A 50675-nucleotide genomic window follows, 5' to 3' on the forward strand; every position below is an offset into this window, starting at 1 on the left:
CTGTTCTATGCGACCCCGATCGTGTTCGGGTTCGCCAACCTGGTGCTGCCGCTGCAGATCGGCGCGCCCGACGTGGCATTCCCGCGGCTGAACGCGTTTTCGTTCTGGTTGTTCCTGTTCGGCGCCACGCTGGCCATGGCCGGCTTCATCACGCCCGGCGGCGCCGCGGACTTCGGCTGGACCGCCTACACGCCGCTGTCCGACGCCATCCACTCACCTGGCGCCGGGGGCGACCTGTGGATCATGGGCCTGGCCGTCGCCGGTCTGGGCACCATCCTGGGCGCGGTCAACATGATCACCACCGTGGTGTGCATGCGCGCGCCCGGCATGACGATGTTCCGGATGCCGATCTTCACCTGGAACATCCTGGTGACGTCCATCCTGGTGCTGATCGCGTTCCCGTTGCTGACCGCTGCCCTGTTCGGGCTGGCCGCCGACCGGCACCTGGGCGCCCACGTCTACGACCCGGCCAACGGCGGAGTCCTGTTGTGGCAGCACCTGTTCTGGTTCTTCGGCCACCCCGAGGTGTACATCATCGCGCTGCCGTTCTTCGGGATCGTCACCGAGGTCTTCCCGGTGTTCTCCCGCAAGCCGGTCTTCGGTTACACCACGCTGGTGTACGCGACGCTGTCGATCGCGGCGCTGTCGGTGGCGGTGTGGGCGCACCACATGTTCGCCACCGGAGCGGTTCTGCTGCCGTTCTTCTCGTTCATGACCTACCTGATCGCGGTGCCGACCGGGATCAAGTTCTTCAACTGGATCGGCACGATGTGGAAGGGCCAGTTGACGTTCGAGACGCCGATGCTGTTCTCGGTCGGCTTCGCGGTGACCTTCCTGCTGGGTGGTCTCACCGGGGTCATCCTGGCCAGCCCGCCGCTGGACTTCCACGTGACCGACACCTATTTCGTGGTGGCGCATTTCCACTACGTGCTGTTCGGCACGATCGTGTTCTCCACGTTCGCCGGGATCTACTTCTGGTTCCCCAAGATGACGGGCCGGCTGCTCGACGAGCGGCTGGGCAAGCTGCACTTCTGGCTGACGTTCATCGGCTTTCACACGACGTTCCTGGTGCAGCACTGGCTGGGTGACCAGGGCATGCCGCGGCGTTATGCCGACTACCTGCCCACCGACGGCTTCCAGCCGCTCAACATCGTCTCCACCATCGGCGCCTTCATCCTCGGCGCGTCGATGTTCCCGTTCGTGTGGAACGTGTTCAAGAGCTGGCGCTACGGCGAGGTCGTCACCGTCGACGACCCCTGGGGCTACGGCAACTCGCTGGAGTGGGCCACCAGCTGCCCGCCGCCGCGGCACAACTTCACCGAGCTGCCCCGGATCCGTTCGGAGCGCCCGGCTTTCGAGCTGCATTACCCGCACATGGTGGAGCGGCTGCGTGCCGAGGCGCACGTGGGGCGGCACGCCACGGCCCTGGAATCCCCGAAGGGGTTCGGCCCACGGACCGAACCGGACCGCTCGACCGCTCAGCAGTAGCGGCGCCGAAAGGCTCTGAGTCGGAGTGAACTTCCCACTCAAGGTGTCGGTGCTGATCACCGTCACCGGCGTGGACCAGCCCGGCGTGACGTCGGCGCTGTTCGAAGTGCTGTCGCGGCACGGGGTCGAGCTGCTCAACGTCGAACAGGTGGTAATCCGGGGCCGCCTGACGCTCGGGGTCCTGCTGTCCTGCCCGCCCGACGTCGCCGACGGTGAGGCGCTGCGCCACGACGTCGAATCCGCCATCCGCGCAATGGGTTTGGACGTCACCATCGAACGCAGCGACAACGGGCCGATCATCCGGGAACCATCGACGCACACCATCTTCGTGCTCGGCCGGCCGATCACGGCCCACGCGTTCGGTGCGGTCGCCCGGGAGGTGGCGGCGCAGGGCGTCAACATCGACCTCATCCACGGCGTGTCCGACTACCCGGTGACCGGCCTGGAGTTGCGGGTCTCGGTGCCGCCGGGCGCCGGCGGCGCGCTGCGCAACGTGCTGACGCGGGTGGCCGGCGAGGAGGGCGTCGACGTCGCGGTCGAGGACTACAGCCTGGAACGGCGCTCCAAGCGGCTGGTGGTGTTCGACGTCGACTCGACGCTGGTGCAGGGCGAGGTCATCGAAATGCTGGCGGCGCGCGCGGGCGCCCAGGGCGCCGTCGCCGCGATCACCGAGGCCGCGATGCGCGGCGAGCTGGATTTCGCGCAGTCGCTCGAGCAGCGGGTGGCGACGCTGGCCGGCCTGCCGGCCACGGTGATCGACGAGGTCGCCGAGCAGCTGGAACTGATGCCCGGCGCGCGGACCACGCTACGAACGTTGCGGCGCTTGGGTTTACGCTGCGGCGTGGTCTCCGGGGGGTTCCGGCGGATCATCGAGCCGTTGGCCAGCGAGCTGGCGCTCGACTACGTGGCGGCCAACGATCTCGAGATCGTCGACGGGACGCTCACGGGCCGGGTCGTCGGCCCGATCATCGACCGGGCCGGCAAGGCCCAGGCCCTGCGGGAGTTCGCGGAGCGGGCCGGCGTGCCGATGGCCCAGACCGTCGCCGTCGGCGACGGCGCCAACGACATCGACATGCTTGCCGCGGCCGGGCTGGGGATCGCGTTCAACGCCAAGCCCGCGCTGCGCGAGGTCGCCGACGCGTCGTTGAGCCACCCCTACCTGGACACGGTGCTTTTCCTGCTGGGCGTGACGCGCGGGGAGATCGAGGCCGCCGATGCGGTCGACGGGCAGGTGCGCCGGGTGGAGATCCCGCCGGACTAGTGCCGCATTCGGTACGGCACGATGGTCGGGTGCCTGAGGCAGCCGACCCCGACCTGCTGATCGACTTCCGAAACGTGGCGCTGCGCCGCGGCGGACGCGTGCTGGTCGGACCGCTGGACTGGGCGGTGGAACTCGACGAACGCTGGGTGATCATCGGGCCCAACGGTGCCGGCAAGACGTCGCTGCTGCGCATCGCCGCCGCGGCCGAGCACCCGTCGTCGGGCGTGGCGTTCGTGCTCGGCGAGCGGCTGGGCCGCGTCGACGTCTCGGAGCTACGGTCGCGGATCGGGCTGAGCTCGTCGGCCCTGGCGCAGCGCGTGCCCGGCGACGAGCTGGTGCGCGACCTCGTCGTGTCGGCCGGCTACGCGGTGCTGGGCCGGTGGCGCGAGCGCTACGAGGACGTCGACTACGGACGGGCCGCCGACATGCTGGAAAGCCTTGGCGCCGAACATCTTGCGGAGCGCACCTACGGGACGCTGTCGGAGGGGGAGCGCAAGCGGGTGCTGATCGCCCGCGCGTTGATGACCGACCCCGAGCTGTTGCTGCTCGACGAGCCCGCCGCCGGCCTGGACCTGGGCGGCCGCGAGGAGCTGGTGGCCCGGCTGGCCGATCTGGCGGCCGACCCGGACGCGCCCGCCCTGGTGCTGGTGACCCACCACGTCGAGGAGGTCCCGCCCGGCTTTTCCCACTGCATGCTGCTGTCGGAGGGGCGGGTGGTCGCCGCGGGCCTGCTGCCCGACGTGCTGACCGCCGAGAACCTGTCCGCGGCGTTCGGCCAGTCGATCGCCCTGGACGTCGCCGACGGGCGGTATTTCGCCCGCCGCATCCGCACCCGCGCAGCACACCGGAGGCAGCTATGACCGCACCGCCCGACGAGCCACCCCTGGTGCCGAGGCCGGCCGCGACCGTGATGCTGGTCCGCGAAACCTCGGCGCGCGACCTGGCCGTCTTCCTGATGCGCCGGCACTCGCAGATGGAATTCGCCGCCGGCGTGATGGTGTTTCCCGGCGGCGGCGTCGACGACCGCGACCGCAACGCCGACATCGCGTGGGCCGGGCCGCCGCCGCAGTGGTGGGCGCAGCGGTTCGGCATCGAACCGGACCTGGCCGAGGCCCTGGTCTGCGCCGCCGCCCGGGAGACGTTCGAGGAATCGGGGGTGCTGTTCGCGGGCCCCGCCGACCAGGCGGGCTCGGGCCCGGACAGCATCGTCGGCGACGCGTCGGTGTACCGCGACTCGCGCCACGAGCTGGCCAGCGGCGCGCTGTCGTTCGGGGACTTCCTGCGCCGCGAGAACCTGGTGTTGCGCTCGGACCTGCTGCGGCCCTGGGCCAACTGGGTCACCCCGGAGGCCGAACGCACCCGCCGCTACGACACCTATTTCTTCGTGGGTGCCCTGCCGGCCGGGCAGCGGGCCGACGGGGAGAACACCGAATCCGACCGCGTCGGCTGGACGACGCCGCAGGCCGCCATCGACGACTTCGCCGCCGGCCGCAGCTTCCTGCTGCCGCCGACCTGGACGCAGCTGGACTCGCTGGCCGGTCGCAGCGTCGCCGAGGTGCTGGCCGTCGAACGCCAGATCGTCGCGGTGCAGCCACACCTCGAAATCCAGGGCGACAACTGGATTTTCGAGTTCTTCGACTCCGACCGCTACCACCAGGCGCGCGAAGCCGGCGGGATGGGGTGGGCGTTTTGAGCGAGTTCGTGTCCGTCGTGGTCAGCGACGGCTCGCGGGACGCCGGCCTGGCCATGCTGCTGCTGTCGCGGCCACCGACCAACGCGATGACCCGGCAGGTCTACCGCGAGATCGTGGCCGCGGCCGACGAGCTGGGGCGCCGCGACGACGTCGCCGCCGTGATCGTCTTCGGCGGCCACGAAATCTTCTCCGCCGGCGACGACCCGGGCGAGCTGGGCACGCTGACGCCGCAGGAGGCCGAGGCCGCCGACCGGGTGCGCCGCGCGGCCGTCGACGCCGTCGCCGCGATCCCGAAGCCGACCGTGGCCGCGATCACCGGGTACGCGCTGGGCGCCGGCCTCACGCTGGCCCTGGCCGCCGACTGGCGCGTGGCCGGCGACAACGTGAAGTTCGGCGCCACCGAGATCCTGGCCGGGCTGGTCCCCGGCGGCGGGGGAATGGCCCGCCTGGCGCGGGCGGCGGGGGCGAGCAAGGCCAAGGAACTGGTGTTCAGCGGCCGGTTCTTCGACGCCGAGGAGGCCCTGGCGCTCGGCCTGGTCGACGAGATGGTGGCCCCCGACGACGTCTACGACGCCGCCGCGGCGTGGGCGCGCCGCTTCCTCGACGGGCCGGCGCACGCGCTGGCCGCCGCCAAGGCCGGCATCGATTCCGTGTTCGACGCCGTTTTCGACCCCGAACCGGGCGACGATTAGGCTGCCCTGCATGACGACGAGTACCGGGATTCCTGGCGACGCCGTTCCCAACCCGCACGCCACCGCCGAACAGGTGGAAGCGGCGCGGCACGACAGCAAGCTCGCGCAGGTGCTCTACCACGACTGGGAGGCCGAGACCTACGACGAGAAGTGGTCGATCTCGTACGACCAGCGCTGCGTCGACTACGCCAGGGACTGCTTCGACGCGGCCGTGCCCGACGACGTCATCCGCGACCTGCCCTACGACCGTGCCCTCGAATTGGGTTGCGGGACGGGGTTTTTCCTGCTCAACCTGATCCAGTCCGGGGTCGCCCGGCGCGGATCTGTCACCGACCTGTCGCCCGGGATGGTCAAGGTCGCCACCCGCAACGGGCAGTCGCTGGGCCTGGACGTCGACGGCCGGGTGGCCGACGCCGAGCGCATCCCGTACGACGACGACACGTTCGACCTGGTCGTCGGGCACGCCGTGTTGCACCACATTCCCGACGTCGAGCTCGCGCTGCGCGAGGTGATCCGGGTGCTGCGTCCCGGCGGCCGGTTCGTGTTCGCCGGCGAACCGACCAGCGTCGGGGACACCTACGCGCGCACGTTGTCCACACTGACCTGGCGCATCGTCACCAACGCCACCAAGCTGCCCGGCCTGGGCGGCTGGCGGCGACCGCAGGCCGAACTCGACGAATCCTCGCGCGCCGCGGCGCTGGAGGCCCTCGTCGACCTGCACACGTTCGGCCCGGAGGAGCTGGCGCGGATGGCCACCGGCGCCGGCGCGGTCGCGGCGCGCACGGCCACCGTGGAATTCACCGCCGCGATGCTGGGCTGGCCGCTGCGCACGTTCGAATGCGCGGTGCCGCCCGGGCGGCTGGGCTGGGGCTGGGCCAAGTTCGCCTTCAACGGCTGGAAGACCCTGAGCTGGGTGGACGCCAACGTGTGGCGGCACCTGGTGCCCAAGGGCTGGTTCTACAACGTGATGGTCACCGGGGTCAAACCCTCCTGAGCAGCGCTTACAGCGGGCTGCGCTTCACCGCCGACGACGTCGACTACCTGCGGTCGGGGCCGGGCGTCGCGGCGCTGGACGCCGTTGGCCGACTCGAGCTGACCGACGACACCCGGCTCGCCGACATCGCCGCGACCCGCGCCCGGTTCGGCGACCGGGCGCCGGTGCTGGTCGAGACGACGCTGCTGCGCCGCCGCGCCGCCGAAAGGCTGGGCGAGCTGGGAGTCTCCGGCTGGCTGTTCACCGAGGAGGCGCTGCAGCAGGCCACCGCGGCGCCGGTGGCCCTGCACCGGGCCGGGCGGCTTCGGGGCCACCTGGTGCACGACGTGACCTGCTCGATCGGCACCGAGCTGGCCGCGCTGCGCCGCCGCGGGGTGCGCGCGGTGGGCAGCGACATCGACGCGGTGCGGCTGGCGATGGCGCGCCACAACCTGGGGACCGATGGATTCGCCGCGGGCCTGTGCCGCGCCGACGCGCTGCGCCCGGTGACCCGCGGGGCGGTGATCCTCGCCGACCCCGCCCGCCGCGGCGGGGGGCGGCGGCGCTTCGGCATCGACGACTACCGGCCCGGGCTGCGCGCGTTGTTCGACGCCCATCGCGGCCGCGATCTTGTCGTAAAGTGTTCCCCCGGAATCGATTTCGGGCAGCTGCGACGCCTGGGCTTCGACGGCGAAATCGAGGTCACGTCCCATCGGGGGTCGGTGCGGGAGGCGTGTTTGTGGTCGGTCGGGCTGGCGTCGCCGGGGGTCCGCCGGCGGGCGAGCGTCCTCGACCTCGGCGAAGAAATCACCGACGCCGAGCCGGACGAGTGCGGAGTGCGGCCGGCGGGGCGATGGATCGTCGACCCCGACGGCGCGGTGGTCCGGGCCGGCCTGGTGCGCCACTACGGCGCCCGCCACGGGCTGTGGCAGCTCGACCCCGACATCGCCTACCTGTCCGGGGATCGGCTGCCGCCGGGGGTCCGCGGCTTCGAGGTGCTCGAGCAGCTGGCGTTCGACGAGCGCCGGCTGCGCCACGCGCTGGCGGCGCTGGACTGCGGGGCGCTGGAGATCCTGGTTCGCGGCGTGCGCGTCGACCCCGACGCGCTGCGGCGACGGCTGCGGCCGCGCGGCGGCCGGCCGCTGTCGGTGGTCATCGCCCGCATCGGCTCGGGGTCCGCCGCTCATGCGGCGGCCTTCGTCTGCCGCCCCTCCCGCTAGCCCCCAGGTAGGCTGGCGGCGTCGCCCTGTAGGCGTTCAGCCCCGTTTGATCTGCGAGGACAATTCGACGATGCGTTACCTGTTAGCGACCGCGGTGCTGGCCGCCGCGGCCATGCCGGGCTGGTTGGCGGCCCCCCGTGCGGTCGCCGAGCCGTCGTGCGCCGGGCTTGGCGGCACCATCGAGGCCGGGCAGATGTGTCACGTGCACGCCACCGGCCCCACCTACATGCTCGACATGACGTTCCCCGCCGATTACCCCGACGAACAGGCGCTGGCCGACTACATCGCGCAGAACCGCGACGGTTTCGTCAACGTCGCCCAGGGATCCGGGGCGCGCGACCACCCGTACCAGATGGAGGCCACCACCGAGCAGCACACCGCCGGTCAGCCGCCGCACAACACGCGCAGCGTGGTGCTCAAGTTCTTCCAGGACGTCGGCGGATCGCGCACGTCGACCTGGTACAAGGCGTTCAACTACAACCTCGGCGCCAAGCAGCCCATCACGTTCGACAACCTTTTCGCACCCAACACCACTCCACTGGACGCCATCTACCCGATCGTCCAGCGCGACCTGAACCGCCAAAGCCCCCTGGGGGTGACGATTTTGCCCTCCACCGGGCTCGACCCGTCGCACTACCAGAACTTCGCGATCACCGACGACCAGTTGATCTTCTACTTCGCCCCCGGCGAGATGCTGCCGGCGTTCGCCGGCCCGGTCCAGGCGCGGGTGCCGCGCGACGCCATCCCGCCGCTGGCGATCTAGGACTCAGCCTTCGGGGGCGAAGCTGTAGACCTGGCCGTCGCTGGTGGCGGCCACCACCCGCCGATCGTTGCCGACCGACACCCCGACGGGATATCCGGTGGCCGCCGGCAGCGGGTAGCTGCCCAGCGTGTGACCGTTGGCGGGGTCGAAGACCAGGACCGACATGCCCGGCGACCCGTCGGCGGGCGGGCCGCCGACCACGGTGTAGCCGACGCCGCCGGCCAGGCTCGACGACGACAGCGGCGTGACGTCGTCGCGGCGCCAGGCGGGGTCGGCATGGTCGCCGGCGTCCTTGAACGCCGCCAGGCGGGTGTCGGGGCCGCCGCCGGACACGATCAGCCCCTGGGGGGTGACCGCGGGCGGCGTCTGCGCCAAAAAGCCCAGCGGCGCAGACCATTTCGCCTTCCCGTCGGCGGCGCGCAGCGCCCACAGCCGCTGGTCGCGGCCGTTGACGTAGACGGTCGACCCGTCGGCGGACAACACCGGGCTGGCGATCACGCCGGCGCTTACCGCGTCGCTGGTCCACTCCTTGGCCAGCAGCGGGGACTGGCCCGCGTGGTATTTCAGCCCGACGAGCCCGGTCGCCGGCGCGCCGGGTTGCCAGACGCCGATCACCACGGTCCCGCTGAGCGCCGAGAACGCCGGCGCGGCCGCGACCGGGCAGCCCCGCCGCGCGGGGGCGCAATCGGCCAGCCCGCGCGTCGCGTCGGCCGGGTCGACACCGTCGACCAGGTCGAGCGGGCTGCCGGCCACCACGCCGCGGTGGGAGTCGAAGACCAGCACCTGTCCGAGGTGGGTGGCGACGAGCAGCTGGCCGTGGCCGAGAAACCGTGGGGTGGTGGGCATTCCGATCACGGGCTTTCGCCACCGCGTCCACTGGGTCACCGGAAAGGACAGGAACGTCCCCGGCTGGCCGACGTAGAGGTTGTCGAAGCCGTCGAACAGCGGGCCGGCGAAGCCGCCGCCCTGGACCAGCCGCACGCACCAGCGCTGGCGGCCGTTGTTGTCGTTCTCCCACTCCATCAGCGAACACCCGCCGGCGGTCTGCCCGTTGAGGGCGAGGTAGCCGCGCGCGCCCAGCGCGGCGCCGGCCGCCAGGCTGCCCTTGACCGACCGCGTCCATCGCAGCGACAGCTTGGTCGCGCCGCTTGTCGCGGTGTAGCTGCTGTTGGCGGCGTCGCCGTATTGCGCGGCCCAACCCTGCGCGGCCGAGGCCTCGACCCACGAATCGGTGTCGCCGCAGCCCCCGAGCCCGACCGCGAGCGCGGCCGCCAGCGCCGCGCACGACCCGCGCCGAAGCCGACGCGGGAGATGTCGGGCAAGCACCTCGGGTTTCCATCCTTCTGCGCGAGCCTGCTGCGCGGGGTGGGCGGCGATCGAGTACAGGTGAGGGTAACGCGCGGCGGCTTCGATAGGCTTTCCGGCCATGACGAGCATGTGGAATGCTCCGCTCCACCGCCGCTGGCGGGGATCGATGCTGCGCGACCCGCGCCAGGCGCGGTTCCTCACGCTGGCCTCGCTGCGATGGGTGCTGGCCAATCGCGCCTACACCCCGTGGTATCTGGTGCGCTACTGGCGACTGCTGAAGTTCAAGCTGGCCAACCCGCACATCATCACCCGCGGCATGGTGTTCCTCGGCAAGGGCGTGGAGATCCACGCGACACCCGAACTGGCGGAGCTCGAGATCGGCCGCTGGGTGCACATCGGGGACAAGAACACGATCCGCGCGCACGAGGGCTCGCTGCGGTTCGGCGACAAAGTGGTGCTGGGCCGCGACAACGTCATCAACACCTATCTCGACATCGAGCTCGGCGACTCGGTGTTGATGGCCGACTGGTGCTACGTCTGCGATTTCGACCATCGCATGGACGACATCAACATTCCGATCAAGGACCAGGGCATCGTCAAGTCCCCGGTCCGGATCGGGCCCGACACCTGGGTCGGGGTCAAGGTGACGGTGCTGCGCGGCACGTCCATCGGGCGCGGCTGCGTGCTGGGCTCGCACGCCGTGGTCCGCGGCGTCGTCCCCGACTACTCGATCGCCGTCGGCGCCCCGGCCAAGGTGGTCAAGAACCGCCAGCTGTCCTGGGAGAGTTCGGCCGCGCAGCGCGCCGAACTGGCCGCCGCGCTGGCCGACATCGAACGCAAAAAGGCCGCGCGGTAGCCGGGCGTCGCGATCGCGTCACACCGGCCACTTGGGTACCACGACAGGCGGCATGCTGCGGTCACCAGTGCGATATCACCCGCGCTATCGCGCTGGGAAAGCCGCTGGACTACGTGGTCACGTGAGTAGCCTGCGCTGGGGGCGTCGCCTGTCGCCGTCGCTTCCGGCACTGACCGCCAACATGGCGGCATGGAACCGCTGGTGCGCGGTCGCGGTGCCGCGCCAGCTGAGCCAGGTGTAGCCGAGGACGTCGTCGACCAGTGTGAGCGCGTCGTCGCGGGCCACACCGCCAGTTGTCCCACCGCCCTACCGGCGCGTCAAGGCGGGAAAGCCGGCCGCCAACTTCTGGTCGCGGGTGGATTCGAGGATGTACGTTTCTATGGGGTTTCTTATAAGGGGCGTTGACGGGCTGATCGAGGGGAGCGGGAATGAGCTTTTCGTTGTGGCCGCCAGAGGTCAATTCGCTGCTACTGCTCGACGGACCGGGTCCGGGGCCGATGCTCGAGGCGGCGGCGGCCTGGGAGGGGGTCGGCAGTGAGCTGAATTCGGCGGCGAACGCGTTCAGCTCGGTGACTTCCGACCTGGCCGGCCAGGCCTGGCGGGGCCCGTCGTCGGCGTCGATGACGACCGCGGCCGCCCGCTACGTCGACTGGCTGGGCGGGGCCGCGGCGCAGGCCGAGCAGTCGGCCGCCCAGGCCCGGGCGGCGGTCACCGCCTACGAGTCCGCGCTGGCGGCGATCGTGGACCCCGGGCTGATCGCGGCCAACCGCAACCAGTTCGTGTCGCTGGTCACCTCGAACCTCTTCGGCCAGAATGCCCCGGCGATCGCGGCCGCCGAGGCCACCTACGAGCAGATGTGGGCCCAGGACGCCGCCGCGATGGGCGGATACCACGCCAGCGCGTCGGCGACGGTCGCGCAGCTGGGGTCGTGGGAACAGGCGCTGCAAAACCTGCCCGCCGAATTCGCCCAGGCCTTCGGGAACGGATTCGCCCTCGTCGAGCAGGAGATCCAGCAGGCCCCCACGACGGTGGTCTCGGGCTTCACCCGGCTGGAAGACACCATCCTCAACGGGATCTTCGGGTTGCGGGCCGCCCCGCCGTTCGCCGCGACGCAGACGGGCACCTACACCGGCACGCCGTCGCTGTTCACGCGATTCGAAGAGGCCGCGCTGTATCCGGTGAAACCCTTCCTGGCCTTCTCCGGGCTCGACACCATGATCTCGTCGCCGAACTCCCCACTGCTGCAGCTGTTTACCGGCAACATCCCGGGCTTGGATTTCTTCATCGGTAACCACCCGCCGCAGTTGCTGACGCTGCTGTTGGGAGAAACGGTGCAGACAAACACCTACAACGGGATGCAGGTCGTGCAGATCACCCCTGCCCATCCGTCGGGCGACGTCGTGGTCGCCATCCACGGTGGCGCGTTTATCTTCCCGCCGTCGATCTTCCACTGGCTCAACTACACGGTGATGGCCTACCAGACCGGCGCGACCATCGAGGTGCCGATCTATCCGCTGCTGCAGCAGGGCGGCACGGCGGGCACGGTCGTGCCCCTGATGTCCGGCCTCATCTCCTCGGAAGTCGCCACATTCGGCGCCTCGAACGTCAGCGTGATCGGCGACTCCGCGGGTGGGAACCTCGCGCTGGCGGCCGTCGAAATGTTGCCCGCCGGAAGCCAACCCGGGTCGATGGTGCTGCTGTCGCCCTGGCTGGACCTCACGATGACCAACCCGAACATCGGTCTGGTTCAGGATCCTTTGCTGCCCGTTGGGCCCGCGCAAGCCATCGGCAAGCTGTGGGCGGGCGGCCTGTCGGTGACCAACCCGATGGTGAGCCCGCTGTATGGAAACCTCGGCGCGCTGCAGACGAAGACGTATGTGTACTCGGGCAACCTCGACATCCTCTCGCCCGACGCGCTCGTCCTCCAGCAGTGGGCCGCCACGGCCGGCGCCCCGTTCAACTTCGTGCTGGGCAACGGCGAGATCCACGACTGGGTCATCCTGACGCCGGACGGCCCCCAGTACTGGGCGCAGATCGATCAGGAACTCGGGCTAACGGCCTGATACCGGTGCAGCGCCTCGGCGCGCTCGGCGCCGGATACCCCGCTGCCACCGCAGGTGAAGGTCCTTGACCAGAAACGACGCGACCACCTGCCTCAGCGGTTGAGGCGCCAGATGTCGGCGGACAGCACCGTGGCGAAGCCGCACCACGCCGGGTACGGCGCCAGCGCCGCCGCGGCCCGCGGGTCGGCTTCGGCCGCCCGCCGGACCAGGTCGGCGCTGCTGGCGGCGAGGACCGCGGCCCCGAGCGCCGAGGCGCCCAGTTTGTGGTAGCGGAAGAACAGCCAGCTCCATCCGGCGTTGAGGACGAGATTGGCGCCGAGGGCGGCGATGTAGCCGCGCGCCTTGTCGTCGCGCCCGGCCGCGCGGAAGCGGTCGATGGTGATCGCGGAGGTGGCCGCGATGTCGGTGTACAGCGTGGTCCACACGACCGGGAACACCGCGCCGGGCGGCTGGTAGCGCGGCTTGCGGATGCGTGCGAACCACACCGGGGTGCGCGCCGGGCTGGCGACGCTCCCGACGCCCGCGGCCGCCGCGACGGCCAACGCGGTGCCGGCCAGTGTGCGCTTGTTCATGTTGCCTCCCTTGGGGTTTGGCGGCGTGTATTGGCGGGCCACCAGATGCGGTCGCCGATGAGGGCGAACAGCGCCGGGATGACCAGGGTGCGCACGACGAAGGTGTCGAGCAGGATCCCGAGGCCGACGATGATGCCCAGCTGCGTCAGCACGATCAGGGGCAGCACCCCGAGCACGCAGAAGACGGCCGCCAAGACGATTCCCGCGCTGGTGATGACGCCGCCGGTGGCCGACACGGCGCGGACCATGCCCCGGGACGCGCCGTGCGCGGCCTCCTCGCGGGCCCGGGTGACCAGGAAGATGGTGTAGTCGACGCCGAGGGCGGCCAGAAACAGGAAGGCGAACAGCGGGGTGGTGTTGTCCAGCGCGGGAAATCCGAAGGCGTGGATGCTGGTCCAGCCGCCGAGGCCCAGCGCGGCCAGCGCGCCGAGGATCGTCGCGGCGAGCAGGGTCGGCGGCGCGAGCGCCGATCGCAGCAGCACGTACAACACCGCGAGGATCACCGCCAGGATCGCCGGGATCAGCACGTGCCGGTCGTGAGTGGCGGCGTCACGCACGTCCAGCGCTTGCGCATCGGCGCCGCCCACCAGCGCGTCCGGGGTGACGGCGCGGGTCGAATCCCGCAGCGCGGCAATCGTTGTGAAGGCCCGCCCGGACGACGGCGGCGCGTCGACGACGACGGACCACTTCGTCAAGCCGGCCGCCGAGCGGCCCGCCTCGGATGCCGAGACGACCCCCGGGGTGGATTCGATGGCGTGCTGCACCTGCGCGGCGTGGCCGGTGGGGGCGACGACGAGCGTCGGGCTGGCGATGCCGCCCGGGAAATGGGCGGCCAGCACCTCGTAGCCGGACACCGAATCCGCGCGGACGCGGAACTGTTCGGTCTGCGACAAGCCGATCCGGGTTCCCAGCAACCCGGTGGCCAGGGCGCCCAGCGCCGCGATCGCCACCACCGCGACCACGGCGGGCCGGCGGTTCACCCGCTCGGCGATGCGGTACCACGGCCCGGACTCCAGTCCGGCGCCGTTGCCGGCGCGGGGGACGAACGGCCAGAACACGCGGCGACCGCACAGCGCGAGCACCGGCGGCAGCACCACCAGGACCGACGCCGCGGCGACCGCCAACCCGCACGCCGCCAGGGCGCCCAGGCTGCGGGTGCTCGGGGTCGACGCGAACAGCAGCGTCAGCAGCGCCAGGACCACGGTGGCGTTGCTGGCGACGATGGCCGGCGCGGCCATGCGCACCGCGCGGCGCAACGCTGCGCGGTGTCCGGGACCGGGCTCGTCGCAGCGCGAAAGTTCTTGCCGGTAGCGGGAAATCAGCAGCAGCGCGTAGTTGGTGCCCGCCCCGAACACCAGCACGCTGGTGATCCCCGCGGTGGAGCCGTCGAAGCTCAGCCCGGTCGCCCCCGCCACCGCGGTGCCCACCGCCGTCGCGACCCGGTCGGCGAACCCGATCACCAGTAGCGGCGCCAGCCACAACACCGGCGAGCGGTAGGTCGCGATCAGCAGCAGCGCCACCACCGACGCCGTCACGGCCAGCAGGGTCACGTTGGCGTTGGTGAACGCGTTGGCGATGTCGGCCCCGAAGGCCGGTCCGCCGGTGACGTGGGCCCGCAGGTTCGTGGGCAGGCCGGCGTGGGCGGCGCCGCGCAGGGCCGCGACCGCGTCGTCGAGGGCCAGGCCGGACAGGCCGGCGTCCACGGAAACCACGCCGATGGCCGCCTTGCCGTCGGCGGAGACCCGAACGGGCGCCGCGGCGGGCTGACGGGACTGCGCCACCGTGCGGTCGAGTGCCGCCCGCGCGGCGCCCACGTCGGCGGCGTCGAGCGCGGCGCCGTCGGCGCGGTTGACCACGACGATCAGCGGAGCCCGGTCACCGCCGGGAAACCCGCGCCCCAGGGCGTCGACCTTCGCGGAGTCGGACGTCGGCGGCACCGACTGCGGTGCCTGACCCGCCGCGCTGTTGCCGCCGATGAGCACGATCAGGGCAATACCCACCAGGACGGCAGCCAACCCGGGCAGCCAACACCGTCGGCCCGTCACGGCTTTGGCCAGAGTGTCCCACCCCATGGTGCCAAGCATTTCAGTGGCTTAACCTTTAAGCAAATTAATCATCAGCTCGCGGATCTCCCGGCTTGCTCGCGGGGACCCCGGACCGGCAAGGGGATTGGCCGGCCCCGATCGGGGTATCACCTGACGAGTCATCGAGGAACGGGGTGCCATGCTCGGAGGGAGCGACCTGCGATGACCGGTGACCGCGGCGAGATGACCGCCCGCAAACGCCGCCACATCGACGTCTGCCTCGACGGCGATGTCGGATACCGCCGCGTCACCACCGGCCTGGAGCGCTACCGCCTCCCGTACAACGCCCTGACGCAGACCAGCCTGAACGACATCGACCTGTCCACCGAATTCCTCGGCGCACGGCTGCGCGCGCCGATCCTGGTGGGAGCCATGACCGGTGGGGCGGAACTGTCGGGCGTCATCAACCGGAATCTGGCCGCCGCCGCGCAACGGCTGGGTATCGGAATGATGCTGGGCTCGCAGCGCGTGATGCTGGACAGCGCGCTGGGGGAACGGGCCGCGCCGAGCTTCGCCGTGCGCGACGTCGCCCCCGACGTGCTGCTGTTCGGCAACATCGGGCTGGCGCAGCTGACCAAGGACGCGGTGCCCGACATCGTGCGCGCGCTGGACCGGGTGGGCGCGGACGCGCTTGCGGTGCACACCAATCCGCTGCAGGAGGCGGTCCAGCGCGACGGTGACACCGACTTCGCCGGGTCGCTGGACCGGCTGCACGACGTGGCCGAGCTGGTGGGCTACCCGGTGCTGCTGAAGGAGGTCGGCCACGGGATCGGCGCGGCGGCTGTTGCCGCGCTGCTGCGGTCGTCCGGTGCGCTGCCGGTGGCCGCCATCGACGTGGCGGGCGCCGGCGGCACGTCGTGGTCGCGTGTCGAGCAGCTGGTCCGCTACGGCGAAGTGCGCCACCCCGACCTGGCCGAATGGGGCATACCGACCGCGCAGGCGATCGGGGAGGTGCGCGCCGCGCTGCCCGACGTCCCGCTGGTCGCCTCCGGCGGAATCCGGACCGGCATGGACGCGGCCAAGGCGCTTGCCCTGGGCGCCGACGTGGTTGCCGTGGCCCGCCCGCTGTTGCGCGCGGCGATCGAGTCCGCCGAAGCGGCGACGGCCTGGCTGCGGCGGTTCGCCGACGAGCTGCGCATCTGCCTGCACGGCTGCGGGGCGGGCGACCTGCGGGCGCTGCGCCGCGTTGGCGCGACGCCCGTTTCGTGAGGGGCGAAAGCGCATGGCCGTCATCCTGGCGTACGGGTCGCCCGCGCTGGGCCACCTGTATCCGATGGCCGCGCTCCTGCGCGAGTTGCGCGAACGCGGCCACGAGATCCACCTGCGCACGCTGGCCGCCGAGGTTCCCGCCATGCGTGATATCGGCATGCACGCCGAGGCCGTCGACGGCCGGATCGAGTCCATCTCCGGCCGGGATTGGCTGGCGCCCAACGCCTTAGCGGTCCTGAAGACGACGCTCGACGTGCTGTGTCGCCGCGCGGTGGTCGAGGTCGACGACATGCGGCGCGCGCTGAGCCGGGTGCGGCCCGACGCGGTCGTCGTCGACGCCAATTGCTGGGGCGCCATGGCGATGGCCGAAGCCGGCGGCGCGCCGTGGCTGGTGTTTTCGCCCTTCACGCCGTACCTGCGGTCGCGTGGCGTGCCCCCCTTCGGGCCGGGCCTGCGCCCGCTTCCCGGGCCGGTCGGCAGGGTCCGCGACGCGTCGGTGCGCCCGTTCGTGAGCGCCCTGTTCGACCGCCGGATCGTGCCGCGCGTCAACGCCGTCCGGCGGGAACTCGGTGTGCCTGCGGTGCGCTCGGTCGATGGGCTCATGCGGCGCGCCCCGCTGCTGTTGGCGGTCGGCGGGGAACCGTTCGAGTACCCCCATCCCGATTGGCGCAACACGCAATTCATCGGTGCGTGCGTGTTCGAGCCGCACGCCGCCGAGCTCCCCGGCTGGCTGGCGGCGATCGACCGGCCCATCGTGTTGGTCGCCACTTCCTCGATCGCGCAGGCGGACGCGAGGCTGGGCCGCGTCGCCCTGCGGGCGCTGGCCGACGAGCCGGTCCACGTCGTGGCGACGTTTCCGGCCGGCGTGCCCGCGGACCTGCCGCGCACACCCAACGCGACCGTGCGGCGCTTCGTGCCCCACGGCGCGGTCCTGGGCCGCGCGGTCTGCGCCGTCACCCATGGGGGGATGGGCGTCACGGTCAAGGCGCTGGACCGGGGGGTCCCCGTCTGCGCGGTGCCCTTCGCCCGCGACCAGGCCGAGGTCGCGCGCCGCGTGCAGGTGGCCGGTTGCGGCACCCGGTTGCCCGCGGCGAGGCTGACGGTCGAGAGGCTGCGCGCCGCGGTGCGCGAGGCGGCGACGATGGGCGAGGGTGCGCGGCGGGTGGCGGCGGGATTCGCGGCCACCGGCGGCGTGGCGCGCGGTGCGGACCTGATCGAGCGGCGCACCCTCGGTGGGCTAACGCGGGGGTTCGAGCTCTTCCTCGAAGGATGACATCGCGGCGACCATCGCGCTGAAGACCCGATGGGCGGCGTCGAGGTCCTTGTCGCTCAGGTCGGCCACGGCCTTGCTGAGATGAGCGCGCAGCGGCCGAAAGAAGGCGTGCGCCAACGACATACCGCTTTCCTCGTAGCGCAGCTGCCACTTTCGCCGGTCTTCGGGGTCGGGTTCGCGGCGGATGTGGCCCGCCTCGATCATCCGGTCGACCAGGTAGGTGATCGCCGCGGGCGACACATCCATGCGCTGCCTCAGCTGCGCCAGCGTCAACGGTTTTCCCGCCGTTTCGCTGACCATGATGTGCAGCAGCGCATGGAAGTCGCTGCTGCCCACGGCGTTGGCCCGGGCGAAGTGGCGGCCGATGCGGTCGGATTGCGCGGTGATCGCCCGCATGTCGGCCGAAAGCCGCCGCTCCAGCTCATCGCGGCTGGGCGGCGGTTCGTGTGAGCGGCTCCTGCTCACCTGCCCGGACCCTTCATCAGACACATCAGCGTATCCGCGCGGTCACTTGGGGCCTAGCACGACCTGCCGTCGCGTACGGGTGGGATCGCGCACCCCCGCGGAACCGCTTGCCGGTCATGCCGGTTCGGATACCTGCGTGCGGCGGGCCCGACGCGCGCGCCGCGATGCTTTCCGGCCAGGGCGATCCACGACACGGCGGCCGCCAGAAAGGCCAGCGCCTGTGCGGTGCGGGTGCGGCCGGACGGATAGCAGGCGCCGGCGAGGTAGCGGTCGATGAAACCCGTTGCGGGCAGCGGCCGCATCCCGGCCCGGGCCCTTGCCCAATCCTCGAGCGACGTCAGCGGGCACGGCAACGGAAGCCCCACGACCGCGACGCCCCAGCACACGCATGCCACGTGCAGCCAGATCGTGCGCGGCCACCGCAGCGCCAGGAACCCGCCGCTGGGCACGTAGGCGAGGTACGCCAAGTGCGCGCCCACGGTGAACGTCACGATGGCTCGGTGCGCTGTTTTCATCGCCGTTTCGGCCTTCTCCCGCCGGCCGGTGCCGCGGTACCACCATGCTATCCACCGGTGCGGACCCGATAACGGCGTTCCGCGTAGGCCAGGTCGTCGCGCCACAACCGGGTTGCCGCGTAGCGCATCAGCGGTGTGATCAACACGCCCGCGCGGCGCGCGGTCGCGAAGCCCGGGCGCTGCGACACCGCGATGACCGCCTCGATCACGGCGACGCGGGGCCGCCCGTCCGGACCGGGACCGATTGGGGTGGCGTGGGTTTCGACGACGCTGCCGGTCCCTTCGCCCTCGACGATGCGCATCAGGACGGTGCGGGCGTCGGGGGTGGTGAATTCGGCGATCACGGGCACGCCGAGGTGCCCCATCCGGAAGGTGACCGACACCAGGAAGCGGTCGTCCTCCTCGGTCGGGGTGGTGAGCACGTCGAGCCGGGTGAACGAGTACGGGTGCAACCACGCGCCGTGCCACGGGTCGAGCCGGTTGGCGACGACGTCGGACGGTTCGCAGCGACCGGTGACACGGGTGACCGCCGTCAGGGCGTCACCGGGGGGCCGGGGACCGAGCACCGGCGCGTCCAGCGGCCCCTCCTCGCCGGCGGAGTCGAGGCGGACCCAGGCCAGCACGCCGTCGTCGTGGCTGGGCAACGGCCGCCAGCCGAATTCGCAGCCGTCACCGGACAATGCGAGCCCGTGCCAGCGGCAGAACAGGACGCCCGAGCGCACCACCCCGGTGGCGAGGTCGGCACCCAGGTGGGGGCAGGCCGCGGGACCGACGCGCAGGCGACCGTGCGCGTCGCGCCAGGCGACCAGCTCGACGCCGGCGACGCGCGCGCCCGACGGGCGGGCGGCGCGGATGTCGCGGCTGGCGGCGAACGCGTACCAGTTCCCCGTCGGCCGGCGTTCGGCCCGGTCCAACGCGGCGGCGATGATGCCCGGTTGTGCGTCGCGGTAGGTCGGGCGCTGCCGCGCCCACGGGGCGCGCGGGATCACGCCGACGGGCCAGTCCTTGGGCCACCGCAGCTGCGGGAGCCCGCCGAGCCGGACGGGTTTCACGGCCGCCGCCTCGGCCGGTCCGCCAGCGATCGCAGCAGCGCCGACCGCCCGCGGGTGGGCACCGTGCACAGCTCGTGGCCGGCCAGCCCCCACGACGCCAGCAGGCGGTTGGCGGCCGACCAGCCCGTGGTGGCGGCGCGTTCCATCAGCGCCACCGGCAGGTCGATGCGGATCCCGTCGCCGGCCAGGACCAGCCCGGGGTGCGGGGTGGCCACGCCCGGCCGGTGCGGGTACGTCCCGGGCGCGAACAGCGGGCAGTCGGCGTGGCGCAGCACGCGCTCGTGGGCGACGCGCGCGGTGGCCGTCTCGGGGTACAGCCGGTGCAGCTGCGCGGCCGCCGCCGCGGGCGGCAAATCGGAACCGGCCGCGTACGAATGCAATTCGACGACGGATCCGCGGTGCCGGCGCGCCCAGGCGGCGCCCTCGTGTTCGTAGCGCTCGAGCACGCTGATGTTGTCGACGGGCCGATGCCCCGCGGTGCCCAGGAAAGCGGGCCGGTTCGCGTCGACGGGCCGCCCGAGCCACAGCCGGTGCACCACGAACGGCGGTGCGGTGCGCAGCCGGCGTATCCGGTCGCGCCAGGGATCGTCGCCGAGCCGCGGCGACGCGGCGACCACCCCTTGCAGGCCGCCCACGTCGAGCGCCAGCACGACGGCGTCGGCGTCCAGCCGTTCGCCCGAATCGGTGTGAACGCAAAGGGTTTTCGCGGCGCCGGGCTCGACGCGGGACACCCTCGCGCCGAGGTGGACCCGAACACCCCGGGCGCCGAGGTAGTCCCGCAGCGGATCCCACAGGCTCACGTTGAAGTTCGCGGTGGCGACGTCGAAGATCAGGCCCTCGCTGGAGCCCAGGAAATAGATGTGAAACATGGTCGCCAGCTCGGCGGCGGACAGGTGCGCCGGTTCGGCGAAGAAGCTGCGGGAGAACACCTCGAACGCGAGGTGGCGGGCGGACTCGGGGAAATTGATGGCCTTCAGGAAGGTTTCGGCGTCGATGTGGTCGAGCCGCCGGTAGATGTCGGGGACCGACACCGCCGCGAGCGGCGCGGCGGCGCGGGCGTTGATGCGGGCCAGGTCGGGCAGCCGGAACGTGGGGCTGCGCAACGCAAACGCCAGCGCGTTCCACGGTGGGGTGCGGGGCAGGCCGCGGAAACTGTCACGTCGGCCGGCCCCGTCGATGAGGGGGTAGTCGCCGACGGGGGCGAGCATCCGCAGTTCGGGATCGACCCGCCGCAGCAGGGCCCGCAGGTTGTAGTACTGGCGGAAGAACGCGTGGAACCCGCGGTTCATGGCCAGCTCGGCACCGTCGGTGTGTTCGGTCCACCCGCCGACCCGGCCGCCGAGGTAGCCTTCGCGTTCCACGACCTCGACGGCGACCCCGCGCTCGGCGAGCCCGGTGGCGGCCGCCAGGCCGGCGATCCCGACGCCGACGACGACCGCGCGGGGCCGCGGGGACAGCGCGCCCGCGTCGGGTGCTCCCGGCGGTGCCGGGTGGACGCGGCGGCGGCGGTCGGTCATCGCGGCGCCTCCCCGATGAAGGTGTGCACGATGTTGTGTTCCCAGCCCGGCACGGTGTGGCGGCGCACCCCGGCGAATCCGGCGTCGCGCAGCCGCCGGCCGAACCGCGCCGCCCCGTCGAACGCCAGCACGCTCCGCCACAGGTGGCGGTACAGCGTCGTGTCCCGGGTGTGCCACCACCCGGACGGGATGATGATGCCCCAGCACACCGCGTGCCAGGCCAGCGTCGCGGCGCGGGAGTCGCGCACCGAATACTCGTGCACCGCAAGGACGCCGCCGGGCCGCAGCAGGGCCCGAAACGCCCGGAGCTGGCGGTCCGGGTCGGCAAGGTTGCGCAGCAAATAGGCGGCCAGGATGCCGTCGAAGGGCCCGTTGACGCCGCGCCCGTCCAGTTCTTCGATGCGGGCGTGCACGAACCGGACCGACGGCGGCCACGCCTTTGCCGTTGCCGCGTCGAGCATTCCGCGCGCGGCGTCGACGGCGACGATCTCCGCGTCGGGGGCCACCGCCAGCAGCGCGGCCGTCGACGCGCCGGTGCCGCACCCCGCGTCGAGCAGGCGCAGGCCGCGGCCGCGTCCGGGCAGCCCCATGCGGCGCGCCGACAGGCCCAGGTTGGCGTGGTAGGACGGGTTGGCGCCGACGAGCCGGTCGTACGCCGCCGCGCCGTCGTCGAACGCGCCGGGCACGTCGGCGCGGGGCAGGCCCGACCTACCCACGCGCACGTTGCCGCTCCCACACCAACAGCACGGCCGTGACCAGTGCGAAGCCGAACAAGAAGTCCTCGATGGGGATGTCGAACGGGAACCGGACGCCGCTGGTCTGCCGCTCGTCGTAGAGCACGATCGGGGCGCCGCTTTTGGTCAGCCAGCCATCGACCGGCACCTGGAACCCGAGCACGATCACCATCGACAGCCAGTACGCGGCCCGCCGGAACAGCCCGGTGCGCAACAGCCCGAACTCCAGCGCGCACACCGCCAGGACCGACGCGATGGCCGGCACGGTGTAACCCAGGCCGGTCATCGGCGCCCGCCCCGGCCGAGGATGGTCGTCACCGCGTTGTAGGTCAGCAGGGCGCACACCGGAATCACCACGAAGAACAACACTTCCTCGATGGGCACGCCGAACGGGGCGCGAATTCCGGTGATATACGCGTCGTCGTACCCCCACACGCCCGCGGCGATCGCCACCGCGTCCCAGGCGAGGAACAGCGCCGCGACGGGCAACACGGAGAGCGCGAGCCGACGCGGTCGGCGGTAGACGCCGGCGCCGAACAGCTCCAGCGGCGCGGTGATCGCCAGGCACAGGCCCAGCACGATCAGGTATTGCCAGCGATCGGTCACGCCGCACCGGACCTTCGCGGCCCGGGGTGGGCGATGCGGGCCCCCCACGCCCGGAGCAGCGCGCCGCCGGCGACCCGAAGCCGCCGCGACGTGCCGACCGTGGCGCGGCGGGTGAACACCGAGAAGCCTTCGGCCTCAATGCGATCCAGGATCTCCGAGTACAGGGTCAGCGCGGTGGCCACGCACGGTCGCGAGCGCGGCGCCAGCAGCGCGATGCCCTCTGCGGCGAAGCGGTAGATCTCGCGCGTGATCTGGTGCTGAGCCGCCAGCGCGGCCCGCACCCGGGCGTCGGTGCGCCGGTGGGCGTGACACCACATCATCAGCTCGCGGTCCACGCCGAAGGCGGCGAGCTCGTCGGCGGGCAGGTAGATCCGGTTGCGGGCCAGGTCCTCGTCGACGTCACGCAGGAAATTCGTGAGCTGGAAAGCGCGGCCCAGCGCGGCCGCGTACGGCGCGGCCTCGTCGGCGTCACCCACCGTGCCCAGTACCGGAAGCATTTGCAGCCCAATGACTTCCGCGGAACCGCGCATATAGCGGTTGAGGGCCGGGCGGTCCGGATAGTCGGTGACGGTGAGATCCATGCGCATGGAGGCGAGAAAGTCCTCGAAGAGCTCCGCCGCGATCCCGTAGTGGCGCACCGTGTGATCGACCGCGGCCAGGACCGGCTCGTCGGGGTGCCCGCCGCCGGAAAAGAACCGGTCCGACAGCCGCTGCAGCGCCTCGGCCCGCGCGCCGACGTCCAGTTGCGGATTCGGCTCGTCGAGGATGTCGTCGGCGTGGCGGGCGAAGCCGTACAGCGCGTGCACGGCCGGGCGCTGGTCCGGGGCGAGCAGCCGGGTGGCCAGGAAATACGTGCGGCCATGCGCGGCGGCGATGCGCCGGCAGCGCTGATACGCCTCGCGCAGGCGCGGATCGCGGATCCCGGCGGCGTCCAGCTCGGTGCGGATCATCGCGAGCCGGCCTTCAGGTCGAGGGTTGCCGCGCGCCGGTCGGCCGTCCCGGTGACGCGGTCGGCGGCCAATCGCCCGGAGATCAGCGTGGTCGGCACGCCCACCCCGGGCAGGGTCGACGACCCGGCCAGCACCGCGTTGTCGAGGCCGCGCACGGTGTTGGCCGGCCGGAACGGGCCGGTCTGGGCGAACGTGTGGGCCAGCGCGAACGGCGTGCCGGCCACCATGCCCTGGCGGGCCCAGTCGGCGGGGGTGTCGACGTGCAGCAGCCGGGCGTCGTCGCGCAGCCCGGGCAACAGCCTGTCCTGCACGACGTCGAGCAGGCCGGCCGCGTACGCGTCGCCGATTCGGGACCAGTCGATGTCGCCGCTAGCGAGGTTGGGCGCGGGAGCCAGGACGTAGAGCAGGTCGCGCCCGGCGGGCGCCAGGGCCGGGTCGCCCGCGGTCGGCCTGGTGACCAGCACCGAGGGATCGGCCATGAGGCGGCCGCGTTCGACGATGTCGGTGAACGTCTGCTCCCACGCCGCGCCGAAAAGGATTGTGTGGTGGGCGGTTTGGGACGGTGCGGCCCGGCACCCCACGTGCAGGACCACCGCCGAGGGCGCCGCGCGCAGCGGAAGGGCCCGGCGCGGCCGCCGGCCCAGCAGCCGGTAGGTCTGCGGCAGCTCCGTCGTCAACACCACCGCGTCGCACGCGATGCGGCGCTCGTCGTCGGTGTGCACCGCGGTGATCCGTGAGCCGCTGCGCTCCAGCGCGGTGACCGTGGAGCCGTAGCGGAACTGCACCCCGGCGTCGTCGGCGGCGGCGGCCAGCGCGTCGGGCAGCGCCCGCACGCCGCCGCTCGGAAAGAACACGCCGGCGACCGTGTCCATGTAGGCGATCACCGCGTAGACGGCCAGGGCGTGTTGCGGCGCGACGCCGGCGTAGAGCGACTGGAAGGTGAAGACACGGCGCAGCCGTGGGTCGCTGAGGTATCGCTTGACCATCGTGTCCCAGCGCCGGAATCCGCCGATTGCCGCCAGCCGGGCCAGCCGGGCGTTGAGCAGCGACAGCGGGGAGTCGAAGTTGGCGGCGATGAACCCGTCGAACTCGGTGCGGTAGAGGCGGGTGAGCCACCGGCGCAACCGCAGGTAGCCGTCGGCCTGGCGCGGGCCGGCGAAGTCGCGCACCGCGGCGACCATTCGTTCGGCGTCGCTGTGCACGTCGATGGCGCTGCCGTCGGCGAACATCGCGCGATACGCCGGGTCCACGGGCCGCAATTCGAGGCGGTGCGACGAGGTTTCGCCGACGGCGGCGAAGGCCTCGTCGATGATGTCCGGCATCGTGAGCACCGTCGGGCCGGTGTCGACGCGGAACCCGTCGACGTCGAGCCGGCCCGCGCGCCCGCCCGGCCACGGCTGCCGCTCCACCACCGTCACCTCCCGGCCGCGGCCGGCCAGGTGCAGCGCGGCGGCCAGCCCGGCGAATCCAGCACCGACCACCACGACGTGGTCGGTGCTGCCGGGCACGGCGCGTGCGGTCATGCCGCGCGCCGCGCACACAGGCCGGCCATGTCCATCAGCGCGGTCGTCAGCCGATCGTCAAGGGCGCTGCAGTCCAAGGCCTTTCGCGCCGTCTCGACCCGATCGGCGATCAGCTCCTCGATCCGTCGCAAGGCGCCGGTGGCGAGGATAAGGTTGCGCCAGTGGTCCAGCGCGGAATCGTCGAGCCGGTCGGCGGTGATCAGTTCGTGGAATTGCCGACGGGTCGAGGCGTCGGCCAGTTCGTGGGCCGCCACCACGACGCTGGTGGCCTTCCGTTCGCTCAGGTCATTGGCGGGCTTGCCGGTCGCGTCGGGCGATCCGAAGATGCCGAGGATGTCGTCGCGAAGCTGGAACGCCTCGCCGACCGCGGACCCGTAGGTGCCGAGCGCCGACAGCACCCGCTCGTCGCAGCCGGCCATCGCGGCCCCGATCTCCAGGGGCCGGCGCACCGTATAGTTTCCCGACTTCAACCGGGCCACCTCGAGCACCGCCTCCAGTGTGGGGAAGTCGCGCACGTCGGTTGCGATGTCGGCGAATTGGCCCACCGCGAGCTCGGTGCGCATGGCGTCGTAGCGCGGCCAGCCCCTGGCGAGCTGGAGGCGCCGCAGCCCGCTGTCGCGCAGCATCTGCTCGGCCCAGACCAGGCACAGGTCGCCCAGCAGGATGGCGGCCGATTCGCCGAACCGCCGCGACGATCCCGACAGCCCGCGCCGCCGATGCCAGGCCGCCAACTGGACGTGCGCCGCGGGCCGGCCTCGCCTGGCCGCCGACTCGTCCATCACGTCGTCCTGCAGCAGCGCGAACGCGTGCAGCAGCTCGAGGCTGGCGGTCGCCGACACGGCGGCATCACTGGGCGGTGCCCCGCACAGCCAACCGAGGTACATGAAGGTGGACCGCAGGCACTTGCCGCCGCCGACGAAACCCATCAGGACGTCGCCCGCGACGTCGACGCCGCAGGCGCCCAGCTCGCCGGCGCACCGGGCGGCGACGAACTCGGCGACCTTGGCCAGCACCGCGCGTCGCAGCGACGTGCGCCAGCCCTCCAGGTGGTCCGGGTCCGGGGGCGGACCGGCGGGCGCGGCCTGGGCGGGGCGCACCCCGGGAAACGCGCGCACGGCTCCCACCGAAGCCTCCCTCGCGTGGTCGGTCTGTCGCCGGCCCGAATGGCGCCGGCCCGAATGGCTCAGGCTCACGCCTTGTACCCCCTCCGCGAGAAGACAAACACCCCGCACGGCGGACGTGCCCGCACGGGCCCCGCGGTAGATGTGAGTTCAGTTCAATAACTGAAATATTAATATACTGAATGAATGGTGGAATCGCCAGTGGGGTTTGGCACGGCGACGGGGCCCGGGCCGCGGTGGGTGCCGAAAAGGCCGGTCGCCCACGGTGTTAGGACCCTACGAAGGAATGGCCTCGCGTCCGTCCTGTCGCCGCCGCACCGCTTCGGAGAACACCCCGCGACGCGCGCGCAAAGCGTCCTCGATGAGCTGCAGGGCTTCGGCCACCGACCCGACCACCGGCAAGCCGTGATCTTTGACGATGCGCAGCAACGGGCGAACCGCGGGGCCGGCGACCACGCTGCAATGCACCCGTGCGTGGTGGTGCTCGCGGTTGAGGACGAGCAGCGCCCGGAATCCGTCGATGCTCAAGAAGTCCAGGTGACTCAGGTCGAGGATCAACGGGGTTCTCAGGCGGGCAAAACGGCGGATCGCCTGGGCGAGGCGGTTGGCGTTCGACGCGTCGATTTCGCCCTCGACACGCAGGACCGTGCCCAGGGTGGGGGCAAAAACGTAGAGCCGCGCGCCGTTGCAGTCGGCCATGTAGCGGCAGCGGGCGGATTGGGATTGACCCGGGGGAGCCAAAAAGTGGTGAGCTGTCATGTCGTGCGCCGATCGATCTGGTGAGGGGAGCGGGGGGTGCACCGCGCATCGCGCTCCGAGACTGCAGCTGTGAGCTCAACCTCATACGAGCCTAGCCCCGAAGCCCTTTGGTGGCGCCGCCCCGAAGCGACGCGGGCGCGAAGTCTTCGTTATCTGGCCCCGCGACCGGCGCCGGCGGTTCGCTTTTCGTGCCGACGTTTGAGGCCGTCGGCAGCGGGTACGCGACCGCCGCTCTTACCCTTGTCGATTTCGGTGGGCGGTGTGGCCCAATGGAAACGATCGGTGGCCGCGGCTGCCGTGCGGCGACCGCCGCCGCGCTCGCGGTGGTCTGGTTGGGAGCCTGTATCCCGGCCGATGCCGACAGCGGACCGACCGTCTTCCCCGGCATGCGGATTCGTCAGGGCGACACCGACTGCATGGTGGGGTTCGTCGAAACCCGGTTGCGGGTCGCGCTCACGACGGGCCAGTGCGACGGCGGTTCGCTGGTGACCGACGGGGACAGTCATCCGGTGGGTGCGGTGGTGCTCGTCCGGCGTCAGACGGCGGACGATGCGGTGGATGTCGCCATTCTGCCGGTCGAGTACGAGGTCATCGCCCTCGCGCCCGGTGTCGCCGCCACGGACCTGTTGCCCACCGGGCGCCATCTGCACGAGGCGCCGGCTTTGCGTGTGCGACAGGGCCTTCCGGTGTGCCAACTGCGCGTGTCGGCCGGCCAACGGTGCGGCAAGGCGGGGCCCGTCAGCAATGCGCGGTTCGCCATCGCGGACATGACCGTCGACAACCGCGACTTCGGCGGTCCCGTGTACGTCCTGACCGACGACGACGCCGCGATGGTGGGTTTGTTCGAGGGCATGTGGGGATCGGCGCCGTCGCTGGAGTCATGGCAGTCGGTCATGCGGCAGCTCTACCTCGACAGCCGCGCGCGCGACGGGCCGCAACCGCCTTCGGAGGTGCGCATGGCCGGCATGGTCAGGCGCCGGTAACCGTCGGCGACGCAATCCGTTTCGCGCTCGGGTTTCCCCGGCGGCGGAAGGGGAACCCTGCGCCGGTGAATGTTTCCGGACTTTTCGACGTTGCGGCCAAGCCCTTCCAGTGGGGGGCTGCGCTGCGGGGGCGCCGTTTTTTCCATCCGGTCGGCGTGCTGGCGCAGGGCTTTGTCGAACGCGTCGCCCCGCCGGACGACGGGCTGCCCCTCCCGTCGTCGGACGTCGTCGCCCGGGTCTCCAAGGCCGTGGGGACGCCGGGGGCGCTGCCCGACTTCGTCGGACTGGCGATCCGCGTCCCACCGCGGCCGCCGGCGGCGACACCGTGGGACATCCTGCTCGTCTCGGCGGGCTCGGGGGTGCTGGCCCGAGCCGCCGCGCTGCGACCGACCACCTCGTGGAACGGGCAGACGCTGACCAGCCTCATGCCCTTCCGCTACCACGGTGGCGTCTGGTGGCTGCGGGCCCGCAGCGCCGCGAACGTCGACGGCTTCGGCCTGTCACTGGACACCGTCCGCCACGCGATCGACGGCGGCGGCATGGAGTTCGCGATCGACCAGGCCCGGGGCAGGTCGGATTTCACGCCGCTGGCCCGGGTGAGGCTGACCGGCGTGCTCGATCCCGACCCGGACGTGTCGTTCGACCCGGTCGCCAACATCGCGCCGGGGGTCAGCCTTTCGCCGCAGTGGCTCGCCGAGCTGCGGGGCCGCGCCTACCGGCGCAGCCGCGACGGCCGTGGCGCGGAGTGATCGTGTGCGCCCGGTCAGCGGTCCGGCAGCGCGTGCTCGACGATGGGTAGCCGGGGCCGCGGCTGGCGCTCGCCGCGCTTGGCCGCCAGGTAGACCTGCGCGGTCTCGGCGGCCACGGTGTGCCAGTCGAAGTCGGAGGTGAGCCGTTCGCGGGCGGCGCGGGCGCGCCGTTGCGCGGCGTCCGGATCGTCGAGCACGCTGCGCACCGCTTTGGCGAGCCCCGCCACGTCGCGGGGCGGGCACGAGACGCCGGTGTGCCCGTCGATGACCGCCTCGCCCAGCCCGCCGATGTTGGAGGTCACCAGCGGAGTGCCGGCCGCGGCGGCCTCCAGAGCGGCGAGCCCGAACGGCTCGTAGTGGCTGGGCAGCACCGCGGCGTCGGCGCGGTGCAGCACCACGAGCAGCTGGGTGTGGTCGAGATGCCCGGCGAACCGAATCGCCTTGAGCACCCGGTGTTTACGGGCCTGCTGGACTAGCCAGTCGAGCTGGGTGCCCTCCCCGGCGATGGTCAGGGTGGTGCCCGGGTGGGTGCGCCGGATGCGCGGCAGCGCCGCGATGACGTCGTGCACACCCTTCTCGTACTCGAGGCGCCCGAGGTAGAGCAGCTCGGCGGGACCGGTGCGTGGCCGGCGGGCCGCGAACGGCCAGCGGGCGGCGTCGATGCCGTTGCGGATCACGGTGGTTTCGGCCAGGCCGGGGCCGAACAGCTCGGTGATCTCGTCGGCCATCGACGCCGAACAGGTGATCAGCGAGTCGGATTCGCGCACCAGCCACGACTCGACGGCGTGCACCTGACGGCTGACCGCCCCGCTGACCCAGCCGGAATGCCGGCCGGCCTCGGTCGCGTGGATCGTGGAAACCATTGGCACGTCATAGAACTGGGCGAGGGCGATGGCCGGGTGGGCCACCAGCCAGTCGTGGGCGTGCACCACGTCGGGGGTGAAATCCAGCGCCAGCCCGGCGCGGATCATCGCGTGGCCCATCGCCAGGGTCCAGGCCATCATGTCGTTGCTGAAGGTGAATTCGTGCGGATCCTGTGCGGCCGCGACCACCCGCACGCCCTCGCTGAACTCGTCCGACGACGGGTGCGTGCTGGGGTCGGTGCCCGACGGGCGGCGCGACAGGACGACGACCTCGTGGCCGGCGGCGGCCAACGCGGTCGACAGGTGATGCACGTGCCGGCCCAGCCCGCCGATGACCACCGGCGGGTACTCCCACGACACCATAAGGACTTTCACCCGCGTACCCCCGGCGGTGTTCGCCCGGCCGTGCCCGGCCACCGTCCCCAAAATGCCAGCCGCGCCGGCGTGTCACAATGCAGACACTCGCGCTGGCGGGGAACGGCGGAAGTCACCGGGGCAGCCTACGCGCATCCAGGGCGCCGAACAGGCCGTCGGCCCGGTTCCACCCGTCGGCCAGGCGCTGCGCGGCGTCGCGCCGGCCCGAGGCCAGCGCCCCGGCGATCTCGCGGGTGGCGTGCGCGTGCAGATGGGCCCGGTAGCGGGCGTAGTCGGCGGCGGAGTCCTTGCTCACCATGAACGGCCAGTCGCTGGAGACGGTGAGCAGCGTCTCGCGCAGGATCTGGTCGGCGACGTGATCGCGGGGCAGCGGCCCGTCCAGCGACGCCATCTGCGACAGCGCCTTGTCGACCGTGCTCAGCGCCGTGTCGACCACCTCGGTGTTGAGCTGGACCAGATCGGCCACCTGCTCGCCGGCCCACACCTGCCAGTCCTTGCCCGACCCCCACGAGCTGGGCGGCAGCGCGACCGGGTCGCCGACGAACCCGCCGTCGATCGCGTCGCTCAGCGTGCCCACCCGCACCCCGGCGGCGGGCAGGGCGCGCAGCACGCGCGCCAGCCACGTCGGGCCCTCGTACCACCAGTGGCCGAACAGTTCGGTGTCGAAGGCGGCGACGACGTGCGCGGGCCGCCCGATGCGCTCGGACTCGCTGGTCAGCCGGTCGCGGACGACGTCGACGAAGTCGGCGACATGGGCGTCGACCGCGCGGTCGGCGCGACCGGGGTCGTAGGGCGCCTTGGCTTCCGAGGGCACGTGGCGGCCGGTGACGCGGGCCGGCTTGAGGCCGGTGAGGTGGTCGTAGGTGTGGAAGTCGCGGTAGGCGGCGTGGCCGGGGTAGCCCGATTTCGGCGACCACACCCGGTAGCTGACCTGCAGGTCGCGCCCGAACGCGACCACGTCGCTGTCGCCGACCGGCCGGCCCAGGGCCGTGTCGCCGTGCAGCGACGGGCCGTCGACCATGAAGTGCGTGACGCCCGCGGCGGCGTAGTCGGATTCCAGGCCGGGCGCGTAGGCGCACTCCGGCGCCCAGATCCCGGTCGGCCGGTGTGCCAACCGGTGGTGCGCGTCGGCGAGGCCCTCACGCAGGGCGAACTCCCGCAGCCGCGGGTTCAGCAGCGGCTGGAACGGGTGGGCCAGCGGGCCGCCCAGCAGCTCCACCGTGCCGGCGTCGACCAGGGCGCGCAGCAGCGGGCTGCCGCCGTGCCGCCACAGCGTGGCGAAGTCCTCAAGGGCGGCCTGCGCGTCCGCCTCCTCGCGAATCCCCAAGGCCCGCAACGCTTCCGGTGTGCACGACTGGTAGTGGGCCGACTTGGACTTCGGGCGCGCGCCGGCCGCCGCGGCGGCCTCGGCGGCGCGCAGCCGCCAGTTGGCCAGCCAGTGATGCATGCCGTCGAGGCAGTACGGGTCGTCGAGCTGGGCGTTGACCACCGGGGTGACGCCGAGGGTGAGCAGGTGGCGGCGGTCCTCGCCGGCCAGCGTGCGCAGCACCCGCAGCAGCGGCAGGTAGGCCGCCGCCCACGACTGGTACAGCCATTCCTCGCCGACCGGCCAGCGGCCGTGATGGGCCAGCCACGGCAGATGGGTGTGCAGCACCAGGGTGAACAGCCCGGGCACCTGGGCGGGGGATCCCCGCAACGACGGGCTCACGGGCGCACCGCGATTGCCACGAGGTCCAGGCTCTGGTCGATGTCGGTGTCGCGTAGGTCGAAGTCGTCGCAGGTGATGGCGGCGACGTCGGCCACCAGCTCGGGGGGCCACGGCGTGTCGGCCAGGGCGTGGGCGATCTGCGCGTCGATGATGGACCCGCCGTGGCGGGCGTCCATCTCGCGCAGGCGCGAGCCGTGGAACAGCCCGCGGATCGACACGTCGCCGAAACCCGCGTCGACGAGCAGATCGGCCAGCTCGTCGGCGTTGAGCTCGCGGGTGTGGAACGGGTTGATAGGGGTGTCGCGGCCCGGGGAGAAGGTGATTCGATTCGGGGTGGACACCATCAGCAACCCCGACGGGCGCAGCACCCGAGCGCACTCGGCGACGAATTGTGGCTGATCCCACAGGTGCTCGATGACTTGGAAGTTCACCACAACGTCCACCGACGCGTCGGGCAGCGGCAGCTCGGCGAGGTTGGCCTGCATGACCTCGACCCCGGGGTAGCGCGCGCGGACGTGGGCGACCGCGGCCGCGTCGTAGTCCACCGCGACGACCCGGCGCGCGACGCCGGAGATCAGGTCGGCGCCATAGCCCTCGCCGCAGCCGGCCTCGAGCACGTCGCGGCCCGCGCAGCGCGGCGCGAGGAGCTCGTAGACGACCTGATGCCGGCGAAACCAGTAGTTCTCGATGTCCAGGTCCGGGATGGTGCGCTCGCCGGTCAGCATCAGCACCGCTGAATCCGCTGGGGAGGCCGCCGGCGGGGTGCCGCCGGGGGCGCGCGGGGGGACGTCGGGCACGTGTGCGCTCATGGCATAGGCAGGCTAACGCGAAGTGTCCGATTCGCGAACCGGGAAGTGGGCACCCCTGTCGGGAGAGCCGGGCGGAACGAAAGAACGTGCCGCCCGGCGACACGCCGTCCGCGATTGCGGGCGGGGGAGGAGGCGGGCGGTTGTGCCTGCGTGACCCGCTATGGTGTGAGAGCAGACCGCACAAAGTTACCCGCCAGTAACACGCTGTGCTGTTAAGAAGTGCGTGACCGAGGTCCCGCGGTCGACCGCTGCGGGGCCCCTTCGAGGAGGACGAACCAGACTCATGACGAACATCGTGGTCCTGATCAAGCAGGTCCCAGACACCTGGTCGGAGCGCAAGCTCACCGACGGCGATTACACGCTGGACCGCGAGGCCGCCGACGCGGTGCTGGACGAGATCAACGAGCGCGCCGTGGAAGAGGCGCTGCAGATCAGGGAGAAGGAAGCCGCCGACGGCGTCGAGGGGTCGGTGACGGTCCTGACCGCCGGCCCCGAGCGGGCCACCGAGGCGATCCGCAAGGCGCTGTCCATGGGCGCCGACAAGGCCGTCCACCTCAAGGATGACGGCATGCACGGGTCGGACGTGATCCAGACCGGGTGGGCGCTGGCGCGCGCGCTGGGCACCATCGAGGGCACCGAGCTGGTCATCGCCGGCAACGAGGCCACCGACGGCGTCGGCGGCGCGGTGCCGGCCGTCATCGCCGAGTACCTGGGCCTGCCGCAGCTCACCCACCTGCGCAAGCTGTCGGTCGAGGGCGGCAAGGTCACCGGCGAGCGCGAGACCGACGAGGGGGTGTTCACGCTCGAGGCCAGCCTGCCCGCGGTGGTGAGCGTGACCGAGAAGATCAACGAGCCGCGCTTCCCGTCGTTCAAGGGCATCATGGCCGCCAAGAAGAAAGAGGTCACGGTGCTGAGCCTGGCCGAGATCGGGGTCGAGGCCGACGAGGTGGGGCTGGCCAACGCGGGGTCGTCCGTGCTGTCGTCGACGCCCAAGCCGCCCAAGACCGCGGGTGAGAAGGTCACCGACGAAGGCGAGGGCGGCAACCAGGTCGCCCAGTACCTGGTCGCCCAGAAGATCATCTGACGAGAAAACCCGGACACGAGAAGAGCGAAATAACCCATGGCTGAAGTTTTGGTGCTCGTCGAGCACGCCGAAGGCGCGTTGAAGAAGGTCACCGCCGAACTGATCACCGCCGCCCGCGCCCTGGGCGAGCCGTCCGCCGTCGTGGTCGGCGCGCCGGGCACCGCCGCGCCGCTGGTCGACGGGCTGAAGGAGGCCGGCGCCGCCAAGATCTACGTCGCCGAGTCCGACGACGCCGAGAAGTACCTGATCACACCGGTGGTCGACGTCCTGGCGTCGCTGGCCGAGTCGAACTCGCCCGCGGCCGTGCTGCTGGCCGCCAGCGCCGACGGCAAGGAGATCGCGGGCCGGCTCGCCGCCCGGATCGGCTCCGGGCTGCTGGTCGATGTGGTCGAGGTCAAGGAGGGCAACAAGGGCGTGCACTCCATCTTCGGTGGCGCGTTCACCGTCGAGGCGCAGGCCAACGGCGACACCCCGGTGATCACCGTGCGGGCAGGAGCCGTCGACGCGGAGCCGCAGGCCGGCGCCGGCGAGCAGGTCACCGTCGAGGTGCCCGCCCCCGCCGAGAACGCCACCAAGATCACCGCCCGCGAGCCCGCGGTGGCCGGTGACCGCCCGGAGCTGACCGAGGCCAGCATCGTGGTCTCCGGTGGTCGCGGCGTCGGCAGCGCCGAGAACTTCTCCGTGGTCGAGGCGCTGGCCGACTCGCTGGGCGCGGCCGTCGGGGCGTCGCGCGCGGCGGTCGACTCGGGCTACTATCCCGGGCAGTTCCAGGTCGGCCAGACGGGCAAGACCGTCTCGCCGCAGCTGTACATCGCGCTGGGCATCTCCGGGGCGATCCAGCACCGCGCGGGCATGCAGACCTCGAAGACCATCGTCGCGGTCAACAAGGACGAAGAGGCGCCGATCTTCGAGATCGCCGACTACGGGGTGGTGGGCGACCTGTTCAAGGTCGCCCCGCAGCTGACCGACGCGATCAAGGCCCGCAAGGGTTAGCTTTCGCCAGGCGCCCACGGGAAGCCCCTCGGCCATTCGGCCGGGGGGCTTTCTGCGTCACAGGAGCCACGGCGGGCGAGGACGTGCGACAACTTCGGTGCGGCGCGCGCTGATCCGCGGCATGCGGTGGGGCGCGCGGGGCTTCGGGCCGTTGCGGACCTGCAGGTATCGTGGGGCGGGTCATGGTCTACCTCGATCACGCCGCCACCACGCCGATGCACCCCGCCGCCATCGAGGCGATGACGGCCGCGCTCGGCACGGTCGGCAACGCGTCGTCGCTGCACACCAGTGGCCGGGCGGCGCGGCGGCGGGTCGAGGAATCCCGCGAGCTGATCGCCGACAAGCTCGGCGCGCGCCCGTCGGAGGTGATCTTCACCGCCGGCGGCACCGAGAGCGACAACCTGGCCGTCAAGGGGATCTACTGGGCCCGCCACGACGCCGAGCCGCGGCAGAAGCGCATCATCACCAGTGCGGTCGAACACCACGCGGTGCTGGACTCGGTGAACTGGCTCGTCGAACACGAAGGCGCCCAGGTCACCTGGCTGCCCACCGCCGCCGACGGCTCGGTGTCGGCGGCCGCGCTGCGCGAGGCGCTCACACGCCACGACGACGTCGCGCTGGTCTCGGTGATGTGGGCCAACAACGAGGTCGGCACGGTGCTTCCGGTCGCCGAACTGGCCGCGGTCGCAGCCGAATTCGGCGTTCCGATGCACAGCGACGCCGTCCAGGCGGTGGGTCAGCTGCCGGTGGATTTCGCTGCCAGCGGCCTGTCGGCGATGAGCGTCGCCGCGCACAAGTTCGGCGGTCCGCCCGCGGTGGGGGCGCTGCTGTTGCGCCGCGACGTCGCCTGCGTGCCGCTGTCGCACGGCGGCGGTCAGGAGCGCGACATCCGTTCGGGCACACCGGATGTCGCCGGCGCCGTCGGGATGGCCGCGGCGGTGCGCATCGCCGTCGACGGGCTCGAGCCCCACGCCGCGCGGCTGCGGGCGCTGCGCGATCGCCTGGTCGAGGGCGTGCTGGCCGGCATCGACGACGTCAGCCTCAACGGCGCCCGCGACCCGCTGCGGCTGCCCGGCAACGCGCACTTCACGTTTCGCGGCTGCGAAGGCGACGCGCTGCTGATGCTGTTGGACGCCAACGGAATCGAGTGCTCGACGGGATCGGCCTGCACCGCCGGTGTCGCCCAACCGTCGCACGTGCTGACCGCGATGGGCGTCGACGCCGCCAGCGCCCGCGGCTCGCTGCGACTCTCGTTGGGGCACACCAGCGTCGACGCCGACGTCGACGCGGTGTTGCGGGTGCTGCCCGGAGCCGTGGACCGGGCCCGGCGCGCCGCCCTGGCCGCCGCGGGGGCGCCGTAAGTGAAGGTCCTCGCCGCGATGAGTGGCGGCGTCGACTCGTCGGTCGCCGCCGCCCGCATGGTCGACGCCGGGCACGACGTGGTCGGGGTGCACCTGGCGCTGTCGACGGCGCCGGGCACTTTGCGTACCGGCTCGCGCGGCTGCTGCTCCAAGGAGGACGCCTCGGACGCCCGCCGGGTCGCCGATGTGCTCGGCATCCCGTTCTACGTCTGGGATTTCGCGGAGAGATTCGAAGCCGACGTGATCGACGACTTCGTCGATTCGTATGCCCGCGGGGAGACGCCGAACCCCTGCGTGCGCTGCAATCAGCGGATCAAGTTCTCGGCACTGGCCGCCAAGGCCCTCGCGCTGGGGTTCGACACGGTGGCCACCGGCCACTATGCGCGGCTGTCCGGCGGGCGGCTGCGCCGGGCCGTCGACTTGGACAAGGATCAGTCCTACGTGCTGGCCGTGTTGACCGCCGAGCAGCTGCGGCACGCGGAATTCCCGATCGGCGACACCCCCAAGCCGGCGATCCGTGCCGAGGCGGCCCGCCGCGGCCTGGCCGTCGCCGACAAGCCGGACAGCCACGACATATGCTTCATCCCGTCCGGGAACACCCGCGCGTTTTTGGGCGAGCGGATCGGGGTGCGCCGCGGCAACGTCGTCACCGCCGACGGCGCCGTGCTGGCCACCCACGACGGGGTGCACGGCTTCACCGTCGGGCAGCGCAAGGGGCTGGGCATCGCCGGGCCGGGACCCGACGGCCGCCCGCGGTACGTGACGTCCATCGACGCCGCCACGGGCACGGTCCGGGTGGGCGAGGCGGCCGACCTGGAGGTGCGCCGGCTGGTCGGGCGGTCGCCGGTGTTCACCGCGGGGACGGCGCCGGCGGGGCCCGTCGAGTGTGCGGTTCAGGTGCGGGCCCACGGTGAAACGGTCGGCGCGGTGGCCGAATTGGTCGGCGACGAGGTTGTGGTGCGGCTGCGGGCCTCGCTGCGCGGCGTCGCGCGCGGCCAGACGCTGGTGCTGTACCGCCCCGACCCCGACGGCGACGAGGTGCTGGGCAGCGCCACCATCGCCGGCACGTCGCGCTGATCGGCACCGGCGCACCAAGGATTTCAAGAATTCGTTGAGGATCCGCCAAGGGCGTCCGCCGAAGCTTTGGGCCATGAGTAGCAACCACCCCGTCGCGCGGGCGGTGCCGCCCGCCCAGACCAACGCCCTGATCATCGCGGCGTTCGTGCTGAGCCTGATGGGCATGTACGGCAGCCCGGTGCTCAGCGCCGTCCTCGCCCTCGTCGGGTGGCGCCAGGCCGCCCGGCGCGGGCAGCAGGGCTTCGGCCTGGCGATCGCCGCCCTGGCGGTCTCGGTGGCCGTCACGGCCCTGCACGTCGCGATGTGGATCCGCTGTGGCCGACCCAACTTCGAGCTGCTGACCACGGCGCACTGGTGAGTCCCCTAGCGCGGGAAGTTGGCCACGATGTTGGTCATCACGATGTCCGACACCGACTGCGGGAAGCCGCAGAACGTGACCTCCAGCAGGGCCACCGACAGCACCCGGTAGTCGCGCCCGCACCCGCCGGGGCCCAGGTGCAGCGAGTCGGGCCTGGCGTCCCAGTCGCCGACCAGCAGCTGGCCCTCGGAGCCGCCCGCGCAGGTGCCGACGGCGTTCACCAGGGCGCCGAAGGCGCGCCGCGCGGTGTCGGCGTCGCGGTAGGCCGCGGCGCCCTCGGAGATCAGCGCGCCGTCGGGCGGGTCCTGGAAGGTGGTCTTGCGGAACTCCTCGACGTCGGGCCCGAACGTCGCCGTCTCGGCGTAGAGGAACCGGCAGTCGGCCGGCGTGGTGTCGGCGAGGGCGTCGATGTCCACCGGGCGGCTGCCGTCCATCGACGGGATGATCGTCAGGTGCTCGCCGGCGCCGGTGATCGCGCGCATCCGCGGCTGGTCCAGCAGGATCGCGTCGACGTTCACGCCCTGGATGCCCCTGGCGGCGGGCCCGAACGCCGCGACGGCCTCGCCGCCCACCACCCGCGTGCACGCGGCCGTCAGCAGCACCGCACCGCACGCGCACAACAGCAGCGGCTGCCCCGTCCGTCGCGCCATGTGCCCCACCGTCTTGCACCCTTCCCGGTTGAACCTACTCGCATCACACACCCCTGGCGACCGGCGGGCGAGGCGACGTCGAATACGGTTGCCGGGTGAGTGTTTTCGCGCATCCCTTCGCGACGGCGAGCGGCGTCGGCTCGTGGCCGGGCGCGGCGCCCCGGGAAGCCGCCGAGGTCGTCGTCGGCGAATTGGGGGGCGCGCTGGCCCACCTCGTCGAGCTGCCGGCCCGGGGGGTGGGCGCCGACCTGCTCGGGCGGGCCGGCGCACTGCTGGTCGACGTGGCGATCGACACGGTTCCGCGCGGCTACCGCATCGCCGCGCGGCCCGGCGCGGTGACACGTCGGGCCGCCAGCCTCCTCGACGAGGACCTGGACGCGCTGGAGGAGGCCTGGGAGACCGCGGGGCTGCGCGGCGGCGGGCGCGTGGTCAAGGTGCAGGCCCCGGGCCCGATCACGCTGGCCGCCGGGCTCGAACTGGGCGGCGGCCACCGGGCCATCACCGACGCGGGCGCCGTGCGCGACCTGGCCGCGTCGCTGGCCGAGGGCGTCGCCGCGCACCGGGCGGCGCTGTCCCGCCGCCTCGATACCCCGGTCGTCGTGCAGTTCGACGAGCCGACGCTGCCGGCGGCGCTGGGCGGGGGGCTGACCGGGGTGACGGCGCTGACCCCGGTCGCCGCGCTCGACGCGGCGGTCGCCACTTCGTTGTTCGAGATGTGCACCGAGGCCGTGGGCGCCGACGCGCTGCTGCACTGCTGCGCACCGCAGATTCCGTGGGATTTGCTGCAGCGCAGTGGGTTTCGTGCCGTCTCGGTGGACGCTGCCGCGCTGCGGGCGTCGGACCTGGATGGCATCGCGGCGTTCGTGGAATCGGGTCGCACGGTCATGCTCGGCGTGGTCGGCGTGGACGGTCCGGCGCGGCGGCCTTCGGTCGAAGAGGTGGCCGCGGCGGTGGTCGCCGTGACCGACCGGCTCGGCTTCGGGCGCGCGGCGCTGCGCGAGCGCATCGGGGTCACCCCGCGGTGCGGGCTGGCGTCGGCGACGCCCGAGTGGGCCCGCGCCGCGATCGGGCTGGCCCGCAAGGCCGCCGAGGCGTTCGCGGAGGATCCGGACGCCATCTAGGCGGTGATCGGCGGCGCCACATGCGCCACACCAGCCCCGGCTCGGGGAGCATGTGGTCTTTTGCCCGCCTCACAGCGACAACTGGGGGTGAGCGGGCGAGCGGGCGAGCGGGCGAGAGCGGGCGAGAGCGGGCGAGCGGGCGAGCGGGCGAGCGCGTGAGCGCGTGAGCGCGTGAGCGCCTGAGCGTCACCCCGACACGTAAACCTACGCACGCGACACGCCGGGCCGGGTGTGCGTGGCTGCAGTCTCGGGACGTCCCCGGTGTGGCCGCCGCGTCGCGATCGGGCCCGTCGGCGGCCTTCGATAGCCTGCGGAGGTGAGTTCACCAGACGCCGACCCCGTCGCGCCCGAGGTCCGGCGGCAATGGCGGGAACTGGCCGACGAGGTCCGCGAACACCAGTTCCGCTACTACGTGCGCGACGCGCCGATCATCTCCGACGCCGAGTTCGACCAGCTGCTGCGGCGGCTCGAAGCGCTCGAGGAGCAGCATCCCGAGCTGCGCACGCCCGATTCGCCCACCCAACTCGTCGGCGGGGCCGGCTTCGCCACCGATTTCGCCGAAGCCGAGCACCTGGAGCGGATGCTGTCGCTCGACAACGTGTTCAGCGCCGAGGAATTCGAGCTGTGGGCCGCGCGCGTGCGCGCCGAGGTCGGTGACCAGGTGCCGTACCTGTGTGAGCTCAAGATCGACGGCGTCGCGCTGTCGCTGGTGTATCGCGGCGGGCGGCTGGTGCGGGCCGCGACCCGCGGCGACGGGCGCACCGGCGAGGACGTCACGCTCAACGCCCGCACCATCGACAACGTGCCCGAGCGGCTCACGGCCGGCGGCGACCACCCCATCCCGGACGTCCTCGAGGTGCGAGGTGAGGTGTTCTTCCGGCTCGCCGACTTCGAGGCGCTCAACGCCGCCCTGGTCGAGGACGGCAAGACACCCTTCGCCAACCCCCGCAACAGCGCGGCGGGATCGCTGCGGCAGAAGGACCCCGCGGTCACCGCCCGCCGCAAGCTGCGCATGATCTGCCACGGGGTGGGGCACACCGAGGGCTTCCGGCCGGCCACCCTGCACGACGCCTACCTGGCGCTGGGCGCGTGGGGCCTGCCCGTCTCCGAGCACACCACCCGGGTGGACGACGTGGCCGGCGCGCTCGAGCGCATCACGTATTGGGGCGAGCATCGCCACGACGTGGATCACGAAATCGACGGCGTGGTGGTCAAAGTCGACGATGTCGGGCTGCAGCGCCGGCTGGGGTCGACCTCCCGGGCGCCGCGCTGGGCGATCGCCTACAAGTACCCGCCGCAGGAGGTGCAGACCAAGCTCCTGGACATCCGCGTCAACGTCGGCCGCACCGGGCGGGTGACGCCGTTCGCGTTCATGACACCGGTCAAGGTGGCCGGGTCGACGGTGGGGCTGGCCACGCTGCACAACGCCGCCGAGGTCAAGCGCAAGGGCGTGCTGATCGGCGACACCGTGGTGATCCGCAAGGCCGGCGACGTCATACCCGAGGTGCTCGGCCCGATCGTCGACCTGCGCGACGGCTCGGAACGCGAATTCATCATGCCCACAACGTGTCCCGAATGCGGGACCACGCTCGCGCCCGCCAAGGAGGGCGACGCCGACATCCGCTGTCCGAACGCCCGGGCGTGCCCGGCGCAGCTGCGGGAGCGGGTGTTTCACGTGGCCGGCCGTGGCGCGCTGGACATCGAGGGGCTGGGATATGAGGCCGCCATCGCGCTGCTGCAGGCGGGCGTCATCGCCGACGAGGGCGACCTGTTCTCGCTGACCGAGGACGACCTGTTGCGCACCGAGCTGTTCACCACCAAGAGCGGCGCGCTGTCGGCCAACGGCAAGCGGCTGCTGGCCAATCTCGGTGCGGCCAAAGCCAAACCGCTGTGGCGGGTGCTGGTGGCGTTGTCGATCCGGCACGTCGGGCCGACCGCCGCCCGCGCGCTGGCCACCGAATTCGGCGACCTGCGCGCGATCGAGGAGGCGTCCACCGAGCAGCTGGCCGCGGTCGAGGGCGTCGGCCCGACCATCGCCGCCGCGGTCACCGAGTGGTTCACCGTCGACTGGCACCGCGCGATCGTCGACAAATGGCGCGCCGCCGGGGTGCGCATGGCCGACGAACGCGACGCCAGCGTGCCGCGCACGCTGGAGGGCCTGACGATCGTGGTCACCGGCTCGCTGACCGGGTTTTCGCGCGACGACGCCAAGGAGGCGATCCTGGCGCGCGGCGGCAAGGCGGCGGGCTCGGTGTCGAAGAAGACCGACTACGTCGTCGCCGGCGACGCGCCCGGCTCCAAGTACGACAAGGCGGTCGAGCTGGGGGTTCGGATCCTCGACGAGGACGGGTTCCGAAAGTTGTTGGCCGAAGGACCCGTCGCCGAGGAGTGAGCGCGATGAATCGCTACGGTGATTCCACCCAGAGTGTCAAAGCGGTTAGTTCCCAACCCATTTCGGGCCATCCGGTGGTACCGCCCGCGGTGCTGGCGGCCACCTATCACCTCTCGAACGACGAAACCGCCGGCGGGGATGGCTACGGGCGCAACGCCAATCCGAATTGGCGGCAAGTGGAATCGGCGGTCGCCGACCTGGAAGGCGCGACCAGTGCGCTGGTCTTCGGCTCGGGCATGGCGGCCGTCAGTGCCGCGCTGCGTGCGCTCGTCGGCCCGGGTTCGACTCTTGTCGTGCCGTCGGACGGCTACTACCAGGTGCGCCGCTACGCCGCGGAAGCCCTTGCGCCCGCGGGGGTCTCGGTCATCGAGGCGTCGAGCTCGGACATCGACGACGCCGCCGCGGGCGCCGACGTTGTCCTGGCCGAAACTCCCACCAATCCGGCGCTCGATGTGGTTGACCTGCACCGGTTGGCCGCCACCTGCCGCGAGAGCGGCGCGCGCCTGATCGTCGACAACACCGCGGCCACCCCGTTCGCGCAGCGGCCGCTGTCTTTGGGGGCCGACGTGGTGGTGGCCAGCGCCACCAAGATCCTGTCGGGCCACAGCGACCTGCTGGCGGGATACGTGGCAAGCGACCAGCCTGAGGTGATGGCGGCCGTGGAGCGCCAGCGGCTGCTCGGCGGCGCGATACTGGGCGGATTCGAGGCCTGGCTGCTGCTGCGCAGCCTGGGCAGCGCCGGCCTTCGATTCGAGCGCCAATGCCAGAACGCGCAGGCCGTGGCGGCGATGCTGGCTCGCCACCCGGCGGTACGAGCGGTGCGCTACCCGGGTCTGGCCGAGGATCCGGCGCATCCGGTGGCCGTCACCCAGATGCGGCGATTTGGCTCCCTGGTGTCGGTCGAGCTGGCGGACGCCGCCGCGGTGCACGCCCTGGTGCAAGGCGGCGAGCTGCTCATCGCGTCGACCAGCTTCGGCGGGATCCACACGTCGGTGGACCGTCGGGCACGCTGGGGCGATCGCGTCGCCGCCGGATTCGCCCGCATCTCGCTGGGCATCGAAGACACCGACGACCTGCTCGCCGACTTCGAGCGCGCGCTCGCGACAATCCGGTAAGCGACCGCCGTTCAGCGCAGCATGGTGGCCACGATGCCGGCGAGATAGCCCAAGCGTGCCACCTCCGACGGCCGGAACTCCGGGCCCGGGCGGCCCAGCACCACCGCGGTGTGCGGGTCGCCCAGCGGCGCCGCGACCATCGTGGTGTCCATCTCGCGCCACGCCTGCGGCACCCACTCGGCGGTGCTGTCCAGCGTCGCCGCCCGTTCGATCGGCAACCACGGAGCGGAGTCGGCCTTGGTTTCCGGGGCGCCGCGGCTGGCGGCGAGGCGTTCCAGCTTCCCGCGCGAACCGCGCAACACCACGCACCAGCTCACGCGCAGCACCTTGGGCGCCTCGTTGACCAGGACCTGCAGCTTGGCGGCGTTGTCGCCGGCCGCGGCGACGTGGTCGAGCAGTTCCAGCTCGCGGTGGGCCTCCAGCAGCCCGGTATGCGGGCGGACGCTGTCCACGCGGACGTTGGGCAGTGACTCGGCGGCGGTGATCAGCCGGTCCGGCATCGCGCCCGGCGGCAGTTCGATGACCAGGTCGTCGATCGCGTACCCCGAGCTGCGCTCCACGACGTCGAGCGACAGGATGTCGGCGCCCACCGAGCCGAGCGCCACGGCCAGCGAGCCCAGGCTGCCCGGGCGGTCGGCGAGCTCGATGCGCAACAGATACGACGGCACGGCCAACACTGTTGCACAGCCAGGTGTCCGCGGCATTTCGCCGAGCCCTGAGTTTCGGCCGGCCCCGGCCGCTTCGTTAGGCTTTCCTGTCGTGTCTCAGATCTCCCGCGACGACGTGGCGCACCTGGCGCGGCTGGCCCGGCTGGCGTTGACCGATGCCGAGCTGGACAGCTTCGCCGGCCAGCTCGACGCCATCCTGACCCACGTCAGCCAGGTCCAGGCCGTCGACGTCACCGGCGTCGAAGCGACCGACAACCCGCTCAAGAGCGTCAACGTCACCCGCCCGGACGAGACGGCCCCCTGCCTCACCCAGCGGGAGGCGCTGGACCAGGCGCCCGAGGCCGTCGACGGCCGTTTCGCCGTGCCCCAGATCCTGGGGGACGTCGAGTGAGCGACATCGTCCGATCCGACGCCGCGACGCTGGCCGCCCGGGTCGCGGCCGGGGAGCTCTCGTCCACCGAGATCACCCGGGCCTGCCTGGAGCGGATCGAGGCGACCGACGACCGCTACCACGCCTTTTTGCACGTGGCCGCCGACGAGGCGCTGGCGGCGGCCGCCGCGGTCGACAACGCCGTGGCCGCCGGCGAGCGGCTGCCGTCGGCGCTGGCCGGGGTCCCGCTGGCGCTCAAGGACGTCTTCACCACCGTGGACATGCCCACCACCTGCGGCTCGAAGATCCTCGAGGGCTGGCGGTCCCCGTACGACGCGACGGTCACCATGAAGCTGCGCGCGGCCGGCATCCCGATCCTGGGCAAGACCAACATGGACGAGTTCGCCATGGGGTCGTCGACGGAGAACTCCGCGTACGGCCCGACCCGCAACCCGTGGGACGTCGAGCGGGTTCCCGGCGGTTCCGGCGGCGGCAGCGCGGCGGCGCTGGCGGCGTTCCAGGCGCCGCTGGCCATCGGGACCGACACCGGCGGGTCCATCCGCCAGCCGGCCGCACTGACCGCGACCGTCGGCGTCAAACCCACCTACGGCACGGTGTCCCGCTACGGGCTGGTGGCCTGCGCGTCGTCGCTGGATCAGGGCGGCCCGTGCGCGCGCACGGTGCTGGACACCGCCCTGCTGCACCAGGTGATCGCCGGGCACGACCACCGGGATTCGACGTCGGTGGACGCCGAGGTGCCCGACGTGGTGGGGGCCGCCAGGGCCGGCGCGTCCGGTGATCTGCGCGGCGTGCGGGTCGGGGTGGTGCGCCAGCTGCACAGTGGCGAGGGCTACCAGCCCGGCGTTCTCGCGTCCTTCGAGGCGGCCGTCGCGGAATTGAAGGGGCTGGGCGCCGAGATCAGCGAAGTCGACTGCCCCCATTTCGATCACGCGCTGGCGGCCTACTACCTGATCCTGCCGTCGGAGGTGTCGAGCAACCTGGCCCGCTTCGACGCGATGCGCTACGGGCTGCGCGTCGGTGACGACGGCACGCACAGCGCCGAGGAGGTCATGGCGCTGACCCGCGCCGCCGGGTTCGGACCGGAGGTCAAGCGGCGCATCATGATCGGCACCTACGCGCTGTCGGCCGGGTACTACGACGCCTACTACAACCAGGCCCAGAAGGTGCGCACGCTGATCGCCCGCGACCTCGACACGGCCTACGAGTCCGTCGACGTGCTGGTGTCGCCGACGACGCCGACCACCGCGTTCCGGCTGGGGGAGAAGGTCGACGATCCGCTGGCGATGTACCTGTTCGACCTGTGCACGCTGCCGCTGAACCTGGCCGGCCACTGCGGCATGTCGGTGCCCTCGGGGCTGTCCCCGGACGACGGGCTGCCGGTGGGCCTGCAGATCATGGCTCCCGCGCTCGCCGACGACCGCCTCTACCGGGTGGGCGCGGCGTACGAGGCGGCCCGCGGGGAACTGCCGTCGGCGGTCTGACTCGCGCGGGCCGTTACGTCCAGAAATCGTTGAGCGGCTGGGCGTACATGTCGTTGTCGGTGAAGCCAAGGGCAGGCTTTCCAGGCGTTGACCGTGCCGAATACCTGCGCGACGGCCGCCGACACCTCGTCGGCGGCGATGGACGCGACGTTCGTGGTGGCCGGCCCCGCCGAGGCCATGGCCTCTCCGAGCGCCTCCCCGATCCCGCTGAGATCCGCCGACGCTGCGACCAGAGCGTCAGGCGCTGCGATCAGAGAAGTCGACATCCTCGACCCCGACATTCACGAAGCGGCAAGGCTCGAATCGGTCAACCACAATCCACCGGACCCCGAAAACGTTGCCTTATACCTGGCTGAATCGGCTTTCAAGGTCGCTGAGGGGATTCCGCATCTAGTCGCGCCGGCAGGCCGCCGCCCGGCAAGATAGGGCCATGCGGATCGGAATTCTCACGGGCGGTGGCGACTGCCCCGGGCTCAACGCCGTCATCCGCGCGGTCGTGCGCACCTGCGACGCGCGGTACGGGTCCTCGGTGGTCGGGTTCCAGGACGGCTGGCGGGGGCTGCTGGAGAACCGGCGCATCCAGCTGCACAACGACGACCGCAACGACCGGTTGCTGGCCAAGGGCGGAACGATGCTGGGCACCGCCCGCGTGCACCCCGACAAACTGCGGGCCGGGCTGAACCAGATCATGCAGACGCTGGACGACAACGGCATCGACGTGCTGATCCCGATCGGCGGCGAGGGGACCCTGACGGCCGCGCACTGGCTGTCGGAGGAAAACGTTCCGGTGGTCGGCGTGCCCAAGACCATCGACAACGACATCGACTGCACCGACGTCACTTTCGGCCACGACACCGCGTTGACCGTGGCCACCGAGGCCATCGACCGGTTGCACAGCACCGCCGAATCCCACCAGCGGGTGATGCTGGTGGAGGTGATGGGCCGGCACGCGGGGTGGATCGCGCTGAACGCCGGGCTGGCGTCCGGTGCGCACATGACGCTGATCCCCGAACAGCCCTTCGACATCGAGGAGGTGTGCCGGCTGGTCAAAAGGCGCTTCCAGCGCGGGGATTCGCATTTCATCTGCGTGGTCGCCGAGGGCGCCAAGCCGGTCGCCGGCTCGATCACGTTGCGCGAGGGCGGCATGGACGAGTTCGGCCACGAGCGGTTCACCGGTGTCGCCGCGCAGCTGGGCGCCGAGGTCGAGAAGCGGATCAACAAGGAGGTCCGCGTCACCGTGCTGGGCCACGTCCAGCGGGGCGGCACCCCGACGGCCTACGACCGGGTGCTGGCCACCCGGTTCGGGGTCAACGCGGCCGACGCCGCGCACGCCGGGGAGTACGGGCAGATGGTCTCGCTGCGCGGCCAGGACATCGGGCGGGTGTCGCTGGCGGATGCGACGCGCCAGCTCAAGCTGGTGCCCCAAAGCCGCTACGACGACGCCGCGGCCTTTTTCGGCTAAGCCCGGGCAAACGGCCGGTTGCGCCGGACTGACGAATGCCTGAACGGTGCGAACTGTGGGTTTTCGGCCAGTTCGGAGCGGCTATACCGGAACCTATGAGCCACCGCGGTTCGCCTCGCGGAATCGTTCAGCAGCCGGCTGCGTCGGCGGCCCCACCGGGCGCGCCGCGCCGCGGGCGGCCACCCCCGTACCCCCGCCCGGCCGGCTGGGAATCCGCAACGGTCCCGCAACCCCAGCCGCCCACCGCGCCGGCGCCGGCGCGGCAGGCCCCGCCCCGGCTTCGCCGCGAGGTGATGCCGGGTGGAACGGCTCTCGACCGCCTCGACGAGAAGGAGCCGCAGAACTCCGGCGGCTTCAGCTGGCGAACGCTGCTGCGCCGCCTCACCGGAATCGACGTCGGGCCCGGCAAGGGCTCGGCGTACGAGCAGGAGTTGCGGGAACGCATCCGCACGCCGGTGGGCGCCGCGTTTCCCATCGCCGTCCTCAACCTGAAGGGCGGCGTCGGCAAGACCGTGGTGGTCGAGGCGCTCGGTTCGACCTTCGCCGCGGCGCGCGACGACCACGTGATCGCCGTGGACATCGACGCCGGGGACCTGGGGGAGCGGCACGGTCGCCGCAACCCGCTGAGCATGGCCGACCTGCTGCTCAACGATGCGGTTGCGCAGTATTCGGACGTCCGGGCGCACACCCACATGAACAGCTTCGGGTTGGAGGTGCTCGGGCTGCCCGACTACGCGCGCACCGACTGGCGGCTGGATCGCCACGACATCGGCAGGGCGTTTTCGGTTCTGCGCAAGCACTATTCGGTGGTGCTGGTGGACTGCGTCAAGGCCGTCAATTCGGCCGTGATGGACGCGGTCCTGCCCGAGGCGCGGGCCCTCGTGGTGGTCACCAGCACCTCGATCGACGCGATACGCAAGACCCGCACGACCCTGGAGTTGTTGCGCAACAACGGGTATCGGCGCCTGCTGAGGTCGACGGTGCTGGCGATCAACCACGTCGAGCCGGGCAAGGTGGGCGTGGTGGCCGCCAAGGAGCTCGACCAATTGTCCGCCCGCGTGGCCGCCACCGTGGTGCTGCCGTTCGACCGTCATGTGCATGACGGCAAAGAGATTGGGCTGGATCGCCTGAGCCGAGAAAGCAGGCGCAGCTATCTGGAGATGGCCGCCGTGCTGGCCGGCATGTTCCCGGGCAGGGGTGGGGAGCGGCCGGCGCCTCGTTAGGATCGACGGCATGAGTGTTGCTGCCGGGGCCGACCTGCTGGAGTACGACGAGGTCATCGAGCGGTTTGATCCCGTCCTCGGTCTCGAGGTGCACGTCGAGCTGTCCACGGCGACCAAGATGTTCTGCGGGTGCTCCACCACGTTCGGCGCCGAGCCCAACACCCAGGTCTGCCCGGTGTGTCTCGGGCTGCCCGGTTCGCTGCCGGTGCTCAACCGGGCCGCGGTCGAGTCGGCGATCCGGATCGGTCTGGCCCTCAACTGCGAGATCGTGCCGTGGTGCCGGTTCGCCCGGAAGAACTACTTCTACCCCGACATGCCGAAGAACTACCAGATTTCACAGTACGACGAGCCCATCGCCGTCAACGGCTACCTGGACGCGCCGCTGGAGGACGGCTCCACCTGGCGGGTGGAGATCGAGCGTGCCCACATGGAAGAGGACACGGGCAAACTGACCCACCTGGGCAGCGAGACCGGCCGCATCCACGGCGCGACTACGTCGCTGATCGACTACAACCGGGCCGGCGTGCCCCTCATCGAGATCGTCACCAAACCGATCGTGGGGGCCGGCGCCCGGGCCCCGCAGATCGCCCGCGCCTACGTCACCGCGCTGCGGGACCTGTTGCGCGCCTTGGGCGTCTCCGACGTCCGGATGGATCAGGGGTCGATGCGCTGCGACGCCAACGTGTCGCTGAAGCCGGCGGGGACGGCCGAGTTCGGCACCCGGACCGAGACCAAAAACGTCAACTCGCTGCGAAGCGTCGAGGTCGCCGTGCGCTACGAGATGCAGCGCCAGGCCGCGATCCTGGCCTCCGGCGGCCGGATCACCCAGGAGACCAGGCACTTCCACGAGTCCGGCTACACCAGCCCCGGCCGCACCAAGGAGACCGCCGAGGACTACCGCTATTTCCCCGAGCCCGACCTCGAACCCGTCGCGCCCAGCCGCGAGTTGGTCGAGCAATTGCGCCAGACCATCCCCGAGCTTCCGTGGTTGAGCCGCAAGCGAATTCAGGACGAGTGGGGCGTTTCCGACGAGGTGATGCGCGACCTCGTCAACGCCGGCGCGGTCGAATTGGTCATCGAGACCGTCAAGCACGGCGCGTCGAGCGAGCACGCCCGCGCCTGGTGGGGGAACTTCCTGGTGCAGAAGGCCAACGAGGCCAACGTCGAATTGGACCGGCTGCCCATCACCCCCGCCCAGGTCGCCGCGGTGATCGCCTTGGTCGAGGAGGGCAAGCTGTCCAACAAGCTGGCCCGCCAGGTGGTGGAGGGCGTGCTGGCCGGGGAAGGCGAACCCGAACAGGTGATGACCGCGCGCGGCCTGGAGCTGGTGCGCGACGACTCGGTGACCCAGGCCGCCGTCGACGAGGCCCTGGCCGCCAACCCCGATGTCGCCGAGAAGATCCGCGGGGGCAAGGTCGCCGCGGCCGGCGCGATCGTCGGTGCGGTGATGAAGGCCACCCGCGGCCAGGCCGACGCGGCCCGGGTGCGTGAGCTCGTGCTGGCCGCCTGCGGTCAGGGCTAGCCGTCCGCGCCGATCGCCGCCGGCGAGTTCCACAAGGCGATCCGCGCGGCCATGATGGTCTGGTGGCCGACGAGTCGTTCGACGATTTCATGGGGATGCTGGACGGTCCGGTGTTCGCCGTGACCACCCAGGCCGACGGCCGGCCGTCGGGCTGCCTGGTCAGGTTCGCCACCCAGAGCAGCGAGGTGCCGCCGAGCTTCATGGTCGTCGTGGCCGCAGGCGACGACACCCACGAGGCGGCGGCCGGATCCGGGTACCTGGCGGTGCACGCACTGCCGCAAAGCCAGGTCGGCCTGGCCGAACTGTTCGACGGCGAGGCCAACAAATTCGAGCGCTGCTCGTGGCGCGCCGGCCCGCAGGGCATGCCGATCCTCGACGAGGCGATCGCCTGGTTCGTCGGCCGGATCGCGCATTGGATCCAGATCGGGGACCACGTGGCCTACGTGCTCGAGCCCGTCGCGACGTGGGCACCCGAGGGCACCGAGGACCTGCTGTACCTGTCCGATCTGGACGACCCGGAATTCGGCCACGAGGCGCCCCGCCGGCTCTTCGACGGCGCACCCCAAGACACGCCCGCCCGCCGATACGGCCTGCGGTTCACCCTCGACGGGTTCTGAGCCCGTTACGTCTTGTCGTCGTTGTTGCGGGGGAAGCCGCCGCCCGACGGGAACAGCGGGAACACCACGTCGTCGAGCTTCTCGGCGTCCCCGGCGGTTTTGTTAACCGTTGCGCCCCAGACGTTTCCGTCGGGCGACATCCGCAGCGCCCACGCGTGGGCGTGGGTGTCCTTGCGCACGACGTCCGGTTCGCCGGTGACCGCGCCCGTCGCCGGCGCGAGCCGCACCGCCACCGTCATCTTGGTGTTGATCAGGTTGACCAGCACGGTGCCGTCCATCGCCGCGCACCCGGCCACGCCGGGCTTGTCCGGCCACGTCCACACCGTGGAGACCTCCGAGGTCTTGGTGATGCGCTGCAGGCGGTCGGCCGTCGGCGTGCGGTCGGCGACGTAGAGCGAGCCGTCGACGGGGTCGATGCACAGGCCGCCGCCGGAGCCCACGCCGGACAGCGCGGTCGTCGGCGGCGCCTGGCCGAGGGTGGTCGGCTGCTCGATGCGCAGCACCTTGCCGGCCAGGGATTTGGGGTCGGCGGCCGCCGCCGGGTTGCCGGCGTCGCCGGTCATCACGACCAGCGTGGTGGGGCTGGTGAAGATCAGCGCCCCGGTGTTGCCGGTGGGGCCCTTGGGGATCCCGGTCAGGATGTCCTTGGGGATGTCGCCGTCGGCCACCCGGATGACCCGGTTGTCGGTGGGCGTGCTGACGTAGGCGTACATCAGGCGGTCCTGCTGGTAGGTGGGCGACAGCACGATGTCCATCAGGCCGCCGTCACCGGACGGATCGACCGGGATGACCATCTTGACCTTCGGCTCGGCGCTCACCGAGATGTCCTTGACGGCCCCGGTGGTGCGTTCGGCGACCAGCGCCGTTTTGCTGTCGGGGCCCATGATCAGGCCGCTGGTGCTCTCCAGGCAGCCCTGCATGACGCCGGGCGCCGGGCAGGCCTTGGGGAATGGCGTGGGCGGCAGCGGGGGCGGCG

Annotated in this window: 50 protein-coding genes and 1 pseudogene; 29 read left to right on the top strand and 22 right to left on the bottom strand. The window is 71.8% G+C overall.

All coding sequences use genetic code 11. The features are described from left to right. The 8 genes and pseudogenes from ctaD to BST11_RS20360 all read left to right on the top strand — a co-directional run. Positions 1 to 1488: aa3-type cytochrome oxidase subunit I (gene ctaD / locus BST11_RS20325; protein WP_083139764.1), on the top strand; the 1488-nt coding region annotated here is incomplete at its 5' end. Positions 1489 to 1513: 25 nt separating this feature from the next. Beyond that, positions 1514 to 2749 carry a phosphoserine phosphatase SerB gene (gene serB, locus BST11_RS20330; protein WP_083139765.1) on the top strand — a complete coding sequence of 412 codons (1236 nt, stop codon included), beginning with the start codon at positions 1514 to 1516 and terminating at the stop codon, positions 2747 to 2749. Next, positions 2749 to 3609 (top strand): ABC transporter ATP-binding protein, encoded by an 861-nt coding sequence (locus BST11_RS20335; RefSeq protein WP_142276463.1) that lies wholly within the window; start codon positions 2749 to 2751, stop codon positions 3607 to 3609. Before serB ends, BST11_RS20335 begins: the two co-directional genes overlap by 1 nt. Next, the gene (locus tag BST11_RS20340) at positions 3606 to 4442 is read left to right on the top strand and encodes an NUDIX hydrolase (protein WP_083139768.1); all 837 of its coding nucleotides are present in this window, start codon (positions 3606 to 3608) and stop codon (positions 4440 to 4442) included. Before BST11_RS20335 ends, BST11_RS20340 begins: the two co-directional genes overlap by 4 nt. Beyond that, positions 4439 to 5101: pseudogene (locus BST11_RS20345) on the top strand (enoyl-CoA hydratase); the annotation flags it as partial. The gene BST11_RS20340 and the pseudogene BST11_RS20345, both read left to right, overlap by 4 nt. Positions 5102 to 5144: 43 nt before the next feature. Continuing rightward, on the top strand, positions 5145 to 6128 hold the full coding sequence (locus BST11_RS20350) for a class I SAM-dependent methyltransferase (RefSeq protein ID WP_083139769.1): 984 nt from the start codon (positions 5145 to 5147) through the stop codon (positions 6126 to 6128). Between the two features lie 17 nt (positions 6129 to 6145). Next, on the top strand, positions 6146 to 7327 hold the full coding sequence (locus BST11_RS20355) for a THUMP-like domain-containing protein (RefSeq protein ID WP_083139811.1): 1182 nt from the start codon (positions 6146 to 6148) through the stop codon (positions 7325 to 7327). Between the two features lie 70 nt (positions 7328 to 7397). Continuing rightward, positions 7398 to 8090 (top strand): esterase, encoded by a 693-nt coding sequence (locus BST11_RS20360; RefSeq protein ID WP_083139813.1) that lies wholly within the window; start codon positions 7398 to 7400, stop codon positions 8088 to 8090. Between the two features lie 3 nt (positions 8091 to 8093). Here the strand turns inward: BST11_RS20360 and BST11_RS20365 are convergent, their stop codons facing one another. Next, positions 8094 to 9476: an outer membrane protein assembly factor BamB family protein gene (locus BST11_RS20365; RefSeq protein ID WP_244897732.1), complete on the bottom strand. Its 1383-nt coding sequence runs from the start codon at positions 9474 to 9476 to the stop codon at positions 8094 to 8096. A 40-nt stretch (positions 9477 to 9516) separates the two neighbouring features. Between BST11_RS20365 and BST11_RS20370 the strand changes: the two genes are divergently transcribed. Further along, on the top strand, positions 9517 to 10254 hold the full coding sequence (locus BST11_RS20370) for an acyltransferase (RefSeq protein WP_083139771.1): 738 nt from the start codon (positions 9517 to 9519) through the stop codon (positions 10252 to 10254). A gap of 117 nt (positions 10255 to 10371) precedes the next feature. On the opposite strand, the gene BST11_RS27670 is transcribed toward BST11_RS20370, so the two are convergent. After that, positions 10372 to 10539 (bottom strand): hypothetical protein, encoded by a 168-nt coding sequence (locus BST11_RS27670; RefSeq protein ID WP_158086808.1) that lies wholly within the window; start codon positions 10537 to 10539, stop codon positions 10372 to 10374. Between the two features lie 143 nt (positions 10540 to 10682). Here BST11_RS27670 and lipY point away from each other — a divergent pair, with 143 nt between their 5' ends. Continuing rightward, positions 10683 to 12317 (top strand): triacylglycerol lipase LipY, encoded by a 1635-nt coding sequence (lipY, locus tag BST11_RS20375; protein ID WP_169834938.1) that lies wholly within the window; start codon positions 10683 to 10685, stop codon positions 12315 to 12317. A gap of 92 nt (positions 12318 to 12409) precedes the next feature. Here lipY and BST11_RS20380 read toward each other — a convergent pair whose 3' ends face one another. Next, positions 12410 to 12889, bottom strand: coding sequence for a TspO/MBR family protein (locus tag BST11_RS20380; RefSeq protein ID WP_083139772.1), 480 nt, complete (start codon positions 12887 to 12889; stop codon positions 12410 to 12412). Beyond that, positions 12886 to 14961, bottom strand: coding sequence for an MMPL family transporter (locus BST11_RS20385; RefSeq protein ID WP_083139774.1), 2076 nt, complete (start codon positions 14959 to 14961; stop codon positions 12886 to 12888). Before BST11_RS20385 ends, BST11_RS20380 begins: the two co-directional genes overlap by 4 nt. 174 nt (positions 14962 to 15135) lie before the next feature. On the opposite strand from BST11_RS20385, the gene fni reads away from it, so the two are divergent. Next, a complete protein-coding gene (gene fni, locus BST11_RS20390) occupies positions 15136 to 16182 on the top strand; it encodes a type 2 isopentenyl-diphosphate Delta-isomerase (RefSeq protein WP_083139775.1) in 1047 nt (348 codons plus the stop codon). 13 nt (positions 16183 to 16195) lie between these two features. Continuing rightward, on the top strand, positions 16196 to 17455 hold the full coding sequence (locus BST11_RS20395; RefSeq protein WP_083139776.1) for a glycosyltransferase: 1260 nt from the start codon (positions 16196 to 16198) through the stop codon (positions 17453 to 17455). Here BST11_RS20395 and BST11_RS20400 read toward each other — a convergent pair. The 11 genes from BST11_RS20400 to BST11_RS20450 form a co-directional block, all read right to left on the bottom strand. Continuing rightward, a complete protein-coding gene (locus BST11_RS20400) occupies positions 17420 to 17851 on the bottom strand; it encodes a MarR family winged helix-turn-helix transcriptional regulator (RefSeq protein WP_142276467.1) in 432 nt (143 codons plus the stop codon). The two genes, BST11_RS20395 and BST11_RS20400, sit on opposite strands and share 36 nt — an antisense overlap. Positions 17852 to 17973: 122 nt before the next feature. After that, positions 17974 to 18411 (bottom strand): DUF2784 domain-containing protein, encoded by a 438-nt coding sequence (locus BST11_RS20405; protein WP_244897728.1) that lies wholly within the window; start codon positions 18409 to 18411, stop codon positions 17974 to 17976. Positions 18412 to 18482: 71 nt separating this feature from the next. Then, positions 18483 to 19487 (bottom strand): DUF5914 domain-containing protein, encoded by a 1005-nt coding sequence (locus BST11_RS20410; protein WP_083139817.1) that lies wholly within the window; start codon positions 19485 to 19487, stop codon positions 18483 to 18485. After that, positions 19484 to 21004 (bottom strand): FAD-dependent oxidoreductase, encoded by a 1521-nt coding sequence (locus BST11_RS20415; RefSeq protein ID WP_083139779.1) that lies wholly within the window; start codon positions 21002 to 21004, stop codon positions 19484 to 19486. Before BST11_RS20415 ends, BST11_RS20410 begins: the two co-directional genes overlap by 4 nt. Continuing rightward, positions 21001 to 21726, bottom strand: a complete 726-nt coding sequence (locus BST11_RS20420; RefSeq protein ID WP_083139780.1) for a class I SAM-dependent methyltransferase — start codon at positions 21724 to 21726, stop codon at positions 21001 to 21003. Before BST11_RS20420 ends, BST11_RS20415 begins: the two co-directional genes overlap by 4 nt. Continuing rightward, positions 21713 to 22024: a lycopene cyclase domain-containing protein gene (locus BST11_RS20425; protein ID WP_067326476.1), complete on the bottom strand. Its 312-nt coding sequence runs from the start codon at positions 22022 to 22024 to the stop codon at positions 21713 to 21715. The genes BST11_RS20420 and BST11_RS20425 overlap by 14 nt, the downstream gene beginning before the upstream one ends. Further along, a complete protein-coding gene (locus BST11_RS20430; RefSeq protein WP_068211301.1) occupies positions 22021 to 22344 on the bottom strand; it encodes a lycopene cyclase domain-containing protein in 324 nt (107 codons plus the stop codon). The genes BST11_RS20425 and BST11_RS20430 overlap by 4 nt, the downstream gene beginning before the upstream one ends. Then, positions 22341 to 23294, bottom strand: a complete 954-nt coding sequence (locus BST11_RS20435; RefSeq protein ID WP_083139781.1) for a phytoene/squalene synthase family protein — start codon at positions 23292 to 23294, stop codon at positions 22341 to 22343. Before BST11_RS20435 ends, BST11_RS20430 begins: the two co-directional genes overlap by 4 nt. Beyond that, the gene (gene crtI, locus BST11_RS20440) at positions 23291 to 24817 is read right to left on the bottom strand and encodes a phytoene desaturase family protein (protein WP_083139819.1); all 1527 of its coding nucleotides are present in this window, start codon (positions 24815 to 24817) and stop codon (positions 23291 to 23293) included. Before crtI ends, BST11_RS20435 begins: the two co-directional genes overlap by 4 nt. After that, positions 24814 to 25914: a polyprenyl synthetase family protein gene (locus BST11_RS20445; protein ID WP_244897733.1), complete on the bottom strand. Its 1101-nt coding sequence runs from the start codon at positions 25912 to 25914 to the stop codon at positions 24814 to 24816. Before BST11_RS20445 ends, crtI begins: the two co-directional genes overlap by 4 nt. A gap of 300 nt (positions 25915 to 26214) precedes the next feature. Further along, positions 26215 to 26637, bottom strand: coding sequence for an STAS domain-containing protein (locus tag BST11_RS20450; protein ID WP_083139783.1), 423 nt, complete (start codon positions 26635 to 26637; stop codon positions 26215 to 26217). 329 nt (positions 26638 to 26966) lie between these two features. Here BST11_RS20450 and BST11_RS20455 point away from each other — a divergent pair, with 329 nt between their 5' ends. Then, positions 26967 to 27680, top strand: a complete 714-nt coding sequence (locus BST11_RS20455) for an Rv1815 family serine proteinase (RefSeq protein ID WP_083139784.1) — start codon at positions 26967 to 26969, stop codon at positions 27678 to 27680. Positions 27681 to 27745: 65 nt separating this feature from the next. Next, entirely contained in the window at positions 27746 to 28429 is a 684-nt protein-coding gene (locus BST11_RS20460) for a phosphodiesterase (protein WP_083139785.1), read from the top strand. A 14-nt stretch (positions 28430 to 28443) separates the two neighbouring features. On the opposite strand, the gene BST11_RS20465 is transcribed toward BST11_RS20460, so the two are convergent. The 3 genes from BST11_RS20465 to BST11_RS20475 all read right to left on the bottom strand — a co-directional run bounded on the left by BST11_RS20465 (position 28444) and on the right by BST11_RS20475 (position 32184). Further along, complete coding sequence (locus BST11_RS20465; protein WP_083139820.1) at positions 28444 to 29667, bottom strand: glycosyltransferase family 4 protein; 1224 nt, start codon at positions 29665 to 29667, stop codon at positions 28444 to 28446. Positions 29668 to 29779: 112 nt separating this feature from the next. Then, positions 29780 to 31363, bottom strand: coding sequence for a 1,4-alpha-glucan branching protein domain-containing protein (locus BST11_RS20470; protein ID WP_083139822.1), 1584 nt, complete (start codon positions 31361 to 31363; stop codon positions 29780 to 29782). A gap of 8 nt (positions 31364 to 31371) precedes the next feature. After that, positions 31372 to 32184: a class I SAM-dependent methyltransferase gene (locus BST11_RS20475; protein WP_083139786.1), complete on the bottom strand. Its 813-nt coding sequence runs from the start codon at positions 32182 to 32184 to the stop codon at positions 31372 to 31374. A gap of 283 nt (positions 32185 to 32467) precedes the next feature. Between BST11_RS20475 and BST11_RS20480 the strand changes: the two genes are divergently transcribed. From BST11_RS20480 to BST11_RS20500, 5 genes are all read left to right on the top strand, one after another. Next, a complete protein-coding gene (locus BST11_RS20480; RefSeq protein WP_083139788.1) occupies positions 32468 to 33268 on the top strand; it encodes an electron transfer flavoprotein subunit beta/FixA family protein in 801 nt (266 codons plus the stop codon). Positions 33269 to 33304: 36 nt separating this feature from the next. Further along, positions 33305 to 34261: an electron transfer flavoprotein subunit alpha/FixB family protein gene (locus BST11_RS20485; protein ID WP_083139791.1), complete on the top strand. Its 957-nt coding sequence runs from the start codon at positions 33305 to 33307 to the stop codon at positions 34259 to 34261. A gap of 182 nt (positions 34262 to 34443) precedes the next feature. Then, a complete protein-coding gene (locus BST11_RS20490; RefSeq protein ID WP_083139793.1) occupies positions 34444 to 35622 on the top strand; it encodes a cysteine desulfurase family protein in 1179 nt (392 codons plus the stop codon). Next, the gene (gene mnmA / locus BST11_RS20495) at positions 35623 to 36699 is read left to right on the top strand and encodes a tRNA 2-thiouridine(34) synthase MnmA (RefSeq protein WP_142276464.1); all 1077 of its coding nucleotides are present in this window, start codon (positions 35623 to 35625) and stop codon (positions 36697 to 36699) included. 73 nt (positions 36700 to 36772) lie between these two features. Further along, a complete protein-coding gene (locus tag BST11_RS20500) occupies positions 36773 to 37057 on the top strand; it encodes a DUF4190 domain-containing protein (protein ID WP_083139794.1) in 285 nt (94 codons plus the stop codon). Positions 37058 to 37062: 5 nt separating this feature from the next. On the opposite strand, the gene BST11_RS20505 is transcribed toward BST11_RS20500, so the two are convergent. Beyond that, complete coding sequence (locus BST11_RS20505) at positions 37063 to 37707, bottom strand: sensor domain-containing protein (RefSeq protein WP_083139796.1); 645 nt, start codon at positions 37705 to 37707, stop codon at positions 37063 to 37065. A gap of 95 nt (positions 37708 to 37802) precedes the next feature. Here BST11_RS20505 and BST11_RS20510 point away from each other — a divergent pair, with 95 nt between their 5' ends. The 3 genes from BST11_RS20510 to BST11_RS20520 all read left to right on the top strand — a co-directional run bounded on the left by BST11_RS20510 (position 37803) and on the right by BST11_RS20520 (position 42335). After that, positions 37803 to 38828: a uroporphyrinogen decarboxylase/cobalamine-independent methonine synthase family protein gene (locus tag BST11_RS20510; protein WP_083139798.1), complete on the top strand. Its 1026-nt coding sequence runs from the start codon at positions 37803 to 37805 to the stop codon at positions 38826 to 38828. A gap of 316 nt (positions 38829 to 39144) precedes the next feature. After that, positions 39145 to 41220 carry an NAD-dependent DNA ligase LigA gene (gene ligA, locus BST11_RS20515; protein WP_083139799.1) on the top strand — a complete coding sequence of 692 codons (2076 nt, stop codon included), beginning with the start codon at positions 39145 to 39147 and terminating at the stop codon, positions 41218 to 41220. Positions 41221 to 41225: 5 nt separating this feature from the next. Continuing rightward, complete coding sequence (locus tag BST11_RS20520) at positions 41226 to 42335, top strand: cystathionine gamma-lyase (protein WP_083139824.1); 1110 nt, start codon at positions 41226 to 41228, stop codon at positions 42333 to 42335. Between the two features lie 11 nt (positions 42336 to 42346). On the opposite strand, the gene BST11_RS20525 is transcribed toward BST11_RS20520, so the two are convergent. Further along, positions 42347 to 43003 (bottom strand): ACT domain-containing protein, encoded by a 657-nt coding sequence (locus tag BST11_RS20525; protein ID WP_142276465.1) that lies wholly within the window; start codon positions 43001 to 43003, stop codon positions 42347 to 42349. A 91-nt stretch (positions 43004 to 43094) separates the two neighbouring features. Between BST11_RS20525 and gatC the strand changes: the two genes are divergently transcribed. Both gatC and gatA read left to right on the top strand, forming a co-directional pair. Then, on the top strand, positions 43095 to 43394 hold the full coding sequence (gene gatC / locus BST11_RS20530; RefSeq protein WP_067326526.1) for an Asp-tRNA(Asn)/Glu-tRNA(Gln) amidotransferase subunit GatC: 300 nt from the start codon (positions 43095 to 43097) through the stop codon (positions 43392 to 43394). After that, the gene (gene gatA, locus BST11_RS20535; RefSeq protein ID WP_083139802.1) at positions 43391 to 44875 is read left to right on the top strand and encodes an Asp-tRNA(Asn)/Glu-tRNA(Gln) amidotransferase subunit GatA; all 1485 of its coding nucleotides are present in this window, start codon (positions 43391 to 43393) and stop codon (positions 44873 to 44875) included. Before gatC ends, gatA begins: the two co-directional genes overlap by 4 nt. Here the strand turns inward: gatA and BST11_RS29305 are convergent. Then, complete coding sequence (locus tag BST11_RS29305) at positions 44818 to 45078, bottom strand: PE domain-containing protein (protein ID WP_372509674.1); 261 nt, start codon at positions 45076 to 45078, stop codon at positions 44818 to 44820. The genes gatA and BST11_RS29305 overlap by 58 nt on opposite strands. On the opposite strand from BST11_RS29305, the gene BST11_RS28660 reads away from it, so the two are divergent. The 5 genes from BST11_RS28660 (at position 44963) to BST11_RS20560 (ending at position 49699) form a co-directional block, all read left to right on the top strand. After that, on the top strand, positions 44963 to 45301 hold the full coding sequence (locus tag BST11_RS28660; RefSeq protein ID WP_244897730.1) for a hypothetical protein: 339 nt from the start codon (positions 44963 to 44965) through the stop codon (positions 45299 to 45301). The genes BST11_RS29305 and BST11_RS28660 overlap by 116 nt on opposite strands. A gap of 4 nt (positions 45302 to 45305) precedes the next feature. Beyond that, the gene (locus BST11_RS20545) at positions 45306 to 46337 is read left to right on the top strand and encodes an ATP-dependent 6-phosphofructokinase (RefSeq protein ID WP_083139805.1); all 1032 of its coding nucleotides are present in this window, start codon (positions 45306 to 45308) and stop codon (positions 46335 to 46337) included. Positions 46338 to 46432: 95 nt separating this feature from the next. Then, the gene (locus BST11_RS20550) at positions 46433 to 47560 is read left to right on the top strand and encodes a MinD/ParA family ATP-binding protein (protein ID WP_211284743.1); all 1128 of its coding nucleotides are present in this window, start codon (positions 46433 to 46435) and stop codon (positions 47558 to 47560) included. Between the two features lie 10 nt (positions 47561 to 47570). Further along, complete coding sequence (gatB, locus tag BST11_RS20555) at positions 47571 to 49082, top strand: Asp-tRNA(Asn)/Glu-tRNA(Gln) amidotransferase subunit GatB (protein WP_083139808.1); 1512 nt, start codon at positions 47571 to 47573, stop codon at positions 49080 to 49082. An 89-nt stretch (positions 49083 to 49171) separates the two neighbouring features. Continuing rightward, a complete protein-coding gene (locus BST11_RS20560) occupies positions 49172 to 49699 on the top strand; it encodes a flavin reductase family protein (protein WP_083139826.1) in 528 nt (175 codons plus the stop codon). Between the two features lie 5 nt (positions 49700 to 49704). On the opposite strand, the gene BST11_RS20565 is transcribed toward BST11_RS20560, so the two are convergent. Beyond that, on the bottom strand, positions 49705 to 50675 hold a 971-nt coding region (locus tag BST11_RS20565), incomplete at its 5' end, for a PQQ-dependent sugar dehydrogenase (protein WP_083139828.1).

Origin of the sequence: Mycobacterium alsense (genome assembly GCF_002086635.1) — a bacterium.
GTDB classification, from domain to species: Bacteria; Actinomycetota; Actinomycetes; order Mycobacteriales; family Mycobacteriaceae; genus Mycobacterium; species Mycobacterium alsense.

Coding starts and splice junctions, on each gene's coding strand:
- BST11_RS20340 (WP_083139768.1), top strand. CDS start 3,606: ATGACCGCACCGCCCGACGAGCCACCCCTGGTGCCGAGGCCGGCCGCG.
- BST11_RS20350 (WP_083139769.1), top strand. CDS start 5,145: ATGACGACGAGTACCGGGATTCCTGGCGACGCCGTTCCCAACCCGCAC.
- BST11_RS20360 (WP_083139813.1), top strand. CDS start 7,398: ATGCGTTACCTGTTAGCGACCGCGGTGCTGGCCGCCGCGGCCATGCCG.
- BST11_RS20370 (WP_083139771.1), top strand. CDS start 9,517: ATGACGAGCATGTGGAATGCTCCGCTCCACCGCCGCTGGCGGGGATCG.
- lipY (WP_169834938.1), top strand. CDS start 10,683: ATGAGCTTTTCGTTGTGGCCGCCAGAGGTCAATTCGCTGCTACTGCTC.
- BST11_RS20380 (WP_083139772.1), bottom strand. CDS start 12,889: ATGAACAAGCGCACACTGGCCGGCACCGCGTTGGCCGTCGCGGCGGCC.
- BST11_RS20385 (WP_083139774.1), bottom strand. CDS start 14,961: ATGGGGTGGGACACTCTGGCCAAAGCCGTGACGGGCCGACGGTGTTGG.
- fni (WP_083139775.1), top strand. CDS start 15,136: ATGACCGGTGACCGCGGCGAGATGACCGCCCGCAAACGCCGCCACATC.
- BST11_RS20395 (WP_083139776.1), top strand. CDS start 16,196: ATGGCCGTCATCCTGGCGTACGGGTCGCCCGCGCTGGGCCACCTGTAT.
- BST11_RS20400 (WP_142276467.1), bottom strand. CDS start 17,851: ATGCGGGCGATCACCGCGCAATCCGACCGCATCGGCCGCCACTTCGCC.
- BST11_RS20415 (WP_083139779.1), bottom strand. CDS start 21,004: ATGACCGACCGCCGCCGCCGCGTCCACCCGGCACCGCCGGGAGCACCC.
- BST11_RS20425 (WP_067326476.1), bottom strand. CDS start 22,024: ATGACCGGCCTGGGTTACACCGTGCCGGCCATCGCGTCGGTCCTGGCG.
- BST11_RS20435 (WP_083139781.1), bottom strand. CDS start 23,294: ATGATCCGCACCGAGCTGGACGCCGCCGGGATCCGCGATCCGCGCCTG.
- crtI (WP_083139819.1), bottom strand. CDS start 24,817: ATGACCGCACGCGCCGTGCCCGGCAGCACCGACCACGTCGTGGTGGTC.
- BST11_RS20450 (WP_083139783.1), bottom strand. CDS start 26,637: ATGGCCGACTGCAACGGCGCGCGGCTCTACGTTTTTGCCCCCACCCTG.
- BST11_RS20455 (WP_083139784.1), top strand. CDS start 26,967: ATGGAAACGATCGGTGGCCGCGGCTGCCGTGCGGCGACCGCCGCCGCG.
- BST11_RS20475 (WP_083139786.1), bottom strand. CDS start 32,184: ATGAGCGCACACGTGCCCGACGTCCCCCCGCGCGCCCCCGGCGGCACC.
- BST11_RS20480 (WP_083139788.1), top strand. CDS start 32,468: ATGACGAACATCGTGGTCCTGATCAAGCAGGTCCCAGACACCTGGTCG.
- BST11_RS20485 (WP_083139791.1), top strand. CDS start 33,305: ATGGCTGAAGTTTTGGTGCTCGTCGAGCACGCCGAAGGCGCGTTGAAG.
- BST11_RS20490 (WP_083139793.1), top strand. CDS start 34,444: ATGGTCTACCTCGATCACGCCGCCACCACGCCGATGCACCCCGCCGCC.
- BST11_RS20500 (WP_083139794.1), top strand. CDS start 36,773: ATGAGTAGCAACCACCCCGTCGCGCGGGCGGTGCCGCCCGCCCAGACC.
- BST11_RS20505 (WP_083139796.1), bottom strand. CDS start 37,707: ATGGCGCGACGGACGGGGCAGCCGCTGCTGTTGTGCGCGTGCGGTGCG.
- BST11_RS20520 (WP_083139824.1), top strand. CDS start 41,226: ATGAATCGCTACGGTGATTCCACCCAGAGTGTCAAAGCGGTTAGTTCC.
- BST11_RS20545 (WP_083139805.1), top strand. CDS start 45,306: ATGCGGATCGGAATTCTCACGGGCGGTGGCGACTGCCCCGGGCTCAAC.
- BST11_RS20550 (WP_211284743.1), top strand. CDS start 46,433: ATGAGCCACCGCGGTTCGCCTCGCGGAATCGTTCAGCAGCCGGCTGCG.
- gatB (WP_083139808.1), top strand. CDS start 47,571: ATGAGTGTTGCTGCCGGGGCCGACCTGCTGGAGTACGACGAGGTCATC.
- BST11_RS20560 (WP_083139826.1), top strand. CDS start 49,172: ATGGGGATGCTGGACGGTCCGGTGTTCGCCGTGACCACCCAGGCCGAC.